54 protein-coding genes, 1 tRNA gene and 3 pseudogenes are annotated in these 51,366 nt (G+C 61.5%); 36 read left to right on the top strand and 22 right to left on the bottom strand.

Annotation, left to right across the window (positions count from 1 at the left end; all coding sequences use genetic code 11):
- The 4 genes from ABLE86_RS21755 to ABLE86_RS21770 form a co-directional block, all read left to right on the top strand.
- On the top strand, positions 1 to 124 hold a 124-nt coding region (locus tag ABLE86_RS21755), incomplete at its 5' end, for a formate--tetrahydrofolate ligase (RefSeq protein WP_348780993.1).
- A gap of 313 nt (positions 125 to 437) precedes the next feature.
- On the top strand, positions 438 to 2,084 hold the full coding sequence (locus tag ABLE86_RS21760) for an SH3 domain-containing protein (RefSeq protein ID WP_348781090.1): 1,647 nt from the start codon (positions 438 to 440) through the stop codon (positions 2,082 to 2,084).
- Positions 2,085 to 2,322: 238 nt separating this feature from the next.
- Positions 2,323 to 4,512 carry an anthranilate synthase gene (locus tag ABLE86_RS21765; protein WP_348781091.1) on the top strand — a complete coding sequence of 730 codons (2,190 nt, stop codon included), beginning with the start codon at positions 2,323 to 2,325 and terminating at the stop codon, positions 4,510 to 4,512.
- A gap of 123 nt (positions 4,513 to 4,635) precedes the next feature.
- Positions 4,636 to 5,544 (top strand): cation diffusion facilitator family transporter, encoded by a 909-nt coding sequence (locus tag ABLE86_RS21770; protein WP_348781092.1) that lies wholly within the window; start codon positions 4,636 to 4,638, stop codon positions 5,542 to 5,544.
- A gap of 18 nt (positions 5,545 to 5,562) precedes the next feature.
- Here the strand turns inward: ABLE86_RS21770 and ABLE86_RS21775 are convergent, their stop codons facing one another.
- The gene (locus tag ABLE86_RS21775) at positions 5,563 to 6,138 is read right to left on the bottom strand and encodes a hypothetical protein (RefSeq protein WP_348781093.1); all 576 of its coding nucleotides are present in this window, start codon (positions 6,136 to 6,138) and stop codon (positions 5,563 to 5,565) included.
- Between the two features lie 249 nt (positions 6,139 to 6,387).
- On the opposite strand from ABLE86_RS21775, the pseudogene ABLE86_RS21780 reads away from it, so the two are divergent.
- Positions 6,388 to 7,438, top strand: a pseudogene (locus ABLE86_RS21780) (AbrB family transcriptional regulator).
- Positions 7,439 to 7,448: 10 nt separating this feature from the next.
- On the opposite strand, the gene ABLE86_RS21785 reads toward ABLE86_RS21780, so the two are convergent.
- Positions 7,449 to 8,108: an isoprenylcysteine carboxylmethyltransferase family protein gene (locus tag ABLE86_RS21785; protein WP_348781094.1), complete on the bottom strand. Its 660-nt coding sequence runs from the start codon at positions 8,106 to 8,108 to the stop codon at positions 7,449 to 7,451.
- 805 nt (positions 8,109 to 8,913) lie between these two features.
- On the opposite strand from ABLE86_RS21785, the gene leuA reads away from it, so the two are divergent.
- The 4 genes from leuA (at position 8,914) to ABLE86_RS21805 (ending at position 14,040) form a co-directional block, all read left to right on the top strand.
- Positions 8,914 to 10,623, top strand: coding sequence for a 2-isopropylmalate synthase (leuA, locus tag ABLE86_RS21790; protein WP_348781095.1), 1,710 nt, complete (start codon positions 8,914 to 8,916; stop codon positions 10,621 to 10,623).
- Positions 10,624 to 10,766: 143 nt separating this feature from the next.
- Positions 10,767 to 12,515 (top strand): hypothetical protein, encoded by a 1,749-nt coding sequence (locus ABLE86_RS21795; protein ID WP_348781096.1) that lies wholly within the window; start codon positions 10,767 to 10,769, stop codon positions 12,513 to 12,515.
- Positions 12,516 to 12,531: 16 nt separating this feature from the next.
- Complete coding sequence (locus ABLE86_RS21800) at positions 12,532 to 13,320, top strand: alpha/beta fold hydrolase (RefSeq protein WP_348781097.1); 789 nt, start codon at positions 12,532 to 12,534, stop codon at positions 13,318 to 13,320.
- A gap of 111 nt (positions 13,321 to 13,431) precedes the next feature.
- Entirely contained in the window at positions 13,432 to 14,040 is a 609-nt protein-coding gene (locus ABLE86_RS21805; protein ID WP_348781098.1) for a hypothetical protein, read from the top strand.
- Here ABLE86_RS21805 and ABLE86_RS21810 read toward each other — a convergent pair whose 3' ends face one another.
- The gene (locus ABLE86_RS21810) at positions 14,041 to 14,973 is read right to left on the bottom strand and encodes a metallophosphoesterase (RefSeq protein WP_348781099.1); all 933 of its coding nucleotides are present in this window, start codon (positions 14,971 to 14,973) and stop codon (positions 14,041 to 14,043) included.
- Between the two features lie 53 nt (positions 14,974 to 15,026).
- Between ABLE86_RS21810 and ABLE86_RS21815 the strand changes: the two genes are divergently transcribed.
- Positions 15,027 to 15,527, top strand: coding sequence for an NUDIX domain-containing protein (locus ABLE86_RS21815; protein ID WP_348781100.1), 501 nt, complete (start codon positions 15,027 to 15,029; stop codon positions 15,525 to 15,527).
- Here ABLE86_RS21815 and ABLE86_RS21820 read toward each other — a convergent pair whose 3' ends face one another.
- Positions 15,528 to 16,517, bottom strand: a complete 990-nt coding sequence (locus tag ABLE86_RS21820) for a glutathione S-transferase family protein (RefSeq protein WP_348781101.1) — start codon at positions 16,515 to 16,517, stop codon at positions 15,528 to 15,530.
- A 270-nt stretch (positions 16,518 to 16,787) separates the two neighbouring features.
- Between ABLE86_RS21820 and ABLE86_RS21825 the strand changes: the two genes are divergently transcribed.
- The 6 genes from ABLE86_RS21825 to ABLE86_RS21850 all read left to right on the top strand — a co-directional run bounded on the left by ABLE86_RS21825 (position 16,788) and on the right by ABLE86_RS21850 (position 21,494).
- Entirely contained in the window at positions 16,788 to 17,309 is a 522-nt protein-coding gene (locus tag ABLE86_RS21825; protein WP_348781137.1) for an N-acetyltransferase, read from the top strand.
- A 62-nt stretch (positions 17,310 to 17,371) separates the two neighbouring features.
- Complete coding sequence (locus ABLE86_RS21830; RefSeq protein ID WP_348781102.1) at positions 17,372 to 18,133, top strand: 3-hydroxyacyl-CoA dehydrogenase; 762 nt, start codon at positions 17,372 to 17,374, stop codon at positions 18,131 to 18,133.
- A gap of 35 nt (positions 18,134 to 18,168) precedes the next feature.
- Positions 18,169 to 19,317, top strand: a complete 1,149-nt coding sequence (locus ABLE86_RS21835) for a CaiB/BaiF CoA-transferase family protein (RefSeq protein WP_348781103.1) — start codon at positions 18,169 to 18,171, stop codon at positions 19,315 to 19,317.
- Between the two features lie 16 nt (positions 19,318 to 19,333).
- On the top strand, positions 19,334 to 20,131 hold the full coding sequence (locus ABLE86_RS21840; protein WP_348781138.1) for a HugZ family protein: 798 nt from the start codon (positions 19,334 to 19,336) through the stop codon (positions 20,129 to 20,131).
- 128 nt (positions 20,132 to 20,259) lie between these two features.
- Positions 20,260 to 20,628 carry a metalloregulator ArsR/SmtB family transcription factor gene (locus tag ABLE86_RS21845; RefSeq protein ID WP_348781104.1) on the top strand — a complete coding sequence of 123 codons (369 nt, stop codon included), beginning with the start codon at positions 20,260 to 20,262 and terminating at the stop codon, positions 20,626 to 20,628.
- 56 nt (positions 20,629 to 20,684) lie between these two features.
- Positions 20,685 to 21,494, top strand: coding sequence for an RNA methyltransferase (locus ABLE86_RS21850; RefSeq protein ID WP_348781105.1), 810 nt, complete (start codon positions 20,685 to 20,687; stop codon positions 21,492 to 21,494).
- Here ABLE86_RS21850 and ABLE86_RS21855 read toward each other — a convergent pair.
- Together ABLE86_RS21855 and ABLE86_RS21860 are read right to left on the bottom strand one after the other, a co-directional pair.
- Positions 21,483 to 22,577: a hypothetical protein gene (locus ABLE86_RS21855; RefSeq protein WP_348781106.1), complete on the bottom strand. Its 1,095-nt coding sequence runs from the start codon at positions 22,575 to 22,577 to the stop codon at positions 21,483 to 21,485. The genes ABLE86_RS21850 and ABLE86_RS21855 overlap by 12 nt on opposite strands.
- A gap of 112 nt (positions 22,578 to 22,689) precedes the next feature.
- On the bottom strand, positions 22,690 to 23,226 hold the full coding sequence (locus ABLE86_RS21860; protein WP_348781139.1) for an EipA family protein: 537 nt from the start codon (positions 23,224 to 23,226) through the stop codon (positions 22,690 to 22,692).
- 365 nt (positions 23,227 to 23,591) lie between these two features.
- Between ABLE86_RS21860 and ABLE86_RS21865 the strand changes: the two genes are divergently transcribed.
- Both ABLE86_RS21865 and ABLE86_RS21870 read left to right on the top strand, forming a co-directional pair.
- Positions 23,592 to 24,221, top strand: coding sequence for a histidine phosphotransferase family protein (locus ABLE86_RS21865; RefSeq protein WP_348781107.1), 630 nt, complete (start codon positions 23,592 to 23,594; stop codon positions 24,219 to 24,221).
- Positions 24,222 to 24,414: 193 nt separating this feature from the next.
- Entirely contained in the window at positions 24,415 to 24,780 is a 366-nt protein-coding gene (locus ABLE86_RS21870) for a response regulator (protein ID WP_348781140.1), read from the top strand.
- 97 nt (positions 24,781 to 24,877) lie between these two features.
- Here ABLE86_RS21870 and ctrA read toward each other — a convergent pair whose 3' ends face one another.
- The gene (gene ctrA, locus ABLE86_RS21875) at positions 24,878 to 25,573 is read right to left on the bottom strand and encodes a cell cycle two-component system response regulator CtrA (RefSeq protein ID WP_348781108.1); all 696 of its coding nucleotides are present in this window, start codon (positions 25,571 to 25,573) and stop codon (positions 24,878 to 24,880) included.
- A 440-nt stretch (positions 25,574 to 26,013) separates the two neighbouring features.
- On the opposite strand from ctrA, the gene ABLE86_RS21880 reads away from it, so the two are divergent.
- Positions 26,014 to 26,391, top strand: coding sequence for a flagellar export protein FliJ (locus tag ABLE86_RS21880; RefSeq protein ID WP_348781109.1), 378 nt, complete (start codon positions 26,014 to 26,016; stop codon positions 26,389 to 26,391).
- Positions 26,392 to 26,789: 398 nt separating this feature from the next.
- Here the strand turns inward: ABLE86_RS21880 and ABLE86_RS21885 are convergent, their stop codons facing one another.
- Complete coding sequence (locus ABLE86_RS21885) at positions 26,790 to 27,065, bottom strand: DUF1153 domain-containing protein (RefSeq protein ID WP_128628601.1); 276 nt, start codon at positions 27,063 to 27,065, stop codon at positions 26,790 to 26,792.
- A gap of 263 nt (positions 27,066 to 27,328) precedes the next feature.
- On the opposite strand from ABLE86_RS21885, the gene mnmA reads away from it, so the two are divergent.
- Positions 27,329 to 28,513 (top strand): tRNA 2-thiouridine(34) synthase MnmA, encoded by a 1,185-nt coding sequence (mnmA, locus tag ABLE86_RS21890; protein ID WP_348781110.1) that lies wholly within the window; start codon positions 27,329 to 27,331, stop codon positions 28,511 to 28,513.
- Between the two features lie 107 nt (positions 28,514 to 28,620).
- Here mnmA and ABLE86_RS21895 read toward each other — a convergent pair whose 3' ends face one another.
- Positions 28,621 to 29,574 carry a Gfo/Idh/MocA family oxidoreductase gene (locus tag ABLE86_RS21895; protein ID WP_348781111.1) on the bottom strand — a complete coding sequence of 318 codons (954 nt, stop codon included), beginning with the start codon at positions 29,572 to 29,574 and terminating at the stop codon, positions 28,621 to 28,623.
- Positions 29,575 to 29,813: 239 nt separating this feature from the next.
- On the opposite strand from ABLE86_RS21895, the gene ABLE86_RS21900 reads away from it, so the two are divergent.
- The 3 genes from ABLE86_RS21900 to ABLE86_RS21910 all read left to right on the top strand — a co-directional run bounded on the left by ABLE86_RS21900 (position 29,814) and on the right by ABLE86_RS21910 (position 31,487).
- Positions 29,814 to 29,890, top strand: a tRNA-Met gene (locus tag ABLE86_RS21900).
- A 244-nt stretch (positions 29,891 to 30,134) separates the two neighbouring features.
- Entirely contained in the window at positions 30,135 to 30,410 is a 276-nt protein-coding gene (locus ABLE86_RS21905) for a hypothetical protein (RefSeq protein WP_348781112.1), read from the top strand.
- A 504-nt stretch (positions 30,411 to 30,914) separates the two neighbouring features.
- Positions 30,915 to 31,487, top strand: a complete 573-nt coding sequence (locus ABLE86_RS21910; protein ID WP_348781113.1) for a hypothetical protein — start codon at positions 30,915 to 30,917, stop codon at positions 31,485 to 31,487.
- Between the two features lie 29 nt (positions 31,488 to 31,516).
- On the opposite strand, the gene ABLE86_RS21915 is transcribed toward ABLE86_RS21910, so the two are convergent.
- On the bottom strand, positions 31,517 to 31,669 hold the full coding sequence (locus ABLE86_RS21915; protein WP_348781114.1) for a hypothetical protein: 153 nt from the start codon (positions 31,667 to 31,669) through the stop codon (positions 31,517 to 31,519).
- A gap of 587 nt (positions 31,670 to 32,256) precedes the next feature.
- Here ABLE86_RS21915 and ABLE86_RS21920 point away from each other — a divergent pair.
- From ABLE86_RS21920 to ABLE86_RS21930, 3 genes are all read left to right on the top strand, one after another.
- Complete coding sequence (locus tag ABLE86_RS21920; RefSeq protein WP_348781115.1) at positions 32,257 to 32,454, top strand: hypothetical protein; 198 nt, start codon at positions 32,257 to 32,259, stop codon at positions 32,452 to 32,454.
- A 101-nt stretch (positions 32,455 to 32,555) separates the two neighbouring features.
- A complete protein-coding gene (locus ABLE86_RS21925; RefSeq protein ID WP_348781116.1) occupies positions 32,556 to 34,121 on the top strand; it encodes an HWE histidine kinase domain-containing protein in 1,566 nt (521 codons plus the stop codon).
- Between the two features lie 1,283 nt (positions 34,122 to 35,404).
- Positions 35,405 to 36,067 carry a hypothetical protein gene (locus ABLE86_RS21930; RefSeq protein ID WP_348781141.1) on the top strand — a complete coding sequence of 221 codons (663 nt, stop codon included), beginning with the start codon at positions 35,405 to 35,407 and terminating at the stop codon, positions 36,065 to 36,067.
- Between the two features lie 13 nt (positions 36,068 to 36,080).
- On the opposite strand, the pseudogene ABLE86_RS21935 reads toward ABLE86_RS21930, so the two are convergent.
- A pseudogene (locus ABLE86_RS21935) lies at positions 36,081 to 36,220 on the bottom strand (diaminopropionate ammonia-lyase); the annotation flags it as partial.
- A 221-nt stretch (positions 36,221 to 36,441) separates the two neighbouring features.
- On the opposite strand from ABLE86_RS21935, the gene ABLE86_RS21940 reads away from it, so the two are divergent.
- Entirely contained in the window at positions 36,442 to 36,864 is a 423-nt protein-coding gene (locus tag ABLE86_RS21940; protein WP_348781117.1) for a VOC family protein, read from the top strand.
- Between the two features lie 180 nt (positions 36,865 to 37,044).
- Here the strand turns inward: ABLE86_RS21940 and ABLE86_RS21945 are convergent, their stop codons facing one another.
- Positions 37,045 to 37,626: a peroxidase-related enzyme gene (locus ABLE86_RS21945; protein ID WP_348781118.1), complete on the bottom strand. Its 582-nt coding sequence runs from the start codon at positions 37,624 to 37,626 to the stop codon at positions 37,045 to 37,047.
- A 304-nt stretch (positions 37,627 to 37,930) separates the two neighbouring features.
- Here ABLE86_RS21945 and ABLE86_RS21950 point away from each other — a divergent pair, with 304 nt between their 5' ends.
- From ABLE86_RS21950 to ABLE86_RS21965, 4 genes are all read left to right on the top strand, one after another.
- Positions 37,931 to 39,028 (top strand): PAS domain S-box protein, encoded by a 1,098-nt coding sequence (locus ABLE86_RS21950; RefSeq protein WP_348781119.1) that lies wholly within the window; start codon positions 37,931 to 37,933, stop codon positions 39,026 to 39,028.
- 526 nt (positions 39,029 to 39,554) lie between these two features.
- The gene (locus ABLE86_RS21955; protein ID WP_348781120.1) at positions 39,555 to 40,262 is read left to right on the top strand and encodes a Crp/Fnr family transcriptional regulator; all 708 of its coding nucleotides are present in this window, start codon (positions 39,555 to 39,557) and stop codon (positions 40,260 to 40,262) included.
- A gap of 634 nt (positions 40,263 to 40,896) precedes the next feature.
- Positions 40,897 to 41,205 carry a hypothetical protein gene (locus ABLE86_RS21960; protein ID WP_348781121.1) on the top strand — a complete coding sequence of 103 codons (309 nt, stop codon included), beginning with the start codon at positions 40,897 to 40,899 and terminating at the stop codon, positions 41,203 to 41,205.
- Positions 41,206 to 41,253: 48 nt separating this feature from the next.
- Positions 41,254 to 41,559: a hypothetical protein gene (locus ABLE86_RS21965; protein WP_348781122.1), complete on the top strand. Its 306-nt coding sequence runs from the start codon at positions 41,254 to 41,256 to the stop codon at positions 41,557 to 41,559.
- Positions 41,560 to 42,087: 528 nt separating this feature from the next.
- Here the strand turns inward: ABLE86_RS21965 and ABLE86_RS21970 are convergent.
- Entirely contained in the window at positions 42,088 to 42,381 is a 294-nt protein-coding gene (locus ABLE86_RS21970; RefSeq protein WP_348781123.1) for a hypothetical protein, read from the bottom strand.
- Positions 42,382 to 42,901: 520 nt separating this feature from the next.
- Between ABLE86_RS21970 and ABLE86_RS21975 the strand changes: the two genes are divergently transcribed.
- Complete coding sequence (locus tag ABLE86_RS21975; RefSeq protein WP_348781124.1) at positions 42,902 to 43,159, top strand: hypothetical protein; 258 nt, start codon at positions 42,902 to 42,904, stop codon at positions 43,157 to 43,159.
- A gap of 855 nt (positions 43,160 to 44,014) precedes the next feature.
- On the opposite strand, the gene ABLE86_RS21980 is transcribed toward ABLE86_RS21975, so the two are convergent.
- On the bottom strand, positions 44,015 to 44,314 hold the full coding sequence (locus ABLE86_RS21980) for a DapH/DapD/GlmU-related protein (RefSeq protein ID WP_348781125.1): 300 nt from the start codon (positions 44,312 to 44,314) through the stop codon (positions 44,015 to 44,017).
- Positions 44,311 to 44,691 carry a maltose acetyltransferase domain-containing protein gene (locus ABLE86_RS21985; protein ID WP_348781126.1) on the bottom strand — a complete coding sequence of 127 codons (381 nt, stop codon included), beginning with the start codon at positions 44,689 to 44,691 and terminating at the stop codon, positions 44,311 to 44,313. The genes ABLE86_RS21980 and ABLE86_RS21985 overlap by 4 nt, the downstream gene beginning before the upstream one ends.
- Before the next feature lie 188 nt (positions 44,692 to 44,879).
- Here ABLE86_RS21985 and ABLE86_RS21990 point away from each other — a divergent pair, with 188 nt between their 5' ends.
- On the top strand, positions 44,880 to 45,497 hold the full coding sequence (locus ABLE86_RS21990; protein ID WP_348781127.1) for a recombinase family protein: 618 nt from the start codon (positions 44,880 to 44,882) through the stop codon (positions 45,495 to 45,497).
- Here the strand turns inward: ABLE86_RS21990 and ABLE86_RS21995 are convergent.
- The gene (locus ABLE86_RS21995; RefSeq protein ID WP_348781128.1) at positions 45,479 to 45,835 is read right to left on the bottom strand and encodes a hypothetical protein; all 357 of its coding nucleotides are present in this window, start codon (positions 45,833 to 45,835) and stop codon (positions 45,479 to 45,481) included. The two genes, ABLE86_RS21990 and ABLE86_RS21995, sit on opposite strands and share 19 nt — an antisense overlap.
- 644 nt (positions 45,836 to 46,479) lie before the next feature.
- Between ABLE86_RS21995 and ABLE86_RS22000 the strand changes: the two genes are divergently transcribed.
- Positions 46,480 to 46,692, top strand: coding sequence for a hypothetical protein (locus ABLE86_RS22000; RefSeq protein ID WP_348781129.1), 213 nt, complete (start codon positions 46,480 to 46,482; stop codon positions 46,690 to 46,692).
- On the opposite strand, the gene ABLE86_RS22005 is transcribed toward ABLE86_RS22000, so the two are convergent.
- On the bottom strand, positions 46,665 to 46,817 hold the full coding sequence (locus ABLE86_RS22005) for a hypothetical protein (protein WP_348781130.1): 153 nt from the start codon (positions 46,815 to 46,817) through the stop codon (positions 46,665 to 46,667). The genes ABLE86_RS22000 and ABLE86_RS22005 overlap by 28 nt on opposite strands.
- Here ABLE86_RS22005 and ABLE86_RS22010 point away from each other — a divergent pair.
- A complete protein-coding gene (locus ABLE86_RS22010) occupies positions 46,806 to 47,150 on the top strand; it encodes a hypothetical protein (RefSeq protein WP_348781131.1) in 345 nt (114 codons plus the stop codon). The genes ABLE86_RS22005 and ABLE86_RS22010 overlap by 12 nt on opposite strands.
- The gene (locus ABLE86_RS22015; protein WP_348781132.1) at positions 47,150 to 47,434 is read left to right on the top strand and encodes a hypothetical protein; all 285 of its coding nucleotides are present in this window, start codon (positions 47,150 to 47,152) and stop codon (positions 47,432 to 47,434) included. The genes ABLE86_RS22010 and ABLE86_RS22015 overlap by 1 nt, the downstream gene beginning before the upstream one ends.
- 53 nt (positions 47,435 to 47,487) lie before the next feature.
- On the opposite strand, the gene ABLE86_RS22020 is transcribed toward ABLE86_RS22015, so the two are convergent.
- The 5 genes and pseudogenes from ABLE86_RS22020 to ABLE86_RS22040 form a co-directional block, all read right to left on the bottom strand.
- Entirely contained in the window at positions 47,488 to 48,261 is a 774-nt protein-coding gene (locus ABLE86_RS22020; protein ID WP_348781133.1) for a hypothetical protein, read from the bottom strand.
- A gap of 2 nt (positions 48,262 to 48,263) precedes the next feature.
- Positions 48,264 to 48,932: a hypothetical protein gene (locus ABLE86_RS22025; protein WP_348781134.1), complete on the bottom strand. Its 669-nt coding sequence runs from the start codon at positions 48,930 to 48,932 to the stop codon at positions 48,264 to 48,266.
- A gap of 112 nt (positions 48,933 to 49,044) precedes the next feature.
- On the bottom strand, positions 49,045 to 49,536 hold the full coding sequence (locus ABLE86_RS22030; RefSeq protein ID WP_348781135.1) for a hypothetical protein: 492 nt from the start codon (positions 49,534 to 49,536) through the stop codon (positions 49,045 to 49,047).
- A 10-nt stretch (positions 49,537 to 49,546) separates the two neighbouring features.
- Positions 49,547 to 51,007, bottom strand: coding sequence for a restriction endonuclease subunit S (locus ABLE86_RS22035; RefSeq protein ID WP_348781136.1), 1,461 nt, complete (start codon positions 51,005 to 51,007; stop codon positions 49,547 to 49,549).
- Positions 51,004 to 51,243: pseudogene (locus ABLE86_RS22040) on the bottom strand (SAM-dependent methyltransferase); the annotation flags it as partial. The gene ABLE86_RS22035 and the pseudogene ABLE86_RS22040, both read right to left, overlap by 4 nt.
- Positions 51,244 to 51,366 lie beyond the last annotated feature (123 nt).

Below are 51,366 nucleotides of genomic sequence, written 5' to 3' on the forward strand. Positions count from 1 at the left end.
GGCGGGCGCCGGCTTCGTCGTCGTCATCTGCGGCGAGATCATGACCATGCCAGGCCTGCCCAAAGTGCCGTCGTCGGAAAGGATCTTCCTCAACGAGCACGGCCAGATCGAGGGCCTGTTCTAAGCCCAAAAACCGGCCGGCGGTCAGCGCCGGCCATCTTCCAAGGACGACGCCGCGCGGGCCACCCGCGCGGCGTTTCTGTTTGACCGGGGCGCCCAGACGACGCCAAAAACCGCGCAAAAGCAGCGGAATGCCTGCGAATTGCCGGATGCCGGGCCAAGTAACGCCATATTTACCAATAAATGTGCTGCCGCTTGGGTACGGGGGACTTACCGGATCATCCAACGCGCATTCACCGCTCGCCGGCAGGGATTCTGGCGAGGACGGACCGCGTGTGCGTTCGATCTTCCGGGCAGATCATGCGTGGAGTAAGTCCTTGAAAGTTTTCAAACTCGCAGATGCCCCCCTTGACGTGGACCCGCTCGAATACGAGCTGCTGCGCAGCGTCACGAACCCGGTCGGCCAGGCGGCCGCCGGTGCGGCGAGCACCGAGCCCCTTTCCGCGGCGGCTTCCCGGCCGCTTCCTTCGCCAGCCAACCAGAGCACGCCGCCCGCTGCACCGCAGCCAGCGCCTCGCCCGGCCGGACCTCTGGCAAGCGCCGTGCCGCCGAGCCAGCCTCTTGCGGCTCCGTCGCGGGCTCCGCTAGCGAGCGAGCCGGCGCCGGCCACGGCGACTTTCCAGCCGATCCTGCGTCCGGCGGCCCCGGCCCCCGCTGCCCGCCCGCTTGGCCAGCCCCAGCCGGCTTCGCGTGCGCCCCTTTCGAAACAGGCGGCGCCCGCTGCCACGCCGCATCAGCCGACCCTGCGTCCGGCAGCATCTGCAGGCGCTGCCCGGCCGGTCGGCCAGCCCCTGCCCCACACGCGCACGCCGCTTGCAAACCCTGCGGCCCCGGCAGCTTCGCAGCCGGCCTTGCGCCCGGCCGCGCCCTCCGGCGCGCAGGCTTCAGCGGCGCTGCGCCCGGTAGCCGCTTCGCAAAGCGCCGGAGCTGTCGATCAGCCCACGGCAACCGAGCGTGCAACCGCGCCATCCGCGGCGCCGCCTGCGGCCAACCCGGCCGCTGCCGCGCAGACGCCCCCGGTCGAGGGCAGCGCATCGCTTCTCCGCTATGACTGGGATGCCCCCATCGAGATTTCGGAAAGGACAGTGCCGGTTCCTCCGAGCTTCCTCGACAGGACCACGCAGGCCTACCGACAGGTCGCTGAAAAGGCGGCCTGGCTGCAGGCCATGCCGCCGCGCCGCCTGGCGCTCGGCATTGCCGGCATCGCCTTGCTGGCCGGCATCGGCGCCGGCATGACCCTGCTTTCCGATCCGCAGGGCAATGATGCGGTGCAGGTCGCCGCAGCGCAGGCTCCTGCGGCGGAAACGACTGCTGAAACGGAGCCGACGCCGGACGCCGCTTCCGAAGACCTGGCATCCGCCCCGACCGCCGCGCCCGCGCCCGAGGCGACCGCACCGGCCCCGGTCGCTGAAGCCGCTCCAGCTGCTCCCTCGAGCGCCAGCGCCGCGCTGGTCCAGCCGCAGGCATCGGCCCCGCAGCAGGTTTCGCCCGCCGCAACGCCGGAACTGAACGACGACCGTTGGGGCCCGGCCACCGCCGGATCTTCTTTCGAAGAGCCGGTCGATACGGCAGCGTCCGACAGCGGCATGGACGAGTCGCGCAGGGCCGATGCCGCGCCGTCCGACAACGGCACCACCGGCAGCATAGTGCCGGTCGACCCCGCCCCCGCGAAACCCGCGCCGAGCAAGTCGCGTGCCGCCAGGCCGGCTAAAGCCAAGCCCGCCGCCGCCGCGCCCGAGCCCGCTGCTCCGGTGCAGACGGCGTCCTCGGGCATAACGCCCGGCAATGCCCAGGTCACCACGGCCGTCAAGATGCGCGCCGGCCCGGACAACGACGCAGACGTGGTGAAGGTGGTCCCGACCAACGGCTCCGTCGACGTCATCAGCTGCAAGGTCTGGTGCAAGGTCTCCTTTGACGGCCAGGAAGGCTATATCTTCAAGCGCTTCATCAAGCAGGACGGCTAGCCTTCTCCAAGGGGGATCGCCAGCGCGACGGAATCCCCCTTGCCGGCTCCTTCGTTCGCCGCTATGTAAAAAGCCATGATGACGATTTCGCACAAGACGCTCTGGTGGTGGGCCTGCTGACAGCGGCCTCGAGCGCGCGTGCGCGTTGAAAACTTGGTGGCCGCAGGAGTAATCCGGGCGGCCATTTTGTTTTTTTGGGCTTTCCGGATCCCTGCCGAAAAATGGGAAGGAAACGGAAATGTCGATCGAAACCCTTGAAGACGGTTCGGAAAGTTACAGAACGGCGGGCGGCGTGGTCGTCACCCGGCAGCGCCATGACGCAGTCTATGGCGATGCGATAGACGCCTATGTCGATGGGCTGAACACGCGCCGCGGCGCGGTCTTTTCCTCCAACTACGAATATCCGGGCCGCTACACCCGCTGGGACACGGCCATCATCGACCCGCCGCTGGCCATCAGCGCGCGGGGCCGTGCCATGCGCATCGAGGCGCTGAACGCACGCGGCGAGGCGCTGCTGACGGTGATCGCCCCGGCGGTGAAGGCCCTCTCGGAGGTCAAGATCACCGGCGAGACCAAGCGGCTGCTGACGCTCGACGTGGCCAAGCCCGGCCGGGTCTTCACCGAGGAAGAGCGCAGCAGAGCCCCTTCCGTCTTCACCGTGCTGCGCGCCATCACCGCGCTGTTCCGCAGCGAGCACGACAGCAATCTCGGCCTCTACGGCGCCTTCGGCTACGACCTCGCCTTCCAGTTCGACCCGGTCGAGCACACGCTGAAGCGCGCCGAAAGCCAGCGCGACCTGGTGCTCTACCTGCCCGACGAGATTCTGGTGGTCGACCACCATGCCGCCAAGGCCTGGCACGACCGCTACGACTTTGCCGGCGAAGGCTTCTCCACCGAGGGCCTGCCGCGCTACGGCGACATCGAGCCGTTCCGCCCGTCCGACCGCATTCCGCCGCGTGGCGATCATGAGCCGGGCGAATATGCGAAGATCGTCGAGAAGGCCAAGGAAAGCTTCCAGCGCGGCGACCTGTTCGAGGTCGTGCCCGGCCAGATGTTCTACGAGCGCTGCGAAACGGCGCCGTCGGAGATCTCCCGCCGGCTGAAGAAGATAAACCCCTCGCCCTATTCCTTCTTCATCAATCTGGGCGAAGGCGAATATCTGGTCGGCGCCTCGCCCGAGATGTTCGTGCGGGTCACCGGCCGGCGCGTCGAGACCTGCCCGATCTCCGGCACCATCAAGCGCGGCGACGACGCCATTGCCGATGCCGAGCAGATCATCAAGCTGCTCAATTCAAAGAAGGACGAGTCCGAGCTTACCATGTGCTCCGACGTCGACCGCAACGACAAGAGCCGCGTCTGCGAGCCGGGCTCGGTGCGCGTCATCGGCCGGCGCCAGATCGAGATGTATTCGCGCCTCATCCACACCGTCGACCACATTGAGGGCCGCCTGCGCGAGGGCATGGACGCCTTCGACGCCTTCCTCTCCCACGCCTGGGCCGTCACCGTCACCGGCGCGCCGAAACTGTGGGCCATGCGCTTCATCGAAAAGCACGAGAAGAGCCCGCGCGCCTGGTATGGCGGGGCCATCGGCATGGTGCATTTCAACGGCGACCTCAACACCGGCTTGACGCTGCGCACCATCCGCATAAAGGACGGGATCGCCGAGGTGCGGGCCGGTGCTACACTGCTGTTCGATTCCGTGCCGGAGGAAGAAGAAGCCGAAACCGAACTGAAGGCATCCGCCATGCTCTCCGCCATCCGCGACGCCAAGGCCGGCAACATTGCCGCCACCGAACGCCAGTCCGCCCGCGTCGGTGACGGGGTGAAGATCCTGCTCGTCGATCACGAGGACTCGTTCGTGCACACGCTGGCCAACTATTTCCGCCAGACCGGCGCGGATGTCTCGACCGTGCGCGCGCCGGTGCCCGACGAGCTTTTCGACACGCTTCAGCCCGATCTCGTGGTGCTGTCGCCCGGACCCGGCCTGCCGAAGGATTTCGACACCGCGGCCACCATCAAGAAGGCGCGCGCGCGCGACCTGCCGATCTTCGGCGTGTGCCTGGGCCTGCAGGCACTGGCCGAAGCCTATGGCGGCGAGCTGCGCCAGCTGCATGTGCCCATGCACGGCAAGCCCTCGCGCATCCGTGTCTCGCAGCCCGGCATCATCTTCTCCGGCCTGCCGCAGGAGGTCACCGTCGGCCGCTACCACTCGATCTTCGCCGACCCGGCCCGTCTGCCTGAGGATTTCGTCGTCACCGCCGAGACGGATGACGGCGTCATCATGGCGTTCGAGCACAAGAAGGAACCCGTTGCCGCGGTGCAGTTCCACCCCGAATCGATTATGTCCCTCGGCCAGAACGCCGGCATGCGCATGATCGAGAACGTGGTCGCCCACATGCCGCGCAAGGCCAGGGAAGAGGCGGCGTAGGCCGGATTCGACCCGACACCGCATTTGACATAATGAGGCATGGTTCCCATGGCATGGACATGGAAACCATGCCTCGGTTTTTTTGATGCCCACGCGGCGACCGCCACGGCTAAAGTGAAAAGCATGACGTCCAAGGAAAAGATCCAGCGCCTGGCCCTTTGGTCCATCTTCATCGCCTTCGGCGTGATGGGGCTGAAATATCTGGCCTACCACCTGACCGGCTCGGTGGCGCTTTATTCGGACGCGCTGGAATCCGTGGTCAACGTCATCGCCGCGGCGGCCGCCTTCTGGGCCATCCGCGTCAGCCACAAGCCGGCCGACCAGGACCATCCCTACGGCCACCACAAGGCGGAATATTTCTCCGCCGTGCTCGAAGGCGTGCTGATCGTGCTGGCGGCCCTGCTCATCCTGCGCGAGGTCTGGTTCACCTTGCAGGAGCCGCGCCCGCTGGAGCAGCCCTGGCTCGGCCTCGCCGTCAATGGCGCGGCTGCGGCCATCAATGCCGGCTGGGCCATGCTGCTCATCCGCACCGGCCGGCGCCACCGCTCGCCCGCACTGCTGGCCGACGGCCAGCACATCATGACCGACGTGGTCACCTCCGTCGGCGTCATCATCGGCCTTGTCGGCGCCGTCTTCACCGGCTGGACCATCCTCGACCCCGCGCTTGCCGTCATCGTGGCGCTCAACATCCTGTGGCAGGGCTGGCACGTGATCCGCTCATCGCTGCAGGGCCTGATGGACGTGGCGGTCGACCACGAGGAGACGCTGCGCATCCGCGACATCATCTCGGCCAATTCCAAGGGCGCCATCGAGGTGCACGACCTCAAGTCACGCATAGCCGGCCGCGCCGTCTTCATCGAATTCCACCTGGTGGTCGACGCCGGGATGAGCGTGGGCGACAGCCACGTCATCTGCGACCGTATCGAGGAAGCGCTGAAGGCGGAAATCCCCTCGGTGCGCGTCACCATCCATGTCGAGCCCGACGACGAGGCCAAGCTGCCCAAGGGCACCACGGCGGTGCCCTTCGCCTGACCGGGAGGTCGGCTTGCCCTATTGGCCGCAGGCCGAAAGCGGCATGGGCTTCAGCTGGAACAGTTCGTCGCCCGTCTCATGAATGCCCAGCCTGGAACACAGCTCCAGGCTGGGCAGGCCGTCGCTGGGATTGGCCAGCACGATCGTGTCGCCGTCGCCTTTGCGCAGAACGACCTCCTTCGTCAGCATGTCGCAGGCCGCATTTGCCGACGCGCCGGAGATGCAGCGCCACTGTTCGCCTTCCGCCGAGCATGTGTATTCCGACTGGACCTCGTCGCTCTCTCTTGTCTTCGCCGCAATCGCGATGTTGGCGCCGTCCGGCCAGTTCTTCGGCTTGCCCGCTTCGGCATAGGCTGCGATCTCGGCCGGCCCGCGCGAGACGCGCACCGAGACGGTCTGCTGGTCGGGATGCTGTTCGAGATGGGCCGCATCGAAATCGACGCCGTAGCAGAAGGGCTGGCTCGGCGGGAATTGCTTGCCCAGGGGTTTGCCAGTGGCGGCGGGTGGGGCGGCGGGCGGCTTCTCCTGCGACAGCGCCATGACGGCGAAGGCCGGCACGAGGCAGATGGCAAGACGAAGAAGGCTCGACGGCATCGGCACACCTCGTCAATGGCGCTAACCCCTCGCGGTTCATGCGGGAAAATAGTGCGCTGCGCACAATTTGCACCGCCTTTGCCCCGTTATGAGAATGATCAAGAGCACTGCGTTCGCCCGCGGGAGGGAATCGCGTAAAGAATAGCGGGCGCTTCCCTCCAGGCAGAGGCGTCCGCCAGGGCGGCATCCGGCCGGCGAGAATGTGGAGCATCCATGGAGTTACCCGCGCAAAGCACCGCCCCGGAACCCATGGCCCGCCTTGCGCCCGGCCTGCAGTGGGGCGTCATCCTTCTGCTTTCGCTCGTTTTCGCCGGCCTGCTCGAGCTTGCCAACCTTCCCGCCGCGGTGCTGATCGGGCCGATGCTTGCGGCCGTCGTCGCCGGCACCAACGGCGCGACCGTGCGCCTTGCGCGCCCGATCTTCTCTTCCGCGCAGGCCGTCATCGGCTGCCTCGTAGCAGCCTCCATCGAGTTCGAGATCTTCGTCTCCTTCCTGCACGACTGGCCGCTTTTCGCAGGCGCGGTTTTCGCCACGCTGGTGGCGTCCAGCTTCCTCGGCTGGCTGATCAGCCATTGGCGCATCCTGCCGGGCACCACGGCCGTCTGGGGCACCGCGCCGGGCGCCTCCACCGCCATGGTGCTGATGGCCGGCGCCTTCGGGGCAGACGCCCGCCTCGTTGCCTTCATGCAATATATGCGCGTCATCTTCGTCTCGGTCACCGCCGCCTTGATCGCGCGGTTGTGGGTCGACACCTCAGGCGTAGAACTGCCACCGACGCCGTGGTTCCCGCCCATCGACTGGCAGCCCTTCCTGTCCACCATCGCCATTGCCGTCGTCGGCGGCTTGGCCGGGCGCTGGCTGCGCCTGCCCTCGCCCTTCTTCCTCGGCAGCATGATTTTGGGCGTCGCGCTGCATCTCGGCGGCTTGGTCACCTTCCAGCTGCCGGAATGGTTGCTCGCCATCAGCTACGCGGCCATCGGCTGGACCATCGGGCTCAACTTTACCCGCAGCATCCTCATCCACGCCACGCGCGCCCTGCCGCAGGTCATCCTGTCGATACTGGCGCTGATGGCCTTCTGCGGCGGGCTGGCCTGGATGCTCAGCCATTATCTCGGTGTCGACCCGCTCACCGCCTACCTGGCCACCAGCCCCGGCGGCATGGACTCGGTGGCCATCATCGCCGCCGCTTCCGAAAATGTGAACCTCTCCTTCGTCATGGCGCTGCAGACGGCGCGCTTCCTGTTCGTGCTGATCTTCGGCCCCTCGGTCGCGGCTGGTGGCACGGCTGGTGAAGGAGTGAGCCGGCAGCCTCAATAAATCCCCGGCACCAGCCGCCAGGTGCGGCCGAAATAGGCGTCGTACTCTTCCCCGAACTGGCTGCGCAGCATCGCCTCCTCGGCGCGGATGCGCACGACCAGCGGCGGCAGCAGCAGCGCCGTCAGCAGCACGCCGAGGCCGGATCGGAACGCCAGCGCCCATCCCAGCGCCGTGATCAGCATGCCGAGATAGCTGGGGTTGCGGATGATCCGATATATGCCGGTCGTCACCAGCGTGTGCCCCGGCTGGATGGCCACCAGCCCGCTGAACCTGCGCCCCAGCACGAAGACCGGCCATATCCGCAGCGCGCCACCGAGGGCGAACAGCACCACCCCGATCCAACGCAGCGCCTGGCCGTCGAAAGTCCAGAAGTCGATCCGGTCGGTGTAGGCGGGCAGGTAGCCGGCGGCTACGCCAAGAAGCCCGAAGGCGATCAGAACCCAGCGGTTTGCGCGATCCTCGCGCTCGCCGGGACTCAGGTTTCCCTGGGTGAAAAGCGCAACCACAGCCATCGCCAGCAGCATCACGGCCAGCGCCACCAGCGCGGGATTTCCGAAGAATGCGGCAAAGCCGCCCTTGCCGAAGATCGCCAGCCCAAGATAGGCCAGCGTGCCGCCTATGCTGAACAGGGCCATCCAGGGCGTCACCTTCATCGCCACCCTATCTCCTCACGGCCAGCATAGCCCCGAACCGGGTTTCGTCCAAACGCACGCTTTCAGGTGGATGAAGTCCGGCCCGGTCCGGCCGTAACCGGTTGAAATCGTTCTTCCCGACCAAATAGTTTTGGCCCGTTTATCCCCAACCCTACCGTTTGGCTCATAATCCTCCGCATCGGCCTCACGGGAACAGGGTCATGAACCGGATGCACGTGGAGGCAGGCGATGTCCGGGCTGGTGACGCTACGGTGGCGTCACTGGGTGACGAGCCCCCAAGCCCGGGCCTCGGCGGCGGCTGGCCACGCGAATGTGGAGGCGACTGAGCGGGGGCAAGAGCATCGAACGAGTGGTCGAAGGACCGCAAGATTTACCTAGATGAGCGTGTCCGACGACCGCCCGTCTTCCCACTCTCCCCTCATCCTGAGCTTGTCGAAGGGTGAGCTTGTCGAAGGATCACAATGGCCAGACGGTAAAAACCGGGCGTGGCGATGATGAAGCGCGCCGGCGCCCTCCCCCTTGCTTCCGTCGCGCGGCTCCTATATGAAACCCGGCATGACCTCGCGTCCGAACAAGCCCGTCTCCCGTCCGACCGCCTTCGCGGCCGAGACCGCGCGCGCGCTTTCGGCAACGCTGCTTCTCCTCGGCCTTATCGGCGATCGCCGGGCTCGTTGAAGGAGCGTCCGGCGGTCGAAATTGCCGCCAGGCATACGCTCCTTTGCTCTTCACAACAGAACCGAATTTCTGGTTTAAGACCGCTTGAACGATGCGTGCGCGCATGGCGGCCAAGAGAACGAGACCGAAGATGACCAAGCCCACCCCAGTATCCGCCGCTCCGAAACGGGCCGGCATGCCGTTTGCCGCCATGAAGTACGAGCCCTACCCCAAGGTCGACCTGCCGGATCGTACCTGGCCGTCGAAGACCATCGACAAGGCGCCGATCTGGTGCTCGGTCGACCTGCGCGACGGCAACCAGTCGCTGATCGACCCCATGGGCCACGACCGCAAGGTGCGCATGTTCCGCCTGCTGGTCGACATGGGCTTCAAGGAGATCGAGATCGGCTTCCCCTCGGCCTCGCAGACCGACTTCGACTTCGCCCGCTGGTGCGTCGAGGAAGGCGAGGTGCCGCAGGACGTCTCGCTCCAGGTGCTGGTGCAGTGCCGGCCTGAACTGATCACCCGCACCTTCGAGGCGCTGGAGGGCGCGTACCGGCCGATCGTCCACTTCTACAATTCCACCAGCGAACTGCAGCGCCGCGTCGTCTTCGGCAAGGATGTCGCCGGCATCAAGCAGATCGCCACCGACGCGGCCAAGATGATCACCGACATGGCCGCCAAGGCCGGCGGCGGCTACCGCTTCCAGTATTCGCCCGAGAGCTTCACCGGCACCGAGCTGGAAGTGGCGCTGGAAATCTGCAACGCGGTCACCGAGATCGTGAAGCCTACGCCCGACAACAAGCTGATCCTCAACCTGCCCTCGACCGTCGAGATGGGTACTCCCAACACCTATGCCGACCGCATCGAGTGGATGATCCGCCACCTCGACAACCGCGAGAACCTGATCATCTCGCTGCATCCGCACAACGACCGCGGCACCGGCGTGGCCGCCACCGAGCTGGCGCTGATGGCAGGTGCCGACCGCGTTGAAGGCACGCTGTTCGGCAATGGCGAGCGCACCGGCAATGTCGACGTCGTCAACCTGGCGCTGAACATGTTCACGCAGGGCGTCGACCCCGAGCTCGACTGCACCGACATCAACCGGATGAAGGACGTCTACGAATATTCCAACCAGCTCAGGATTCCGGAGCGCCACCCCTATGTCGGCGAACTGGTCTACACCGCCTTCTCCGGCTCGCACCAGGACGCGATCAACAAGGGCATGAAGGCGATCAAGACCTCCAACAAGCCGCTGTGGGAGGTGCCCTACCTGCCGATCGACCCGCAGGACGTTGGCCGCACCTACGAGGCGATCATCCGCATCAACTCGCAGTCGGGCAAGGGCGGCATCGCCTATGTGCTGCAGGCCGACTACGGGCTCAACCTGCCGCGCAACCTGCAGATCGAGTTCAGCCAGGACATCCAGGCAATCACCGATTCGGAAGGCAGGGAAGTCTCGCCCAAGCGCATCTATGAGCGCTTCATCGAGCGATACGTGGAGCAGCCCGGCGCGCGGCTGAAATTCGTCGATCACCACACCTACCCGGACACGGAAAACAAGGGTCAGCGCGTGGTCGAGGCGACCATTGTCGACAGCGGCAACGAGATCAAGATAACCGGCCACGGCAACGGCCCCGTCGACGGCTTCGTCGACGCGCTGTCGCGCCACATCGGCGTGCCTCTCTCGGTGCTCGACTATTCCGAACATTCGATCCAGCGTGGCTCCAACGCTTCGGCCGTCTGCTACATGGAAATGGAGCATCCGGGCGGGCGCGCCTTCGGCGTGGGCATCAACACCAACATCGTCGCCGCATCGCTCGAGGCGGTGGTTTCGGCCGCCAACTGCATCGTCGGCTGACGCCACCGGTGTTAACCAAATCGAGACTCAGCCCGTGGATTTAGGGCTGAGTTGCTTGACGAAGCCACATTAGCTTCTTGTCGCGGGCGGTGGCCGCGCTATCATCGGGCCTTCATGAGCGCCGCTCTCGAAAGGTCCGATGGTTGCTACAAATCAAGCCTGCCGCCCCCGCAGTGCTCGATGCGCTGGACAAGATACTAGCCAGCGAAACGTTTAGCCGTTCCGAGCGCGCACGCAAATTGCTGCGCTACCTTGTCGAACAGGAGCAGGCGGGCGAGGCCGACCGGCTCAAGGGCTTCACTATTGCCGTAGACGTGTTCGGACGCGATGCCGATTTCGATTCCTCGGCCGACGCGGTGGTGCGCGTGCAGGCCAGAAGGCTGCGCGACCTTCTGAAGCAATATTCCGAGACGGAAGGCGCCGACGATCCGCTGCGGGTCGTCATTCCGCGCGGCAGCTACGTTCCCGTTTACGGAGTGGCGGGCAAGACGGAAGAAGCCATACCTATCGCCTCGCGGGTCGAGGCCGCCGCTTCGCCTCCGCTTGCCGCCAGAGCCACCATGCCGCTCCACGCCCCTTCGGCGTCGGAAGCCCGCGTGATGCGGCATCTGCGGCTCTTCTGGGCTGCCATGGTCGTCATCATCGCCATGCTCGGTTTTGTCACCTTCCGCCTCCTCACGGCAGACGCCGCGGGTGACGCCGCACTGGCGACGGACACGGGGATGACTACGACCGGAGACGTTGCCGCCGCAGTGTCCTCACCAGTGGCCCTGCCGACGGTTCATGTCATCAGCACGGCGAACGACGAGGCCGTCGCCCGCGTTGCGGCCTTGTTGCGGGGTGGGCTCGCCGGCTTCGACACGATAGACATGATTGCCCGCGACCCGGATGCGGAGGACGGCACGCCCATAAGCCCGCTCCAATTCGTCTTTGAGGTCACGCCAGGCTCGGTCACTGGCAGCGTGACCATAGACCTGAAGAACAGCGCCAGCGCCAAGCTTCTGGTGTCGCAGACGCTGGCCCCGGCTGATCTTAATACAGTCCCGTTGGACGACCGCCTCGCCGATCTGCTGAGCGCGACCATTCCGGTGTCGGGCGCGCTCTATGGCTTCATCGAGCAGAACCGCCTTGCTTCCGGACTGGTGGAATGCCTCCTTCTCAACGATCGCTATTACCTGGACCAGATGCCGCAGAAACACGAAGCCGCTTACCGCTGCTTCAGCGACCTTGCCGAAAGCGGCATCAAGTCGCCGTTGATCTATGCGGAACTGGCATCGCTGCTTCAGAAGGCGATATCGGAACGCTACGATTTTCCGGCCGACCGCTCGCCCGAAAAGGCGATGACGCTTGCATACCGAGGCGTTCTTACCGGCCCCACCAGCCCCTACGCGCATCGGTCCTACGGATATGTGAACTCCAGTGCCGGAAACACCGCCGAAGCCATCCGCTTCATGCGCAAGGCCTACGAACTCAACACCTACGATCTGAGCATGGCCGCGGCCTATGGCTATGCGCTCATATTTTCCGGTGACTACAAAACCGGCGTGCCGATCATGAGGCGTGCGGTCGAGGCATCGAGCGCCCACCCGAACTGGTGGGACTACGGGCTGTTCATCGCCGAATTCATGATCGGCAATGATGACAGGGCATCAACTGCCACGGATGCGCTGGTATCGACGAAGAAGGCGCACTACCTGGCCGCGCGGTTGATAGCCGCCACAAGTGCCGGCAATGCGGAGCTGGCCAAGAGCCTCGCCGACGAAATCGTCACCGATTTCCCCGACTTCGCCGCCAATCCGCGTCTGGCCTTCGAAAAGGCAAACTACCCGGCTGATCTCGTCGAAAAGCTCGCGACCACCATTCGCGCCAGCGGCCTCGCCAATCCGAGCTGAGGCCAGGGGAACTTCAATGCAACCTGCTTCGACAAGCTCCGTCCCGCCGCCCTCGCTTATTGCGGAAGAATATGGCGCAGGGCAGAACGTCATTGTCCTGCTTCACGGCTTCGGCGCTTTCCACGACGTCTGGCGCCTCGTTGCCGTCGCTCTCGCCCAAGAAGAAAGGCACGTCATCGCCTACGACCTTCCCGGCCACGGTCGCTCTCTCGACTGGCCTGATGCCGGGCCGGCCAAGACGACTGCGAAGGCAGTTCTGGCCGACCTCGACGCGCGGGAAATCGAACGAGCCCATTTCGTCGGCCATTCCATGGGCGGCGCAGTCGCGGCTCTGGCAGCACTTGCCCAGCCCGAACGCGTGGCATCGCTGACCCTGCTGGCGCCCGGCGGTTTCGGCGAGCAGATAAGCAGCGCCTTGCTGCACCGCTATGCGGCCGCGACCACGCAAGCCGAGCTCGCCGAATGCCTGGCGGCGATGTCAGCGCCAGGCGCCACGCCGCAAACGGAAAACCTCAGCGCCTTTGCCGAGATGCGTGCGGTACCCGGGCAGAAGGAGAAACTTGCCGAAATCGCTTCAATTATCGCACGGGATGACAGGCAGGGCATCATTCCGCGCGAAAGGCTGGCGAGCCTGCCCATGTCGGTCGCGGTGATCTGGGGCACGGAGGATCCCGTGCTGCCCTTCGCGCAGACCGCCGACCTGCCGCCCGTCTTCCAGCTCCACCCCGCGCGCGGCGCCGGCCACATGCTGGTGGAAGAACGCCCCGAACTGGTCGTGGATATCATTGGCCGAATGTCGCGCTAGACAGGACATTCCGTCTCTCCCGGCAGCAAGCAAGGAAGATGCAGCACCTGATGCATTGGCCCCGCGGCTATGGTAAAAAATTTCCTAACCCGTCTTTTGGAGTGACTTCCCATGGCCGATGCAGGGGAAAACATTACGCCGATCGACCCCCAGCGGCGGCTTGCCGACGCAATTCGTGACGTCAAGAATGCAGCCGCAGACCGCGAAGACGTGGTTGTGGAACTGCGCGAGGCCAGCCGCATGCGGCTGGAACTGCTGGCGCAGGAACTGGCGCCGGTATTCGCCGAAGTGCCCACCGATATCGACATGTTCGACTTTGCCGTTTCCGCGGGCCTGCAGCCGCGCCTCTGGATCGACGCCGTCAGCCATGTCGGCCTCGGTCGCGACCGCCGCACCTACCGCTTCCTGAAGGATACCCGCATCGGCCGTGTCGTGCTGGCCGAGTCGACCGACATGAAGCCCGTTGCAGAGCAGGTAACCCGCTACATTGCCGAGCGCATCGTCGAACGCCAGCGCCAGATGGATGGCGGGATAAGCCACAGCTACGCAGGCACGAAGGCCGTTCCGGAGGCCGCAGCGGCTCTTCAGGCCCCGCGCGCCAGTGGCTGGCAGAACGTCTTCGCCGCTTTCGGTCTGTTCGCCGCCGGCGCGGTGGTGGGCTTCGCTTTTACCATGGCATGGCTGCGCGTCGGGCTCTCGGCACTCATGTCAGGCTTCTGACTACCGCGCCGCCTGCGATGCCCTGACGGAGTGCAGGGTCAGGTCGAGCGACATCAGTTGTGCCGGCGGCGTGGCCGGTCCGGTCAGGCCATGGCGGCTCAGGTGAAGCTCCCACGCCCCCGGTTCGCCCCCGATATCGAACAGATTGTATTGCGCCGCAGGATTGCGGCCGCCTACGCCCTGACCGGCCGCCGCAACTCCGACCACCGGCACCGGCTTTTCGGCGGTGCCGATCCAGAAAAGCGAAGGCAAGTGCGAGTGGCCGTGCACGATGAGTTCCGCGCCGTGCCGATTGATGACCTGCTGGAAACGCGCAATGCCGAACAGCCGCTTGTGCTGCGCCACTGCGCTGCGCACGGGCGGGTGATGGATCATGACGACGCGAAACAGCCCCTGCCCGGCCGCCGCGTCGAGAAGCCCGCCCAGTCGATGCGCCTGGCCCTCGCGGAAGAAGCCGTTGGCCATGAAGGGCGCTGTCGCCCGCGCAGTGGAAACGCCAATAAGCGCGACCGGGCCGCGCACCCGCATGTAAGGGAAGGCATGTCGGCCCACCGGCGCCGTCTGTCGGTCGCCCCTCATCCACGGCGCCCAGGAATGGCAGATCTTGTCGAAGGCGCCCGGCACATAGGCGTCATGGTTGCCCGGCACGACCGATACGTCGCGGGGGCTGCCGAGCGTTTCCAGCCACAGGCGTGCCAACTCGATTTCGCCGTTAAGCGCCAGGTTCACCAGGTCGCCCGTCACCGCAATGTGATCCGGCTGTGCCGCCTTCAGGTCGGTGACGATGGTGTCGAGAATGCCGTCGTGAAGAAGATGCCTGCGATTTCGTTGCCAGTTGACGTAACCTGTGACGCGCTTGGAAGCGAGTTCACGATAGGTTACAGCGGGCAGAGGCCCCATATGGACGTCGGAAATATGCGCAAGCCTGAACATGGATTCCTTTTAGGCCACACGATCACCGCTTTCTACCCGCCGGTTGCAGCTTGATGTCTGGCGACGAGAGCAATGGCCGCCTCCAGCAGAGAGGTTGGACGCAGTTGCGCTCGCGCCTGTTCCACCTCTATTTCGTGTTGCGCCGCCCAATGACACTCGGCGTTCGCGGCTTAGTTTACGACAAGCCGCGGGACGCCGTATTTCTTATTCGGCACACCTATGTGCCCGGCTGGCAGCTTCCCGGCGGCGGCGTGGAAACCGGCGAGACGATGCTTGAAGCGCTGGAGCGCGAGGTCTGGGAGGAAGGCAATATCGCCTTCACCGCACCGCCATTGCTCAAGTCGGTGCATCTCAACAGCCACGCCAGCCGACGCGATCACGTCGCCCTGTACCTGATCGAAGCCTTCAGCCAGGAAACCCCGAAGCTGCCGGACCACGAGATCGCGGAAGCGGGCTTCTTCCCGCTTGCCAGCCTGCCCCAGGCAACGACGCCGGGAACGCTGAGGCGCATCGCCGAGGTGTTCGACGGCGTGGCGCCATCGCCCTACTGGTGATCAGGCCGCCTTGCGGAAGCGGTCGCGGTCATGCGCGGCAAGCAGGTCGATCTCGGGCCCGACCGGGATGATCCGCGTCGGATTGATGGTGACGTGGCTGCCGTAATAGTGCGCCTTGATGTGCAGGAAGTTGACCGTGCCTGCAACGCCCGGCACCTGGTAGAGATCGCGCAGGTAGTTCGACAGGTCCGGATAATCCGCGATGCGCCGCTGGTTGCATTTGAAATGCCCGACATAGACCGGGTCGAAGCGCACCAGCGTGGTGAACAGCCGCCAGTCGGCTTCGGTCAGCCGGTCGCCGACAAGATAGCGCTGCCGTGAAAGCCGCTGCTCCATTTCGTCAAGCGCGCCGAAAAGCTCTCCGAACGCCTCCTCATAGGCCGCCTGCGTGGTGGCAAAGCCCGCGCGGTAGACGCCGTTGTTGATCGCCGGATAGACAATCTCGTTGACGGCGTCGATCTCCTCGCGCAACGCTTCGGGATAGAAGTCGAGCGAGGCATCACCCCATTCGTTGAATGCCGCGTTGAGCATGCGGATGATCTCGGACGACTCATTGGAAACGATCGTCTGCTGCTGCTTGTCCCACAGCACAGGCACCGTCACCCGACCGGAATAGTGCGGATCGGCTTTGGTGTAGATCTGGTGCAGATAGTCGAGGCCGTAGAGCGTGTCGCCCGTGGCGCCGTCCTCGGCAAGGAACGTCCAGCCGTTCTCGCCCATGAAATGGTGCACGACCGACACGGAGATGATGTTCTCCAGCTTTTTCAGCACCCGGAAAATGAGGGTGCGATGCGCCCAGGGGCAGGCCAGCGAGACATAGAGGTGGTAACGGCCCGGCTCGGCCTTGAAGCTGCGCGTCTTGCCGGGCGCCGGCCGCCCGTCAGGGCTGACCCAGTCGCGCCACTGCGACTGGGAGCGGACGAACCGACCGCCCGATTCCTTGGTGTCGTACCAGCGGTCCACCCATTTTCCGTCTACCAGCAATCCCATGTCATGCTCCTTCGCTTCTCGATCCTATTTAGTGACGAAAGCGCCGGCGCGGAAAGCCCGGGCGCGGAAACACTTCGTCAATGCGGTGCGCACGCGTGAATGTCGGATGGACGCGGGACAGATTTGATGCTAGCGGACGTTCCGATGGCAAACGTCTTTGCACATATCCGGTTCGACCGACGACGAATCAGCGCCCGCGCTTAACCAGCGCGGACAGCGAGCGCCGCTGCGCGCGGCGATTAGTCTTCCCTCGACCGGACTGCAATGACGATGACTCTTGCCGTGACCTATATGCCGGAACTGCCGGCGCACGATCCTGAAATCGATGCCATCAACGAGGAGGCCTTCGGGCCCGGCCGCTTCACGCGTGCCGCCTACAAGATCCGTGAAGGCGGCCCGCACGACCGCCAGCTTTCCTTCGTGGCACTGCATGACGGCATCGTGATTGCCTCGGTGCGAATGACCTGGATTGCGGCTGGCAAGGGCCGCGCGCTGCTGCTGGGGCCGCTTGCAGTCAGGCCGTCGTTCAAGAATATCGGCATCGGGCGCAGGCTGGTGGCCATGGCGCTGGAGGCGGCAGAACAGGCGGGCGCACCTTCGGTGGTTCTCGTCGGCGACGAGCCCTATTATGGCCCGCTCGGCTTCAAGAAAATCCCATATGGCCAGGTCGCCATGCCGCGGCCGGTCGACCCCAATCGGCTGCTCGCAGTCGAGATTCGGCCAGGTGCCGTGGCCTTGCTTGCAGGCGATGTCTGCCATGCCGACTTGGTCGACGGGGTAAGCCAGCACTAGCCCTGTTGCGCGGCCGCGCAGGGCTCCGTAGCATGGGGCAGATAACCGGAGAGGTGCTCCCCATGAACCCCAAGGACCAGATTGCAATCGTAACCGGTGGCGGCTCGGGGCTGGGCGAGGCTACCGCGCGGACACTTGCGGCTCATGGCGTCAAGGTCGGCGTTCTGGACATCGGCATCGACCGTGCACACAAGGTGGCAGCCGATATCGGTGGCGTAGCCGTCAAGTGCGACGTGGCCAGCGCCGAAGATGCAGAAAAGGCCATAGCCGAAGTGACCGAGAAACTCGGCACGCCGCGCATACTGGTCAATTGCGCCGGCATAGCGGTCGGCATGAAGACCGTCGGCAAGGATGGGCCGCACCCGCTCGACGTCTACCGCACGGTGATCGAGGTCAACCTCATCGGAACCTTCAACATGATCCGCCTGGCGGCCGACCGCATGGCCAAGCTCGACCCGCTCGAAGGCGGCGAGCGCGGCGTGATCGTCAACACTGCATCGGTGGCCGCGTTCGACGGACAGATCGGCCAGGCCGCCTATTCGGCATCGAAGGGCGGCGTGGTGAGCATGACGCTGCCGGTCGCGCGCGACCTTGCCCGCTCCGGCATCCGCGTCGTGACCATCGCGCCGGGCATCTTCAAGACGCCGATGATGGCGGGCATGCCGCAGGAAGTGCAGGATTCGCTGGGCGCGGCCGTGCCCTTCCCGCCCCGCCTCGGCGAACCGTCGGAATATGCCGCGCTCGCGCTCCACATCGTCGAAAACCAGATGCTGAACGGCGAGACGATCCGGCTCGACGGCGCGATCCGCATGCCGCCGAGATAGACTGCGAAAATGAATTCCGCGCAGGCGATTGCGACATGAAGGGACCGCTTGCCGGCTTGACGGTGGTGGAACTGGCCGGGCTCGGCCCCGTTCCGCTGGCCGGGCTGATGCTGGCGGAAATGGGAGCGCGCGTTGTCCGTATCGAGCGTCCGGCCAATGATCGCGCCTTCCTTCGCCTGCCGCCACAATACGACCTCGACCGCCACGGCCGTGAGATCCTCACGGTCGACCTCAAGCGCTCGGAAGGGGCCGAACTCGTGCTGCGGTTGGTGGAGCGCGCCGACGTGCTGATCGAGGGCTTTCGGCCTGGCGTCATGGAACGGCTCGGCCTCGGACCGGAAATTGCCTGCGCGCGCAACCCGGGGCTGATCTACGGCCGTCTGACCGGCTTCGGCCAGACCGGCCCGCTGGCCTCTCGCGCCGGCCACGACCTTACCTATCTCGCCTATTCCGGCGCACTCCATGCGATCGGCCACAAGGGCGGCAGGCCGGTGCCGCCGCTCAACCTCGTGGGAGACTACGGCGGCGGCACGATGATGCTGATCGCGGGCCTGCTGGCGGCCTTGTTCGAGCGCTCCCGCTCCGGCAAGGGCCAGGTCATCGATGCGTCAATGATCGAAGGCGCCTCCATGCTTGCCGCCCCCTATTTCGGCTTCATGGCCGCGGGCATTTGGAACGAGCGGCGCGGCGACAACCTTCTCGATTCCGGCACGCCCTTCTACGACACCTACGAGACCGCCGACGGACGCCACATCGCCGTGGCCTGCCTGGAGCCGCATTTCTTCGCCGAATTCGCGCGCCTGCTGCCGCTCGATGCCCGTTTCGTGACGGCGCAGTATGACAGAAACGCCTGGGAAGAAATGCGCGCTGCGATTGCCGAACAGGTGGCACGCAAGAGCCGCGACGAATGGTCGGCGGTCTTCGAGGGAACCGAAGCCTGCGTGGCGCCGGTGCTTTCGTTCAGCGAGGCGGCACGCCACCCGCACAACCGCGCCCGCCAGAGCCATATCGAAGCCGGCGGCTTCGTTCGCCCCGCGCCTGCGCCGCGCTTTTCGCGTACCGCTGCAGAACCTGCGGGCGCACCGGCCGGCGCCGCCTGCGATGCCGCCTCAATCCTTGACCGCTTCGGTTTTTCAGAAGCGGAGGCGGAGGGACTTGCCAAGGACGGCATTGTCGGCAAATAAGTCGACAGTGCTTGTCATGATTTGCGAGGGTTTTGCCGTGGCTGGTGGGGAGAAGAAAAAGGACGGCGTACTCGAGACCACGCAGGAGGCGATCACGCTCGGCAAGACGCTGCTGCGCACCGCCCGCCACGGCGCCGTTGCGGTGCTGGAGCCGAATACCGGCGCGCCGCTGGCAAGCCGGGTCGGCGTTGCCAACGACATTGACGGAACGCCGCTGATCCTCATCTCCATGCTCGCCGCCCACACGCCGGCCTTGCTGGCAGATCCGCGCTGTTCGCTGCTGCTCGGCGAAGCCGGCAAGGGAGATCCGCTGGCCCATCCGCGCATCTCGCTGGCTTGCCGGGCCGTGAAGCTGGAGCGCGGCACGCCCGAGCATGAACGGGCGCAGCGCCGCTACCTGAACCGCAATCCGAAGGCACAGCTTTATGTCGGCCTCGGCGATTTTTCCTTCTTCCGGCTCGACGTGCAGGGCGCAAGCCTGAATGGCGGCTTCGGCCGCGCCTACAATCTCACCCGCGCCGACCTGATGACCGAAAGTCCCGCTCTGGAAGCGCTGGCCGAGAGCGAACAGGGCGCGCTGGACCACATGAATGCCGACCATCGCGATGCCATCGACGTTTATGCCCGCCATTTTGCCGGCGCCAGCGGCGACGGCTGGACGCTGACCGGCCTTGATCCGGAAGGAATGGACATCGCCTCCGGCGACACGATCAAGCGCATATTTTTCCCGCACAAGTTGACGGATGCCGGCGAATTGAGAAAGATGCTGGTCGACATGGCCAAGGCTGGGAGAAGTGCAGGCACGCCAAGCTAATTTGTCGTTCGGAATGCTGTCGCGAGCACGCCGAGCGAGACGCACGCCGCCAGACGCCGGCTAATAGAAGACAATCGACGTTATCTGCCCCCGTAACGTCCACCACCGAGAATTTGCGGGGGGCACTAATGCTAACAAAACCTGTTATCGAACACGCTGGCGCGGCAGCGACACTTCTTTCTCTTCTGGGGAACAAGAAGCGTCTCATCATCGTCAGCCACCTGCTGAGCCGGGGTGAGATGTCTGTGGGGGCGATAGCCGACCATGTGGGGCTGAGCCAATCGGCATTGTCGCAGCATCTGGCCAAGCTGCGCGGTGCCGATCTGGTGGAAACCCGCCGCGACAAGCAGACGATCTATTATTCCTGCAACTCGGACGCCGTGCGCCGCCTGCTGAGCACGCTCGACGCCATTTTCAATGAGGCAGATGGGCAGATGCCGGCGGCCCCGATCATCCTGGAAGAGAGCCGGCTGCGTGAGGGCGACCTGAAGACTTGACCAGTCTCCGGCCAGGTCGTTTAACGGCCGTCTCCCGATCAGCGGCCGAGGCGGCAATGCAGCTTATACGAATCGACGACCCGGCGGACCCGCGTGTCGCCGCCTATATGAACATACGCGAGCGCGACCTTGCCGGCCGGCAGGGGCTGTTCGTAGCCGAAGGCAAGGTCGTGCTGAACGTGCTGTTTTCCGCGCAGCGCTTCGAGGCCGAATCGGTGCTGCTGCTGGAAAACCGGCTCGCCGGCATGGGGGACACGTTGCGGCTGGCTCCGCCGGACCTGCCCGTCTACGTGGCGTCGGGCGAAGTACTCGACCGCATCGCGGGCTTCCACATGCACCGCGGCGTCCTGGCGATTGGGCGCAAGAGAGCGCATGAGCCGATTGAATCCGTGCTGGATGCCCTGCCCCGCCAGGCTCTGGTCGTGGTGCTTGTGGGCATTTCCAATCACGACAACATGGGCGCGATCTTCCGCAACGCCGCTGCCTTTGGGGCAGACGCCGTTCTTTTGGACGATACGTGCTGCGACCCGCTCTATCGAAAGGCGATCCGGGTTTCAGTGGGCGCCGCGCTGAAAGTACCATTCGCGGTGGCGGCAACCCCAAACGAACTCATCGAAGCTCTGGCGAACAGAGGTTTCCAGCAGGTCGCACTGTCGCCGCGCGGCAAGGTCGAGTGCCGCGACATGAAAAGGCCGCCGCGGCTGGCAGTCTATTTCGGCACCGAGGGCGACGGCCTGCCGGAGCAGATTCTGGGACGGCTGCGGACGGTGCGGATTGCCATGGCGCCCGGGTTTGACAGCCTGAACGTCGCCGCCGCTTCAGCGATCACGCTGCATCACTTTGCCCAGCCGGCATCAACCGGCTGATGCCGCCTTGCGCAATGCCTTTACCCGATCTGCCAGGCTGATCGGCCTGTCGGGGCCATCGAACTCGACGGCCGGATTATCGAGCGCCTTGACGATCGGCGAGTCCGGGCCGTCCAGCATGGCCGTCAGGCTGACCATTTCTGCGGCCAGTTCGTTCATCTGCTCTCGGAGCCGTGCGCTGTCGCCGTCCCCCGCGACCGTGGCCGGGGATGCGGTGGCAGTATCCTTGGAAGCCTTGAGGCGCTTGTTCTCGCGCGCCAGCGCGGTCAGCCGCTCCTCCAGCCGATCCCGATCGGCCGAAAGCTTGGCGACCGCCTGGTCGACGTCGCCATCCAGCACAGGCGCCTTTGAATGGGCGGCTGCCTTGCGCTTTTCCTCGCTGCTGGCGAGCTTGGACGTCAAACGCTCGATCTTCTTTTCCATGTCGTTGGCCCGCTTCCTTTCGGCTTTCGCCTCCTCGCGCGCGGTTCTGGCGTCCAGCGCCATCGCCTGGGCGCGCGCCTCGGCCTCCTTGCGCTGAGCCTTGAGCTGCAGCACCGTTTCGGCGAGTTTCTCGTTTTCACTTTCGCGCGCCACGAGCTCGATCTGGCGCGTGCTGGAGGCGAAACTGGCCTCGTCATACATCGCGCCAAGCTTCTCCACCTCAGCGGCATTCATCGCCTGCGCGCTTTCGGCTTCCGCCAGCCTGGCCGTCAGGTGGCGGATTTCCTCGTTCCGGGCCGCAAGGTCGGCGCGGAGGGCTTCGGTCTGCGCCTCCAGGGTCGCGATTGCCTGGCTCTTCTGGTCACCCGCGGCGGTGAGCGCCTTGATCTCCTCGAGCCCGCGGCCGATGTCGACCATCTGCGTGGCGGTGCGGTCGCGCAGCGAGGACACCGTCATCTCAAGCCGGCGGACCGCCATGGCCGCTTCGGCGCGAACATGATCCTTGTCGGCCTGGATCTCGGCGGGTGTCAGCGGCATGGTGGCTTCGATGCGCTTGCGCGTCAGCCTGGCCGCGCGCCGCAGGGCCGCAGGCGCAAACAGCGCCACGACGAAGCCGGCGCAGAGGAAGCCGAGAACAAAGAACAGGACCGACTGGATCACGCTACATTATCCGTTGCGGGCGAGCACGCCTCCACACCCTCAATTTCTCTGCCACAAGCGTGCCCCGCGAGCAACGTTTGCCGCAGAAGTCAGCGAGATCCGTAGGCCGCCCCTAGAACGGATTCCAGGTCGGCTCCGAGGTGAGCTTCAGATAGCCGAGATTGACGCCAAGGCGAGCGCCGACGCCCGTGCGGACCGGAACCAGCAGAATGTTGTTGTTCTTCAGCACATTGAAGCCGAAGCCGGCCACGATATAAGCAGCGCCGGAAACGCCGCCGAAGCGCCCGTACAAGCTGGAAATATCATCCAGATTGTATACGAGAATCATCGTGCGCGACCCTTGCCCGCCGAAATCCCAGCCGAGGGAAGGCCCTTGCCAGAACACTTTGTGGTCGCCGGCATTCTTCGTGTAGAGCGTCCCCTCGCCATAGGTCAGCCCGCCGATCAACGCGCCGGAGCCTTCCTCGCCCAGGATGTAGCCGTTGGGCAGGCCATAGGAGGCGAATATCTTCTCGACGGCAGATGCCAGGCCGCCGGAGGTCGCGCCGAAGAAGCGATGCCCGGAATCTACAATCTCCTGGGCCGAATATTCTTGCGCGCGCGCCGCCGATGGCGAAAAGGCCAGGAGGCTCAACACCGCAAGAACCATTGCGATCGAACGATACAGGACCCGGTCGTAACTTGTGAAAAGCATGCTTTCAATTCTCCGTCCGCGAGCACTCTCGCTGACGCCTCTGCCGTGCGGCTCTTTGGCGGCCGCTTCCGCATTCGATTATCCGCAAATTATGCCCCAAACGTTTTCCAACCATTAAGCTTGGCCAGAAGAAGGCAGATCGAAGGCAGGTACGGCACAAAGAAGCCTTTTCCACCGGAAGCCTGGCCTACGCAGGCGCTGATGACAGGAACTCCCTCCCTGCCGTCCCAGACTGTATTATCGGCGTTCAAAATGATTCGTCTGAGGCGGCGCGGCAGCCCAGCCGGCGCCGGCAATATTTTTTCGAGGGGATTCCTACCATGGCCGACACCTTTGCCCTGTCCGCGCCCGACCTTGCCGCGCTCCTGTGCAGCCGGGTGTGCCACGACATCATTTCGCCGGTCGGCGCCATCAACAACGGTTTGGAACTTCTCGATGAAGGCGGCGCCGACGAGGATGCGATGAGCCTCATCCGCACCAGCGCGCGCAACGCCTCGGCCCGGCTGCAGTTCGCCCGCATCGCCTTCGGCGCAGCCGGTTCGGCCGGCATGATGATCGACACGGGCGACGCTGAAACGGTTGCCACCGCTTTCCTGAAGAACGAAAAGCCCGAGCTCACTTGGACGGGACGCCGCGCGCTGCTGCCCAAGAACAAGGTAAAGCTGCTGCTCAACATGGTCCTGGTGGCGAACGCCGCCATCCCGCGCGGCGGAAAGATCGACGTGACGCTCGACGACGTCGAGACGGAGCCGAAGTTCTCGATCAAGGCCAGCGGCCCGATGCTGCGCGTGCCGCCGAAATTCCTCGAACTGCATTCCGGCAGGACCCCGGAGGAGCCGATCGACGCCCACGCCATCCAGCCTTACTACACCCTGCTTCTGTCTCGCGAGGCCGGCATGACCATATCGATCCACGCAACGTCGGAAGAGATCGTCTTTGCGGCCGCCTGAGCCGGAAAACAGCACCACGCGTCAACTAACTGGAATGCCTCCGCAGTGCGGGGGCATTTTGCATCTGGGGGTGGGCCCGCGCTGGTGCTTTACCCAAACTTTACCCAACCAATTGTCCGCTTTTTTACCCTCTCCGCCCTAAGGTGCCGTCACATTGCAAGGCATTCGGCTGCTGGGAGCTTCGGAAATGGAATTGAAGCGCTGTCTGTTCGTTGACGATTCAAACGTCGTGCGCAAGGTCGCCAGGCGAATCCTGAGCGGTTCCGACATGCTGGTGATGGAGGCCTCCACCGGCTCCGAGGCAATCGACGCCTGCGCCACCGAGATGCCCGACATCATCGTTATCGACGGAGCCCTGCCCGACATGCCCACCGACATGGTGATTCGCCGCATCCGCGCCCTTGAAACGCCGGTGAGGCCCCGAATAGCCGTCTGCCTCGTCGAACTCGACATCAGCGCCATCATGCGTGCCAAGCGCGCCGGCGCGGACGACTACCTGCTCAAGCCGTTCGATCGCTCGCAACTGCTGGCGCGGTTCCGCAACCTCGAAGCCGCCTGAACGCGCAAGTTCCCTGCGGATCTGGCGCCCTGCCCTGAAATGCAGAGACCCGGCAGAGCCGGGTCCAGCAAGGCAACATTGCGAAAAGAGGATGCGATCAGGCGCTTTCGCGAATTTCCTCGGGCTCGCGCAGCACATAGCCGCGGCCCCAGACGGTCTCGATATAGTTCTGGCCACCGGAAGCGGTGTCGAGCTTCTTGCGCAGCTTGCAGATGAAGACGTCGATGATCTTCAGCTCGGGCTCGTCCATGCCGCCATAGAGATGGTTGAGGAACATCTCCTTCGTCAGCGTCGTGCCCTTGCGCAGCGAAAGCAGCTCGAGCATCTGGTATTCCTTGCCGGTCAGATGCACGCGCTGGCCAGCCACCTCGACGGTCTTGGCGTCGAGATTGACGACGAGGTCGCCAGTGGTGATCACCGACTGCGCATGCCCCTTCGAGCGACGCACGATGGCGTGAATGCGCGCGACCAGTTCGTCCTTGTGGAACGGCTTGGTCATGTAGTCGTCGGCGCCGAAGCCGAGGCCGCGTACCTTGTCCTCGATGCCGGCCATGCCGGACAGGATGAGGATCGGCGTCTTGACCTTCGAGAGCCGCAGCGTGCGCAGCACCTCGTAACCCGACATGTCCGGCAGGTTCAGGTCCAGAAGAATAATATCGTAGTCATAGAGTTTGCCGAGATCGACGCCCTCTTCGCCGAGATCCGTCGTGTAGACGTTGAAGCTCTCGGACTTCAGCATCAGTTCGATGCTCTGTGCGGTCGCACTATCGTCTTCAATCAGCAGAACACGCATTTCAATCCCCTTTTCTGCCGCCGAACCGCTTCGCCAGCTTTCGGCGCCGCGGCAGTGATTGCCTGGATCACAGGCTGTCATCGAATGGTTAACAAAACCTAATTTTTCGTTTCATGCAATATCGGTTTTTTAACCCTCGTCTACACCCCATTGAATCTAAACATGAATCGCGAGGCCAATTCCTAAAGCGTCACATTAACAAATGACAATAAGCGCCGCTGTGGATTCCGCTTCCGATCATTAGCTTTCGCGACTGGATTTTTACCGCCCCTTAAGCCCTGCCCCGTATGATTAACAACGCCCGTAAACGAATGGTTACCGACGCGGAGAATCTTAGGACTTTGTTTCCTATCGTGTCGCCACACCAGAGCCTTCACCGATGGTCGGGCCTGAGAGAAGCGGTTTGATTGGGATGTGCGCGTGTGCGGGAGTATCGAATAATGAAGTCACGTGAAAACCTCGTTAGGCTGAAGCAGTTTCAGGTGAGCGAGAAACGCCGCCAACTCATGCAGCTCGACATGATGATCGCGGAATTCGACCGAATGGCCACCGAGCTCGAGCTTCAGATCGAAGCCGAGGAAAAGAAGGCCGGCATCACCGACATCAACCATTTCGCCTATCCGACCTTCGCCAAGGCGGCGCGCCTGCGCCGCGACAATCTCAAGAACTCTAAGTCCGATCTGATGCAGCAGAGGGCCGCTGCCGAATCATTACTCGACGAAGCTGAAGCGGAGCTTTCCAAGGCCGAGTTGCTGGAATCTCGCGACGGCAAGACGCGGGACGTCGCGGCGACTGGCCGCAGCGCCATGATCGGCTGACTGCCAGTCAGCCGCGCCCGCAAACGGCCGACCGGCCCCTGTGTTCCGGGAAATATCTGACTGCCACCGCGTCCGGCGCCAAAGTTCGGGAGCGGACGAGAAACCGCAGGGTTTAAGCCCCTGGTTGCCAGCGCAATCGCGCTCAGGCGCAGTTCGAACTTGGCCTCAGTGCCCACAAGCGGCACACCCAGATTTTTAAGAATCTACACCGGCCAAACTGATCGTGGCATCAGCAACACGTCAGCCGTCTCGCGCGTGGAGCGGGAGCGCCGTCAACCAGCGGTCGAGTCATCGCCGCGTCGCCACATGAAACGGCCGGACCCGAGGGCCCGGCCGGATAGGTCTTCGCAATGAGAGCCGCCGAAAGGCTCAAACCTTCGACGGCGCCTCTGTGCAACTCAGTGGCGATATTGCTGAATGCGAGTGGTGCGCAATCCGGCAAGGCCATATTCATCGATGGAAGCCTGCCACGAGAGAAACTCTTCCGTGGTGAGCTTGTAGCGCTGACACGCCTCATCGAGGCTGAGAAGCCCTCCCCTCACGGCTGCCACCACCTCGGCCTTGCGCCGAATGACCCAACGCCGGGTGTTCGACGGTGGAAGATCAGCAACCGTAAGCGGGCTGCCATCCGGCCCAATAACATATTTGACGCGCGGTCTAACCAGATCGGTCATAGTACTCTCTACAAAACTCAAAGACCCAATCGGAACCACCTTATCGCCCTAGCTTTAAAAATTGCCTAAATCCGGAGCCGGCCTTGTGTATTGTTCGTAAACCATTTGTTAGCCATAAAACTTGCTCACCGGCAGGGCGCCGGCCGCCGCCCCTCGGCCGCAACGTTCCAAGCCGGGACGCCAAAGGTGGCGCTTGCGCCTTGCTTGACCTATATTCCGGTCGTTGGCATGAACCCCGCAAAAGCTGAAACGGACTTCTTTCGATGAACAGCCTGGACCTGCCCGGACGGCCTGAAGACACCCGCGTCGTGGTTGCGATGTCGGGCGGCGTCGATTCCTCCGTCGTCGCCGGCATCCTCAAGCGCGAGGGCTATGACGTGGTGGGCGTGACGCTGCAGCTCTACGACCACGGCGCGGCCACGCACCGCATCGGCTCGTGCTGCGCCGGCCAGGACATCGATGATGCACGCCGGGTTTCCGAGACCTTGGGCATTCCTCACTATGTGCTCAACTACGAAGAGCGCTTTCGCAAGGCCGTCATCGATCCCTTCGCGGAGAGCTACGTTTCGGGTGAAACGCCGATTCCCTGCGTCTCCTGCAACCAGACCGTGAAGTTCGCCGACCTGCTGGAAACCGCGCGCGAGCTTGGCGCCGATGCCTTGGCGACAGGCCATTACATTCGCTCCCGACCCAATGGCGCCCATCGTGCGCTCTATCGGCCGGTGGATGCCGACCGCGACCAGAGCTATTTCCTGTTTGCCACCACGCAGGAGCAGATCGACTACCTGCGCTTTCCGCTTGGCGGCATGTCCAAGCCGGAAGTGCGCGCCATCGCGGAACAACTCGGCCTGTCGGTCGCCAACAAGCACGACAGCCAGGACATATGCTTCGTGCCGCAGGGCAAATATTCCGACATCATCGCAAAGCTGAAGCCGGCAGCCGCCACGCCGGGAGAGATCGTCCACATCGACGGCCGTGTGCTGGGCAAGCACGAGGGCATATTGCGCTATACGATCGGCCAGCGGCGCGGAATCGGCATCGCATCGGGCGAACCGCTCTATGTCGTTCACCTCGACGCAGACAGGGCCCGCGTGATCGTGGGTCCGCGCGAGGCGCTTGAGACGCACAAGATCTATCTGCGCAACATCAACTGGCTCGGCGACACGCCGCTGAACGAAATCGCGCCGGAAGGCGTGGAGCTTTTCGCCAAGGTGCGCTCCAGCCGGCCGCCTCGCCCCGCCCTGCTGCACAACCGCGACGGTGTCACCTGGGTCGAGCTTGGCGATGGCGAGTCCGGCGTGGCTCCCGGGCAGGCCTGCGTCCTTTATGAAGACGACGGCAACGATGCGCGTGTGCTGGGCGGCGGTTTCATCGAACGGTCGGAGCGCGGCGCCGAAGCCGAGGCGATGCTTTCGAAGCTGGCTTCGACGCCGGTGGCGGCGGAATAGCCGTTAAAGCAGGGCGCGGGGTTTCCACCGGCGGTCGGCCGCACCGCAGATTGCAATAGGCTTCAAGTTGGCTTGAACGGTGGCCGGGTTATCCGGCCGCCTTCGCATCAGCCGTGCGTGACGGAACCTGCCGTAAGAATCCGCAGGACTGTTATGGCCTCCTCGCCGCCAGTCAGCGGCGGCTGACGCGTCTGAATGCACGACAGGAAATGTTCCAGTTCGCGCGTGAGGGGCATGCCTTCCTCGACATCGATATAGGTGGGCTCGTTGGCAGTGAAGGCCCACTGGCCGCTATCCTGCCACACCGCGTGGCGATAGACCGCGAGCTTTCGTTCCCAGGGCTCGACATCGTCGAAAACCGCCATTGCCCGAGTGCCGACCACCGTCAGGCGGCGCTCGCGATAGGGATTGAGGCGCGAAGCGAACAAATGGCTGCGCAAACCATTGGGGAAGCGCATGTGCAGATGAGCAAAATCGCTGAGATGGTCGAGCAGGGCTGCGCCCTCGCCGCGAATTTCCACGGGCTCAGCGCCGGTGATCGCCAAGATCATCGAAAGGTCATGCGGCGCCAGGTCCCACAGCGCGTCGTTCTCGGTGTGGAATTTTCCAAGCCCGAGCCGGTGCGAATGAATGTAGCGCACCTCTCCGAGCTCGCCCTGGTCTATCAGCGCCTTCAGCTTCTCGAAGGCCGGATGGAAGCGCAGGACATGACCCACCATGAAAATGCGCCCATGCGCGCGGGCTGCCGCGACCGCGCGCTCGGCATCCGCCACGGTGAGCGCGATCGGCTTCTCCACCAGAACGTCCTTGCCGTTCTCGACCGCCTTGATCGCGGCTTCGGCGTGGAACTGCGGCGGCAACGCCATGACAATGGCATCGACGTCAGGTCGCGAAAACAAGGCGCCCGGGTCGATGGCGAGGCAATCCTGCTCGCTGGCAAAACCCTCGGCGCGCGCACGGTTGGCGTCCGAAACCGCGTGGAGGGCGCCCAAAGCCTTTAGGGTACGGATGTGGTTGGAGCCCCAATATCCGCACCCCAGAACTGCAATTCGCGGTTTCATCGATTTTTTGAACTCAAAGAACAAGTGGGGGGAGACATAACGGCGCGCCGTTTCGAACTCAACCCCCGGGCTCTCCATCGATTCCGCCAAGCGGTGCCGCCGCATGGAAAAATCGTCAACAGACCCCGAACTAAGCTGCTTGACAGGGTGGGCAGCACCACCTTATATCCGCCCAGCCTTAGCAAAGCGCTTCGAAACGCCCAGCCTGTTGCGGCGGATTTCAAGCATTCTGCTGCGGGGGCGGAGTAGCTCAGTTGGTTAGAGCAGAGGAATCATAATCCTTGTGTCGGCGGTTCAAATCCGTCCTCCGCTACCATCAATCCCCCCGACAGACCTGATGCAGTGGCATGGACAGCCGGGGGTGTGGCGTTGAATGCCATCCAAGGACTGCGAATCTCGACGGTCGGCTCCTTGCGCCATCCATCCGCTTTGTGCACCACCACACTGTCCAGAAAGAACCGGAACGCTTCTGACAGAGCGTCGTCACCCTCCATGTCGCCGCGCTCCATCATTGCGCGCAACTCTGTTGCGCAGATCAAGACCTTCTTTAAGGCGGCAGGGTGAATGTCGATCACGTTATCCGGCTGCTCGTTGCCGAGGTCGGCCAGTTTGTTCTCGATCTCCGTCTTCTTTGCATGTGCCGATTTAACACGCTCATCGAGCACCGACTCAACGCCGATGCCGCGCATGAGCAGGTCAGTGAGCTTCTCGACCTCATGGTTCAATTCACCCAACCGCCGCTCCAGTTTCGACCGCTCGCTGATTTGGCCGCCCAACTCCTTTCGGGCCTCGGCCCGCGCATTCTTCAGAAGCACATTGATGTCCTCGGGCGATGAAAAGAGCCCAATGACCCTGTCGATTACCTTGCGCTCAACAACTTCGACGTAGGCCGTGACCGGGTCGGCACAGCTACCGCTTTCATGGTGTCGCGAGCATTGGATGCGCATCTTTCCAGTCTTGTCGCGCCCCTTTACGGACATGCCGCCACCGCAGCATCCGCACCGCAGCAGGCCAGAAAGAAGCCGTTTGGCCTTCCGCTGTTTAGGAGGAGGCACATTGGCAAACTCTTCCTTCAGCCGCTGGACCGCGTAGAACGTCTCGGCATCCACAATTTGATAGTCAGGCTCTTCGCGGGTGACATGCTCACTCTTGTCCCGTGGCCGGATGACGCGCTTCTCAGCCTCGCCAACTACCTTCCGCAACTGATTCTTGTTCCAGGTCGGGCGGCCCACGTAGAGTGTATTGTTGAGGATGCCCGTCCCCCGCGATTTCATCCCGTTGATGGTGGAGGCATTCCAGTGGCCTCCACGAGGGGCTAGAATGCCGTCCTTGTTCAGACCTTGTGCAATCTGCCGAGCCGTATTGCCTGCGAGACGCTCTGCAAAGATGCGGCGAATGACTTCCGCCTCGACCTCGTTGACAAGAAGGCGGCCCTTATCGGACAGCTTGTCTGTGATCTCATGCTTCAAATGATAGCCGTACGGACGCCCTCCCATGTGCAGTCCGTCGCGCTCAAACTTCGGCTTCATGCCCCGATGGACTTTGCGGCCTGTCTCCTCGCGTTGCTCCTGGGCCATAACGGCATGGATGCCAGCCGTCATCTTCGTAAGCCTGCCACCGTTGTTCACAGCCCAAATCTCGAACCCGTGGAACTCGGCTTCATCCATGAGGGCCGTCATATCTGCGGCGCGACGGCTGATGCGATCCGTATGCTCAGCCAGCAGAATGTCGATCTCTTTATTCAGGAGCGCCTGAATGGCTGCTTGGGCTCCCTTACGGCCCTTGAATGCACTCCCAGAAATGGCATCATCGCGGAACTCCTTCACGACTGTCCAATCGGGTTGGCCCGCCGCATATTTGCGGCAGTACTCAATCTGATCGTCGTTGGACCGCTCATCCGACCCGTCGTGTGAAAACCGCCCGTAAATTCCTACGTGCTTCATTATTCACCTTCCCGAGTTTGCTGCTTTTCGCGCTCTTCACGCACGATACGGGAAGCGAGAGCTTCCAAGAAACGCTGCCAACCGGCAAGCGCTTCCGGAAACATTTGGTTCTGGTTCTCCTGGCTGAAATTGCCAGAACATGTTGTCGTCATTGAAAATGCTCAGAGGTTCACCGCCTGATGGGCGGGACCGGGGATGGCTACCCGGTCTCTGAGACTCGACGGAGAGACGGCTCCAAAGAATTGGGTTCATTTGTTGGCGGCAATCAATCGCGCGACGGCGGATCGGGAACTCAATGCCGACGGCGCGGGCGTCCTGGAATTTCTTCATAATAATAGCCTCGAAAATGGATGGCCCACACTTGGCGAAAATTGCCTGGGCTGCGATCCGTGTATCGTTCTCGGCTTGGTTGCTGCAATATAGAAATGACAGTTGCAGGCAAATCCACGAACTTCGGCCTATCCGCTCGCTGTGAACACGGTCGTTTTCGTCAACGAAAAATATCAGCAGCGTTAAGCCGAAGAACTTCAGAGCAGTATCATTTTGATGCGGATTGTGAGTTCAACAGCGAATAGCCCAGTGATCATCACACGACGAACTTCACCTGAGCCGTCCCGCACGAAGTTCCAGACGTTGGGCCGGGTATATTGCCGCGCCCATGCTCGTCAGATTATATCGCTCGCAGCCCAGGCATTTTGCGCCACCAACGGGCGAGTATTTTTTAGGAAGAGAGATTGCTTTGACGGACGAAATTTCGAGCCCGGTCCTAACGGCTGTGCGCAAGGACGACAAAGTCCTGCACTTCAAGATTGTGACGCTCTACGATCCCGAGATCGTGTCTGCTTTGCGGAAAATTCCCAATACCAAGTGGCACGCCGATCTGCGCGGATGGATTGTGCCTGCCGCCCACCTTCTGGTCACGAATCGCCGCCTGTGATCGACGAAAGTGCAATCCCGCTTGTCGCAGCGAGGCATTGGGAGCTACCTTATAAGCGGTCTTACGATGCCTGGGATACGTAATCCTTAGGATGGCGGATCATGCTCAGTGCCGGTGAAGTCGGCGCTAAAGCGACGAGTCTATTCACCTCGAACCGAGCTTGGGTTGCTTACCTGATGTTCGGGGGTGCCTATGCGGCACTCTTCGCCTTTGGCGCTTACACGGCGGACAACAGCGTGTTGGCGCTGGCGTGGCCCGCCAATGCATTCATGCTCGGCATGTTGATACGCTTTCCTCTGTTGGCGCGTCCTCCGGGCTGGATGGCCTGTCTCGTCGGGATCGGGATCGTCGCCGCGACACTCGGCTACGGCTTGACCGGGGCCGCGAGGCTGGCCGCGTACAATTTCGGTATCGTTGGCATCGGCTATATTCCGCTTTCCCGTTTCAGTCGGGCCGAGCAGCGCCTGGAGCGCCCGATGTCGGTTCTTTGCGTTCTCGCCGCCGTGATCCCCGCGTCGCTTTATGCCGGAATCGCGGGTGCGGTCCTGACCGGCTTTTTCGACAGCGCGGAAGGCGTGGACCCTTTCCGCTACTGGTTCTCGGTCGAGTTATTGAACCAGCTTGCCATATTGCCGATGATCCTGAGCTTCCCGGAAGAACGCCATTGGCCGCGACAACCGCCGCTCGCTCTACGTGATCATGCCCCAATCATCGTGCTGATGCTTTCAGGCATCGTGGGATTGATGTTCGGCGGCATGGCAGCCCTCGCATTCCCGGTTCCGGCCCTCCTTTTGTGCGCGATTTCGTATCGCGTTTTCGTAACAGCGGTGCTGACCTTTGCATTCTGCGTCTACACGATAGCTGCGATGGTGTTTGGCTACGTTGAGGTATCGAATTTCAGCCACTCGCAGGTGCTATCAATCGCAATCGGACGCGCACTGATCACTTTGGGGCCGCTCATCATCTCCACGACCACGGCAATCAGAAACGAGGTCGTTGAACAGATCAAGCACCTCGCCGCCGAGCGCGAGATCGTGTCCAATGAACTTGAACACCGGATCAAGAACCTTTTTGCTCTGGTCAACGGATTGGTCAGCCTGTGCGTTCGGGAAGACCCCGACCTGCGACCGCTAGCGGACAAGCTGAGAAATCGGCTCGTCGCGTTGCATCTTGCCCATGGCCTCATTCGGACAGGGAATGCGCCCTCGGACGCCGCCGATAGGCCAGCCTCGCTACAGGAGTTGATCGGCGTTCTGCTTAGCCCCTATGAGGATGACGCGAACAAACGATGCCTCATTGATGGTGACGATGCCCTCATCGAACCCGGCATCGTTAGCTCCCTGGCGCTGGTGTTCCATGAGTTGGCAACAAACTCGGCCAAGTACGGTGCCTTGAGTGATCACGAGGGCGTCCTGGAAGTCCATATCAGCCACAGGAATGACCAACTTTACATCAACTGGATGGAGAAGGCGGCAGGGCTGACTGGACAGGATGACGCCAGCCATGACGGTTTTGGCACCAAACTGCTCGACCTCACGATCAAATCGCAGTTGCGTGGCAGCTACACGCGCACCTGGACGGAAGGTCGCATGGCTGTCGCGATCATTCTGCCCTGGCAAATTCCCTCGCAGCCCAAAAGTGCCGCTAGCCTCGACCAGCGGATGTAAAGGGGGGTTGGCGTCTGCAAAGCAAAGACAGTTGACCGGGTACAACCGTGGCCTCTGTGCACATTGCACCTGCGGGAAGCATTCGAGTTTCAAGGGGCGGCCACGTCCTCCCCTGCGCTGAACATCAGGATGCCCAGACCAGCGGACGAAGTTCTTAAGATGAGGCTTGCGGCTACCAAAATATTGCACGCGGCTCCGTCGCCGTGAGATAAATAGCAGTATAAGCCCTTATCGGGCACATATACCCTCAGGCGGTTTATCGGGGTCAACGCCGCCCCAACACAGTGATACCGGGAATCAAGGCGTGGCGGATGAATCTGCCAGCCGCAGACCGGCGCGATGAGGCTGAGGGGCCGCCGAGTCGGACATCCCGCCCCAGATGGTAGGGAGTAACGGCTGCTCGACGGAGGCTTCGCTCCGTGAAAAGGCATTGAAAAAGATGGCGCGCGGTTTGACAACTCGCCGACGCGCCAGTGCACGCACGATCCTTCCATCGTCGATGCGTACGCGCTTCCGTTCCGTATGGAACGGATCACCGTTGGACCCTTAAGATCAACCGGATGCACAAGACCCGGAGACGTGAAAAAGGCCGAAGAGGCACACGTCCGGACAATCCTCAAGCATCACCAGTAGGTGTGGTTGGGTCGAAGTGGGGCTGCAAATAGCAGGTAAATGGCAACCGCCTGCGCCGGACAACACCGGCTACGTGGCTTATGGAAAAATTGGAAACCTCAGGGACTGAGAACCTCTAAAATCACTTCCTCCTGTCCTGCTCCGTTTTCGGAGCAGGACGGGGGGAAATAGAAGTGTGTCCTTGGGACTGATACGGAAGAATTAGCTGAAATCAATGTGGCAGCGGGCTCTCGATTGGGTTCCCTGCGTGATTCAATTGCTTGTTGGCATCAATTTTCAAGAAATCGCTAATGGCTGGAGTTACGAGCGAGCTTGGGAGCGAGTACTCCAGGCAGAAGCGATAGGGTCGCGAAGCGATCCCTGTCCCGTGTAGCGGTTCGAATGAAGTCACTCGGAATATCTCCTTGCCGGGCTCTGCAATCGCTCTTTAATGCGGCACTTTTTCCGCGCGGACTGCGGCGTGTGTGTTGTGATCTGGGTTTGATCTCAACTCGTGCAATTATCCTTATCCGCCCTCATTATTGAGCTTCCACGCCCTCTGCACCCACCACGCTTGTCCTAGTAAAAGTGCGTCTGCCGATCACTCCCACTGAACACTTGACGCGACCGCGCCTACCGGAGCTTTAATTGTCTGGGTGGGGAACAATTACATGATGAACCGATTGCCGATCTCCGAAGAGACCTGGAGACAACTCGTTGCATGCAATCAGCAAGCCGCCGAGGAAGGTTGGGCATCACCCGGAGTGTTTGCTACCGGCATAGGGCCTGAATACGATCCCGGAAGCAAACTGGCGTTGCTTTACGTCGGCAAGAGCGCAGGTCCATTGGGTACGCTGGTTGGTTCAGGCAGAGATCAGATTGCCAGCGGGATGGCTTCCACCAAGTGGATGATCGAAAAAAGAAACAAGTCAGCCTTCTGGCAAATGGTCGATCTTATTGACCCGTCGCGCCGTCGCATCGCTTGGACAAACGTCTGCAAGATGGACGAGGTGGGCGGCCAGAGGCCACCCCCGGCGCATCGATGGCAGGGCATATCAGAACCGCACCAGAGGGCATTGACGGAGGAAATTAAATACCTGTCCCCTCGCGTCATGCTCTTCGCTACCTCAGGGTATTGCGGCGATACGATTTCTGACGTGCTAGAGGAACTCGGTTACAGGAGCCAGCCGCTGAATTTTCGAGATGGCTACACTCGACTGAGCGCCACCTCCGACGGGGCATTCGCCATTGAAACACGTCATCCTCAGGGCTGGGCAAACCTGGAACGAAACCGTGTAGTCGAATTGGCAAGTAAGCTCCTACATCAATCCTGATCAAGGTCCCGTGGCCCGCCAAACTGGCAGCGCCGCTCTCACCCACCACAATGGGTCCTCGCCGATTGGCCGTGCGAGGCAGTTCATCGCCACCATTGCGTCCGCCTCTGCGACCGTCATGAAGGCGTCGGCAACTCGCGAGAGCACCCGCCACACCCAAGCACCCCGCATTACCGACGCCACATCCAACTAAGACACTACCGCTGTCCTTGCCTCGCTCGCGGAAATCTGGAATGTGTAAAAGCGTCTGAAACAGGTTAGGTCGGTGCGGTTGGCCCGGCCCCCGCGATGAGCGGGTCCTTCCGTCGCGTCTGCGGCGGCCCAAGACCTTGAACGCCTGCGCAATGATGCGGGGCGAACCAGAGGGCTTGGATATGCAGCAACAGATTTCCGTCGTCACGCTCGGTACCACCGATCTTACCCGCTCCCGCAAATTTTATGTTGAGGGATTTGGCTGGAAACCGGTGTTCGAGAACCCCGAGATCATCTTCTACCAGATGAATGGGTTCGTGCTCGGCACCTTCCTGAAGCGAGCGCTTGAACAGGACATGGGCCGAATAGGGCTTGTCGTCCCCGGAGCTTTCTCGCTGGCTCACAATGTTCCCACCCAGGAGGACGTTCCCACCGCAATGCGGCGGCTGGTCCTGGCGGGCGGAAGCGTGATCAGGGAAGCGGACGCTCCGCCCCATGGTGGTTTTCGTGGCTATGTCAGCGACCCGGATGACCACGCTTGGGAGATCGCCTGGAACCCGGCATGGACCATCGACGAGCGCGGTATGGTGACGTTCGGACTCTGATTGGCAATCCTGCTTCCACATATTGGCCGGGGACTGGAAGGTCCCCGTTCTCTTTGATCCGGTCTTTGTGGATCGCCCTGATGAGGACAATCATACATCGCCCATCCAACCCAGCTTCAAATAAAGTTCGTACACGGGATGGATGCAGGCGATGAGCAGCCTGCGCTCGCTGCGCCGTCTTCAACGGCGGCCAAGCAAATAGAACTCGTCGTTGGGGCGCAGGCTGGTGAAGTTCGCCAGACGGTTCGACATGCCGAAGAAAGCAGCGATGGCCGCTATGTCCCAAATCTCGTCATCGCTGAAGCCATGCTCACGTAGGGCCGCACTGTCGGCCTCGTCCACCGCCCAAGCCTCCTGCGACACCTTCATCGCAAAGTCGAGCATCGCTCGTTGTCGCGGCGTGATGTCCGCCTTGCGGTAATTGCCCGCGACCTGATCGGCAATCAGCGGGTCTTTGGCTCGGATGCGCAGGATCGCGCCGTGTGCAATGATGCAGTACTGGCACTGGTTTGCCGACGAGGTTGCGACCACAATCATCTCGCGCTCGGCCTTGCTGAGCCCGCCCTCTTTGTCCATCAGCGCATCGTGGTACGCCATAAAAGCGCGGAACTCGTCTGGCCGGTAGGCGAGCATGAGGAAGACGTTGGGAATGAAACCAGACTTTTCCTGCACTTTGAGGATGCGCGCACGGATGTCCTCCGGCAGCGACTCAAGTGCGGGAACGGGATAGCGGCTGATCGGGGTCTTGGTCGATTGGGCCATGTGGCGCAACTCCGGTTGAACCTGGGCGAGTGTTGGCGACATGGGCGACCGGCGTCAACGCTTTGCTCGCCTCGATGCTGGTTTGAGAGAACCGCGAGGAGACAGCAACCATCTGCGCTTATCAACCGACGGTTCGACAAGCCCGCTTAAGATGTGAAAGAAAGCGACAGTCCTGCCTGTCGATTCTTTTCACAATGCATTTTGGTTCCTTACGCGCGCCGGTCCTTCGGTTTGGGGAGGGCATGAAAGACGGTTTAACAATTTAGGCGTGCCGCGAATGGCCGTTTGGGATATCCTGTTTTGATTGACCTTGTTACTTTTCGGCTCCAGAGGTTGTGCGGTGGACAAGGGTGCCAAGCGGCTCGCGACGGATGCAGAGACATCCGACCTAGCCCGCGATACGCAACTCCTTGCCGCCATTGTTGAAAGTTCTCAGGACGGCATCCTGACCCAGAACCTCGACGGGACCATCACAAGCTGGAACAGCGGCGCTCAGCGGCTCTTCGGCTATCGCCCCGAGGAAGTCATCGGCAAGACCGTGATCATGCTTATGCCTGAAATGCTGCACGGCGACGAGATCGACATACAGGAGCGTATCCGGCGCGGTGAGCGCATTGATCCCTATGAGACGGTGCGCCTGCGCAAGGATGGCACCGCGATGCATGTTTCGTTGACTATCTCACCCCTGAAAAACATCAATGGCGAGATAACGGGTGCCTCAAGGGTTGCCAGGGACATCACGGAGCGCAAGCAAGCCGAGGACCAGCGGCGGCTGCTCCTGCAAGAAATGCAGCATCGCATCAAGAATGTCTTTGCACTTGCAAGCAGCTTGATCGCCCTGTCGGCCCCTCGCGCCAAGACGCCTGCACAGTTGTGCACCATGGCCCGTGAGCGGCTCGAAGCTCTCGCGCGCGCTCAAGCACTCACAGTCCCAGACGTGGACGACGCCTCCGGCAGCGTCCGTCAGCACACGACGCTGCATGAGTTGATCCGCACCATCCTGTCGCCTTGCTTGGATTCCGCCAACGATGAACGGCTTCGCATTACCGGCAGCGACTTCACTCTTTCCTCGCAAGCTGTGACGCCTCTCGCCTTGGTGCTGATTGAGTTGATGACAAACGCGACCAAGCATGGTGCGCTTCGGGAGCGCTCGGGCAGCATAGCGTTTGACTGCGCCGAAAGGCACGGCCAGATCGTCCTGGTCTGGACAGAGCGCGGGGGTGGCCCCGTCGAAGGACCTCCCGAGCGTGAAGGCTTCGGCACCCGCCTCAGCCAGATCGCCGTGGAAAAGCAACTCGGCGGCAGCATAAAGCGCGAGTGGAGAGCGCAGGGCTTGAAGGCGACCCTGAAACTTGACCCAACTTATCTGACACCCACTGACGCTTGCGAAAGCAGCCATTGAGGCACAGGCGCATCTCGTGAGCTTGGCCGAAGCGCCTCGCGTTATCTCCGAGACTTCGGAAGCCCTCTCGGGAGCGGCTGAGGCGGCTCCGTCCCCGGTCTAGGAGATCATCTGCCCAAATTGGGCATGAGGTGTGGGCGAAAAAAGAACCCCGCCGAAGCGGGGCTAAAGACGGCAAATGGCCCTTGTTCACAGAGCCGCCCCGTCATGCTCCTATGGGGCCATAGTAGCGCGGCAAACTTGCCAGAATGCTTTGAGAAGACAAGGCGCAGAAGCGGCTGAGCATGGTTCGTACAAAATCAAACATTCCCAGGGACGGGCATGCTCACCGGCTGGCGTCATCTTGCACGGGCATGTATCTTTTTCTCGACCCAGTTCTGGTAGAGCGTCAACTTCACAATCCCAGGAGCAAACCAGAAATCTAATTGTAGAATGAGAAATTTTCTGAATACATTAACTGGGCGGATTAATTATTTAGACCGTAAGGCATTGGCAGGCAATGTATTGTAATGCATGGATGGCGTCCATGTATAAGACGGCTTATAAAAATACCATCCTGCGCAAGATGAATCCAGATGATCTTCGTTTACTTGAAGATAAAATGGATCGTTTAAGGCTTCCTGCTCGGATGGACCTTGAGCATCGCGGTCAACCCATAGAATTCGTCTATTTCCTTGAATCGGGCATCGCGACAATCGTCGCCAGAATGCCGCGAGGGCGCGATGTCGAGGTGGGCCTGATCGGGTTCGAAGGCATGACCGGAACCGCTGCGGTGCTGGGGGATGGCTGCGCCGCGCATGAATGTTTTATGCAGATGGCTGGCGAGGGCATCCGGGTGCCAGTGGCCGCCCTGACCTCAGCGGCGGAACGGAGCGACCAACTGCGTAGCCTCCTGCTTCGCTATATTCAGAGCCTCTACGTTCAAGCCACCTACTGCGCGTTATCGAACGTCCGCTCAAGGTTCGAGGAGCGCTTGGCGCGACTATTGCTCAGGTGCCACGACAGGGTCATTGGCGACGTGCTCCCACTCACGCATGATGTTCTGGCGGTCATGCTCGGGGTGCGCCGTCCCGGAGTGACGCTCGGGCTTCACGTCCTTGAGGGAGAGGGTCTGATCCGCGCCAGCCGTGGCGAAATCACCATCCGCAACCGCCATGGCCTGATCAAACGAACCAACGGCAGTTACGGCGTTCCGGTCGCCGAATACAAGCGACTGATCGGGACAGGGAAGTGACGGCTCGGGAAAACAGCGTTCTATATCGAACCAACGGAGCCCCGAATATCGACAGAGACAAAGTCCCTCGCCACATTCGCCTTGTCGCTCTCGACCCCTCTCGACGAAAATGAGGTCAGTATGGCGTTTCACAGTTCCATTTCTGAGCGTTCGACGCATGAACTGGTCGAAGCCTACGTCCTGTCCCGAAGCAAGGCCAGATTTCTCTCCACACACTTGGCAATCCGCGCCATCCGCACACTGTCACCCGCCTGCGCAGTCTCTGACCGGGAGTTGGAGGACATGATCGAGGCCGCCGCCATAGCGCATGGCGTCGCCATCTCGTTTCTCCGTCAGGGCCGAGAGGGCAACTGTTGACTTGCCATCCCGAGCGTAATCTTCACGGCAGAAGCAGGTGCCCCGGCTGTCGGCCCTCCAAGAGGTGAGGACTTGTGCCAATCCGGTCCGCGCCGGTCCGCTGCAAGCTTGACATCGTAACACCGCCGACCGCCGAAATGGCCCGCACTGCCTCGGTACAGACTCATACATTCGGTAGACGCGGCAGGTTCATCAACCCATACTCAAAATCTCGACAGTCGAAGTAAGCGCTGTCGATGTCTGGGGGAAATCAGCCACAAGTCAGGAAGAGTTGCGTATGTGTTCCGACAGTCACCAGCAGTATCTCACATCCAGTGATATGGCGATGCTCGAACGTGTTCTAGCGCATCCCGAACTTCTCAAGCCGACAGATGGCCCCGCGCTACAGGATGGTGCAGCCAAGTATTTGATCCGCAAGTATCAAGAGGGATTGACCGACGAGGGCGAGTTGACCCTTGCGCTTGATCGATATGTGCGGGTTTGGCGGGCATGGTGGTCAAGGCCGCAGCATAGCGCCAAAATCTTGCCCTTCTTGGCCGCCGCCAAGGCTGGCCCTACGCATGTGATGCCAGACTTCCCCTCCTGAAACCCTCGAACCCGTTGTCCATGGCAGTATCTCCTTGAAGGAGGGATCATGCCCATAGCCATCACTGCCGACCTGCTTCATGCGGCAGATCAGATCGAGCAATTGACCAGTCTTGAGCGGTCCATTCTGCTTCGCCGCGCCGCCGCGCTCATCCATGGCTACTACATCCGTCTCGGGTCTATCGAGGCGCTGGCCGGTCCGTGTGGCATCACCTTCGACCTCAGCGCCATGGCTAGCGGAATCGACCTGTTTGGCGGCACGGCTATATCTGAGATGATGCGCGAGGCGGTCGTGGTGATCGGAATGTTGCAAGAGCAGGACGACGTGTTCTCTGCTCCCGTCGGACAGGGCTAGACCCAAGGGATTTACCGCTGGCGTCAACCAGCGGAAGGCAGCGCCGCGTTCAGAAAAAGGCGTGGCCTGAGTTCGAAAAAAGTTCGCCCGACGAACACGGGCGGTGCTGCATCGGGCGACGACGTGAAACGTCTGGTGGCTTTATGGGTCGTCAAGCTTGTCCGAAGCTGGCATGACCACCCTTGTTTTGCGGCGGTGCGTCGCTTTCCAGGCAGCCTACACAAACATAGACCATCGGTCCCACCAGGACCTTCACCGTCGCTGGGTTCTGGCAACGGGCACAGCGGCTTGGCCGCGCAACAACAAGGGGAGTCTCAAAGAACACGCAGGAAGAAGCGGCGATCCACGCGGCGCATGGTTCTAAGTGGCGGACAAAAAAGACCCTGCCGAAGCAGGGCCACATGTTTTGGAGGTATAATGATCCGCGATGCGCGTATAGCATCATCAAAAGTTTGCCACATGGGAGCCGAAAAACAAGAAGTTTCTCACCCCCCCCTCTCCAAAAGTGTTAACTTGGCCGCCGTGTTGTTAGCGTCTTGCTCGCAGCACTTCACTCCGTAGCTTTCTGATGACCGCGACGGCCTGGAGCATCGCCTCGTAGACCGCCTTCGGACCGAACAGTTCGATGTTGTAGGCCATCTGGCATAGGTCGAAGACCAGATCACCGGACCCGAGATCGTCCGTAAGCGGAAAATTCAACTCGGCGCGGTAATCGCGGATGATCTCGGCGGCGGCCACCAGCAATCTTCGGCGTTCGACGCAACTCACGTTATCAAGCATGTTCGCCGCGCGGAGCAGATAGGGAACGATGTCGGGGGCCATGGCACCTTCTACATCTGGGCGCGGCCTCGGTCGCAGGGTTGTAGTGAACCATAGGAATCTATGCGGAGGCGGACCGTAGACAACCGTCTTGCCCCTCTCAGTAATGAACATCGATGCGGAACTTGGCCGCAGCAGCAGACGATTCAACAAAGGCCCCGCCGTAGCGGGGCGAAGAATGGAGGTTTTGGGGAGATGCCGGGTAACGAGGAGGCCCAGCGCAACAGCCAAACCGCCGAGCCTCACATCGTCTCTGGTCAGCTTTGGAATTGTGCCCGACCCGCGCCAGAGATCAACGGTTATTCACCTTTCTCCTACAAAAGTAGTAGCCTATGGAGCCCCTCGGCGACCGCCGCTGTTCGGCATCATGTCTGAGCGGTCCTCTTCCGCGCCGGTCGGCGCGTCGGCCAGTAGGTGCCGGAAGTAGCCCTTTGACGGCGCGCGCCCAATTACTGGTTGGTACCATCGGCGTGAAAATCGGCGTTATAATTGTGGTGGCGCTGGTGAGCGCGGAGCCGACATCATGTCCGGGCATCACGACAACGATTACTATATAAATTTCGTATTGATGCTGTGCGCAATGCTGCTGCTAATCATGCTCGGCGTCATCTGGATTTACCAAGATTACGAAGGTTTGCAGATGGAAAAGGAGGCGCTAGCCATGTGTGGCAAGTATGGCGGCGACAAGATAGTGCACGACACCGAGAAGGGCGACCGGTGCGTTGACAGCCACACTGGCAAGCAAATCCATCGACTGCCCGTGACCAGCGCCCGAAGATGAGATCGACGAGAGATTGAATTGTACGCCAATGCCCCTGAGGCAAAGCCGGGACATACTCATAAGGGACCGCCTCTGACTAGGTAGCCCGCCGTCTCGGGGGGCGGCGGGCTTCGGGCAGGCGCTCTGCTGGAGGGACAGAGCGCATCAATCAACGAGAGCAGGTCACAGAGGTTCCATCCTACTCTTTAAGCTTCCTACGCTGACGCTCCGTCCGAATGCGTAAGGGCGCTGGTCCGTTGGGCCTCCTTCCGCCTGGACAATAACCCTCTCGATGCAGACCGATGGTCAGCGAGACGATCTGGTCCGGAGTGAAACCGAGCACACCAAGCGACCTGATTCTAGCCAGTGCCTCATTGAGCGCGGCTGGCTCAACGATGTGCAGAACTTCGGCAACCTGCTGTAGCATCTCCAGCAGGTCTGAATCATTGTAGCGGCGCATTGGGATGCAAACCTATCTACGACACGCTGGCAGCTTATGTGGATGCCTCGTGATACAAAACGCCCGCCTGCCGAGGTACAGCAGGCGGGTCGGCCCATGTCAGGAGAACGTTGGCCCAGAAAGCCTTCTCGCCACCAGGGCAATATGGTGCGCACTAGCCAAGCGCCCAGTCCCGCCCCGCAAAAAAATGTGTCGCGAATTGCAAGTCCTCGACTGGGCTCTTTCGTAAGAGGCTAGTCGATATCTTCGACCGCCTCGGTCTCTGCGGCCTCGTAAAGTTCCTTCCCTGGCGCTCAGGCGAACTCAGTTCGCCGACCAAAGCGCCACGGAAACGCAGATCGCGGTAGTTGTCTCGGCGGGCCACGTACGTTTGCAACGCTTGTCGCGGGCGAAGTCAAAGTTCAACTCGGCTGTGCCTACCCGAACTTGAGCTTGTCGGCATCGGTGATCGGGCGAACCACTCTGCCGGGATTTCCGGCGAACAGGACCATTCGAGGAACATTTTTTGTCACAACGCAGCCTGCGCCAATAACGCAGCCCTCGCCGAGCGTGACCCCAGGCAGGAGCGACACCCCTCCGCCGAGCCACACATTGTCGTGGATCGTGATGGGCAGGGCATATTCGAGGCCCTGATTGCGGCGCGCGACATCCATCGGGTGGCCTGCGGTGTAGATGCCGACATTCGGAGCGATAAAGACGTTGGTACCGATGGTCACCTTCGCGCCGTCAAGGATGACGAGATTGACGTTGGCGTAGAGTTCTCGCCGATCTCGATGTTGAAGCCATAGTCGCAATGAAATGGCGCTTCGATAAGGAAGTTCTCGCCTGTCTTGCTGAGCAGCGACTTTAGCAGGTCTTTTCTTTTCTCCGCCTGCCGAGGATGGGTGTGATTGAAATCGAACAAGACAGCCTTGGCATGATCCCTGAAGCGGATGAGTTCCTCATCATAGTTCGCATCGTAGAGCAGACCTGCTGCGGCCTTCTGCATCTCGTTCATTGCCTTGCCCTTTCCGGTCAGGATCAACTCTCGACCCGTGCGCTTGCCAACATCCAGCAAACGCTGCGCGTCTTGGAAGCAAGTTGAAGCCTTCACCCCGCACGGGGTTCCAGTACCACGACACAAGTTTCGGCATCAGCCGTCCTATTTGGGTGAACCCACGCAATAATAAATTGCGAGACATTTTTCCGTGCCTAATGATGTCTCATATGGGTTTCCTTGACATTTTCGAGACACTCCCGTAGTTGTCTCTAAGACCCATACGAGACAGAGCGGCGGTGAAAATGGCTGTAATCGGCTACGCGAGAGTGAGTTCGGACGATCAAAGCCTTGATGTGCAACTTGCGAAGCTGGCCAAAGCAGGGGCCGAGCGGATTTTCGCCGAGAAGAAAAGCGGAACGACTCTGGACGGTCGCTCGGAGTTCCAGGCGCTCATGAAGTTCGTGCGCGATGGGGACGAAGTGATCTGCACCCGTATTGACCGTTGCGCTCGCTCGATGGCCGACTTTCAGCAAATACTCACCGAGTGGAAAGCAAAGGGCGTAAGGTTCCGAGCGATTGATCAAGCCGGGGTGGTTCTCGATGGCAGCCCAACGTCGGACCTTTTCATGAACCTCCTTATGGCATTTTCTGAATTTGAAACCCGGCTGCGACGTGAGCGTCAGCTTGACGGGATCGCGGCAAAGAAGGCGGCTGACAAGGCAAAACCGAAGCACGAGCGAACCTACCAAGGACGGCCCGCAACAATCGACGCATCAGAAGTCCGCCGCTTGCGAGCCGTGGAAGGGCTGGGTGCAACGGAGATCGCGAAGCGGCTTAGCATCGGTCGCGCGAGCGTTTATCGCCTCCTGCAAGGAGCCCAATCCATATCCGGCGATGCCCATTACAATGGCACCGATTGAATCCAATCGCTGACTGCAATGCGGGCGGCGTCTTCGTCTGCGATCAAGTCGGCGTCATCGACCCAGTAAGCCTCGATCACCGTGTGTGTTGCTACCGGTTCCATCAGCCGACCGTCTCGCCACACTGCGCGAGCGCTAACGGACCAACCCTCTTCGGGATGTTCAATGACGATGTGCCAGCACGTGGCATCGGCGGGAACGCCGTACCTGCTCCAGGTCCGACGGCTCGTGATGCAGGCACCTTCGACGGTGCAGATTTGGTTGCCCTCGGGCGATAAATATCGGCGTATGATGCGCTGCACGGCGAGGTTATTCGCCATTTCTATAATCGTATCCATGACTGGTCTCCTTCGAAAAGCATGCAACGGTTGCATTCCTCCGCCGGTATTTAGCTAAGGTGACCGATATGCTGGGGGTGAGCCTACTGAACTCGTACAGCGCCCTGCGCGACCTGGGGCTTGTGCGCTCGAAACGTGATTACTGCCGCCGACTACTCGGGCGGGGTCCGTCGTATCTAAAAGATTACGCCCGCGATGGGCGCGCTATGGCGCGGGTTTCGCCAAAGACAGTTGCGGTTTTGCGAGCGCGCCTGTGCGCCATCGCGGGGCGGCTTCCGACGGTGATCGCCGCAGAGGTCATGGAGGTAGTCCAAGGGATCGACCGGGCCTGTCAGGTGGCCGATATCATTCGGCGCGGACGGTAATAGGTGAACGTCAGGATGCAAGCCGGTCAGCGTTTAGGGGATCGGGGCGTCGATCTCAGGGCCATGCTCTGGGGTCGGGGAACACGCCACCTTGGCAGTCGGTTCCGGGATGCGGACTTAAAACTCGGTTAAATCCCTCCACCAAGCGCTGGCTTGCCGTTACCGAAGCTGACAGTAATTAAGGAAATGCTGTCGGAGAAAGGGTTCCAACTTTCATCGTGCGCATCATGCCGACGGCGCGACAGTAGCAGACGCCCCAATTAGCCGAGGGGGAGGACTATGCATAAGTTTACCGTAGTTATTACAGCCGAAGTCGAGGCCGATACCGTCGAGGAAGCCGCCTTGCTTATGTATCAGGGGATATCCAAGTGGCCGCCTCTTCAGTATTCGGTCACCGATGAGTCGAAGAGTACAACTGTTCTTGTGCTGGATCGAAAAACGGCGGATGAGTTTGCCAGCGTTGATCACACCGCAGACCCCGGCAATTGGTAGGGCATGGCAAAATCGACAGCCGCACCGCTGCGGTCCATCAGGTCACTCGGCGTCTGGTTTTGGATGATCAGGATCAGGCTATCTTCGATGGCAAAAATCGAGGGGGCCGATTGATGCGCCTGCACTACGTCCTCCTCCGCGCTCCTCCTTCGGAGATCATTGTTAGCCCATTCCGCTGGGTCGCCGGTACCTATTGGGACTGGGACTTGATCGGTTTCGATCTCGGGCCAATCGGGGCAGAATGCTCCTTGGGCAGTGATCGGCTCGAACGGTTTTGCCGGTCCTGGCGTATCTTCCGGATAGTCTTCCGCCCGCTGAAGCTCGACATCCGCCTGGAGGTGGACAGCAACTGTTGGCTTATCGGATATGACATGGCCGCGCCCTGGGATCATGGGCTGTACCTGGGGCCGATCAATTTGCAAGTCGAGTACAACGTGAGATATGCGGAGGATTACTGATGGCCGACGACAACCTTCGTGCCACTGTGCGCCTCCCTCTGGGCCGTCAGGGCACGATCATCAAAGTTCACAAGCCTCAGGACGACGGCATGCCACCTGCTTACGATGTGGAAGCCGACGACGGCGAGATCACCACGATGGTCGAGATCGCCGAGGGCGAACTGATCCCGCAAGAAGATTTCGACTGTCTTATTGCCGTGGTGCGCGGCATTAGGGACGGCACCATCAAGACCACCACTTGGACCGCTGACCAATACTGTAAGTGGCTCTCCGGAGAACGGTGAGGAGGTCGATCTGTCGAGCAAAATATTGATGATGCCCAGTCGCCCGAGCCATTTCATTCGGCGTTTTCGTGCACCCAGGTGACCCGCCCTGCTCCGGCAGAAAACTTCTCGTCCAGGTGCTTAAGCGCCTTGGCGCGAGCTTCACAAGAGGTCTTGGCCTCGACCACAAGCATCCCTATCCCGCCCTTCGCGGTCCCGGTAGTATAATAGGTGAGAGACCACTCCTTCGCGGGGGCATTGTCCTCCAGGAGGTCGTCCACGTCATCCCACGCGGCCAGAGCGTTGTCGATGGACTCGTTCGCGAGCACAGGCAGATTGCGGCGATCCATGTGGCACAGGACGGCGGGTACATTCTGTCCCCACGGGTCGCGGAACGATTTGTCCTCCATCCGCATTAACCGACCGCCATACTTGGTGCTGTTCAGGTGTTTGAACGCCAGATCATAGAGGCGGCGCAAGTCGGGTTTCTCAGCATAGTACCGGATGGGATTGCCCTTGGCAGCTTTCTGGTCGAGCAGATGAACGGCAGTTGCGATGATGCGCGATAGGCCGGTTTTCTTCAGCACGCCGAGCGTGCCAACCTCGTAATCCCGCGTCCCGTTGTTGAAGTGGACCTCCCAGCACTGTTTGTACTTGAAGAGCACAAACTCCAACTCTTGTCCGTCGATTTCCGCGTCATACAGGAATATCGCAGACACATTTGGGACCTTTACTTTGAACTCCTCGCTCTTTTCGTGATTGTACGTCAGGGTGAGCGGGTTCTCGAACACCTCGTTCAGTGTGATGTTCAGCCCCTCGACCAAATTGGTCGCGTCACGCATGTTCATAGCTATTGATCCCCCAGAGGCTTCTTCGAAATAAAATAGCGGAGGTCCTTGAACTCTTCTCCTTCGCCCCATGCAGCAGCCTGTTTGAGCCATTCCCCCTTCGGGAACAGTTCGAGTTTGTCCTCTCGGGCCAGACCGACGGTCATTCCGTTGTCCTCTGCCTCAGCCATGCGGTCGATCCAGAACCGCTGACCTGCTGGGGTGACGGAGGGGGCGCTGACGACCGCGTCGAAGCCGTCGAGGAGCATATGGACGATGCCGGAAGTTCCTCCGATCAGGCCAGGGGCAGCGCGACGCCAAACGGCAACTTGTGTTGCGGCGATCCCTAGCTGATCAAGCTCCGCGATCTCGCACCGGAGATGATATGTCAGAGCAGCTTCCGACTTCTTATAGATGAATATCTCAATGAGGGCGGCTTGCGTGCTGATGCCAAGCACGACGCGATCATCCGCATGGAGCACCTTGTGCGAACCTGCTAGGAGACGCTGCGCCTGCTGTCGGTTATGGTCGCGATCACTCAAGCCGAAATCGTCCGCCGTGTGTGAGACGGGCATAACGAACGGTTTCAAAACCGTCTCCCTACCTCCTTGAGCAAGCACCTGACGGTGGTCAGGAGAAAAATTGTTCGCGCGCTCCAATTCAATACCTGCTCCATGATGATGGACTGACATCACAGAGCAAACCACACAATCCAAATTTGAGAAGGAAATTCTGCCTACTATCGGCTACACACCTTTGCGCCGCGCGGGGTGCGGCATCAGCCGAGAGCCGATGGAGCCGCGCTCATTCAGGTTCGACGTTCGTTGCCGCCCACGCAAATACACGTTCCTGCTGTTCGCCCAGGAACGCCTTCTCGTCGGCAATCACGTATTCCAGCGCACGTGCTGCTTCGACGAAACCACTGAGCGTCTGCGGCTCCATATCGCCGGTGGCGACGTTCTGCTGGTTGACAACGATGGCACTGAGCAGCGGCCATCCCCTCCCGTGAGCATAGTCAATCAGGTCGCCGAGATGACCGTTGACGGCGTATCGCACCTTCGACCATTCCGCGCCGCTCGCGTCGGCCAATTCCTTGTAGGACAGGAACCGTCGTTCGGCAGCAGCCTTGCGGATCAAGTCGAACGACTTCTGGAAATCGAGGCCGTGCCCCTTGCGCCGCGCCAGTTCATCCAAGGCATCGAGGTAATAGGGCGCGTTGAGCTTGCCGTTTTTGCGGTGATTGTCGATGACGTTCCGCAACTGTTGATCGCTGTGATCTCCGATTGGTTTCGCCATTGGCTTCTCCCTATGCTCCCGCCCTGGTCTTCCTTCCTCGCTTTGGCGTGGGTGCCGCGCCTCGCTCGGCCCTGATCCGTTCCAGCAACACGGAGGCGGGTTCGTCGGCGGGGTCTTGCGGCACTAATTCGCCCCGGAAGGCTTTGGCAAGCACAGTCTGATCGAGCCGGTCGATCAATCTGCGTGCGCTGGTTGCTTCGGAGGCGAGTCGGTCGATCCAAGCAAAGGCGGTGCGGATACGATGAGCCACCTCTTGCTGTTCGGCGGGAGGCATCACAGGAACCCCAAGCCGCCGCAGCTTCGTACCGTTGACGTTCGCCTGCCCGACTTGCTGGTTGACGACGGACGCAACCCATTCCCGCCCGACCGCGGAGTTGATGTAGGCACACAATAGACGGGGCATGAGGCCACACGCCCTGATGCGGATCAGGTAGGAGGCAAAGGACGCTTGGGCTGGCTCACCTTCATATACAGCCGATTTGCCAACCAACTCTGCACTGTTGGTTCGGTTGAACAAGATATCGCCGGAGTGCAACAGCAACTCCGGAAACTCATGGTGATCCCGAGGCAGATACTTCAGGGAAGTTAGCTCCAGTTCACCGCCCTGGAGGTTACCCATGCGCAAAACGGCAACGCCGTTGCCATCCTCGTTGGTTTTCGCCGAGGTACCATACTGGATCAGGCATGATAGCTGATCTACCGACGCCCACATCCAGCCTGTTGGCAGATCAATATTCGGTCGCCAGTCGATTTCATCTGCGGCACTGTATCGAGATCGAGTGGACAGCGTCACCCAGGCCGTTTTCCGTAGCTCTTCAAGGCTCTCACGTGACACCCGATCCGGCACATTGTGTGCTCGCCATTCCCGCGTCAAATCCCCTCGGAATGCCGCCGCGAGCACAGCCTGTTTGTACTTCTCGACGAGCCGGGGAATGTGGTCGAGGTGATCGCGGGCGCGTCTGGACTTGCTAGCAAGGCTGTCGATCTTCGCCACGATCCGCCGCTGCTCGGAGAGCGGAGCAACGGGCAGGCTGAGTTCTGAGAGGATCGTCGCGTTAGCACCTGGCTGTGCTGTCCCTTTCGATACGGTCTGTATTTGTGACCAGTAGTCGCTCGACTGCATGAATGCCCATGCATAACGAGGTTCAAACTGTCCACCCAATCGAACGCGGATGAGATAAGAGGCAAAAACAGCCTTTTCGGGAACGGTGTCGATCAAGTAACTCTTGCCTGTGGTCGCGCCAGTGCGGGCGATCACAATATCGCCAGCGCTCAAGAGCACCCGATCATCAGGCAAGTCAGTACAGCGTGGAACGTTATCCCAATTTACTGCTCCGTCTTGAATGTCCGTTATACGCAGCAGTTTCGGTAGAACTCCACTCATCGTGGACGCTGTTGTAAAGCCATAGGCAATGTCGTTTGCCACATCGCCCAGTCGGGCGACACTCCAACCACTCGGCATCCCAGTCATTCCGCAGCCTCCGCGAAGGCAGCGACTCCCTCAACGCTATCCGGCTCAATCTCTTCTGCCAGTGCTTCGATCTCCTCCAGCGCGGCCTTGAGGTGACCGATGATGGCGGCTGCGATGTCCTCTGGCTCGGTGAGTGCCTCCTCGGCTTCGGCCTCAGTGTCGCGCAGCCACGCGATGTCGAGATTGTCGTTGCGGGCGGCAATGGCCTCGCGGGTGAAATTGCGCCAGCGCCCATCTGTTGATTTCCGCCAGGAACTGACCCGGGATTTCCGCCGAGAATTGACCCGCCTTTCAGGTATGTTTCGGTTCGGTGGTGGTGGTCAAGGTCCTGCTTTTCCCCTTCGTGGTTTTGGTTTCAT

It is taken from the genome of Mesorhizobium sp. KR2-14, assembly GCF_040049255.1.
Classification (GTDB): Bacteria; Pseudomonadota; Alphaproteobacteria; order Rhizobiales; family Rhizobiaceae; genus Pseudaminobacter.

Coding starts and splice junctions, on each gene's coding strand:
- ABLE86_RS21765 (WP_348781091.1), top strand. CDS start 2,323: ATGTCGATCGAAACCCTTGAAGACGGTTCGGAAAGTTACAGAACGGCG.
- ABLE86_RS21770 (WP_348781092.1), top strand. CDS start 4,636: ATGACGTCCAAGGAAAAGATCCAGCGCCTGGCCCTTTGGTCCATCTTC.
- ABLE86_RS21775 (WP_348781093.1), bottom strand. CDS start 6,138: ATGCCGTCGAGCCTTCTTCGTCTTGCCATCTGCCTCGTGCCGGCCTTC.
- ABLE86_RS21785 (WP_348781094.1), bottom strand. CDS start 8,108: ATGAAGGTGACGCCCTGGATGGCCCTGTTCAGCATAGGCGGCACGCTG.
- leuA (WP_348781095.1), top strand. CDS start 8,914: ATGACCAAGCCCACCCCAGTATCCGCCGCTCCGAAACGGGCCGGCATG.
- ABLE86_RS21800 (WP_348781097.1), top strand. CDS start 12,532: ATGCAACCTGCTTCGACAAGCTCCGTCCCGCCGCCCTCGCTTATTGCG.
- ABLE86_RS21805 (WP_348781098.1), top strand. CDS start 13,432: ATGGCCGATGCAGGGGAAAACATTACGCCGATCGACCCCCAGCGGCGG.
- ABLE86_RS21810 (WP_348781099.1), bottom strand. CDS start 14,973: ATGTTCAGGCTTGCGCATATTTCCGACGTCCATATGGGGCCTCTGCCC.
- ABLE86_RS21815 (WP_348781100.1), top strand. CDS start 15,027: ATGTCTGGCGACGAGAGCAATGGCCGCCTCCAGCAGAGAGGTTGGACG.
- ABLE86_RS21820 (WP_348781101.1), bottom strand. CDS start 16,517: ATGGGATTGCTGGTAGACGGAAAATGGGTGGACCGCTGGTACGACACC.
- ABLE86_RS21825 (WP_348781137.1), top strand. CDS start 16,788: ATGACTCTTGCCGTGACCTATATGCCGGAACTGCCGGCGCACGATCCT.
- ABLE86_RS21830 (WP_348781102.1), top strand. CDS start 17,372: ATGAACCCCAAGGACCAGATTGCAATCGTAACCGGTGGCGGCTCGGGG.
- ABLE86_RS21835 (WP_348781103.1), top strand. CDS start 18,169: ATGAAGGGACCGCTTGCCGGCTTGACGGTGGTGGAACTGGCCGGGCTC.
- ABLE86_RS21840 (WP_348781138.1), top strand. CDS start 19,334: ATGATTTGCGAGGGTTTTGCCGTGGCTGGTGGGGAGAAGAAAAAGGAC.
- ABLE86_RS21845 (WP_348781104.1), top strand. CDS start 20,260: ATGCTAACAAAACCTGTTATCGAACACGCTGGCGCGGCAGCGACACTT.
- ABLE86_RS21850 (WP_348781105.1), top strand. CDS start 20,685: ATGCAGCTTATACGAATCGACGACCCGGCGGACCCGCGTGTCGCCGCC.
- ABLE86_RS21860 (WP_348781139.1), bottom strand. CDS start 23,226: ATGGTTCTTGCGGTGTTGAGCCTCCTGGCCTTTTCGCCATCGGCGGCG.
- ABLE86_RS21865 (WP_348781107.1), top strand. CDS start 23,592: ATGGCCGACACCTTTGCCCTGTCCGCGCCCGACCTTGCCGCGCTCCTG.
- ctrA (WP_348781108.1), bottom strand. CDS start 25,573: ATGCGTGTTCTGCTGATTGAAGACGATAGTGCGACCGCACAGAGCATC.
- ABLE86_RS21880 (WP_348781109.1), top strand. CDS start 26,014: ATGAAGTCACGTGAAAACCTCGTTAGGCTGAAGCAGTTTCAGGTGAGC.
- ABLE86_RS21885 (WP_128628601.1), bottom strand. CDS start 27,065: ATGACCGATCTGGTTAGACCGCGCGTCAAATATGTTATTGGGCCGGAT.
- mnmA (WP_348781110.1), top strand. CDS start 27,329: ATGAACAGCCTGGACCTGCCCGGACGGCCTGAAGACACCCGCGTCGTG.
- ABLE86_RS21895 (WP_348781111.1), bottom strand. CDS start 29,574: ATGAAACCGCGAATTGCAGTTCTGGGGTGCGGATATTGGGGCTCCAAC.
- ABLE86_RS21915 (WP_348781114.1), bottom strand. CDS start 31,669: ATGACGACAACATGTTCTGGCAATTTCAGCCAGGAGAACCAGAACCAA.
- ABLE86_RS21925 (WP_348781116.1), top strand. CDS start 32,556: ATGCTCAGTGCCGGTGAAGTCGGCGCTAAAGCGACGAGTCTATTCACC.
- ABLE86_RS21930 (WP_348781141.1), top strand. CDS start 35,405: ATGATGAACCGATTGCCGATCTCCGAAGAGACCTGGAGACAACTCGTT.
- ABLE86_RS21940 (WP_348781117.1), top strand. CDS start 36,442: ATGCAGCAACAGATTTCCGTCGTCACGCTCGGTACCACCGATCTTACC.
- ABLE86_RS21945 (WP_348781118.1), bottom strand. CDS start 37,626: ATGGCCCAATCGACCAAGACCCCGATCAGCCGCTATCCCGTTCCCGCA.
- ABLE86_RS21955 (WP_348781120.1), top strand. CDS start 39,555: ATGTATAAGACGGCTTATAAAAATACCATCCTGCGCAAGATGAATCCA.
- ABLE86_RS21960 (WP_348781121.1), top strand. CDS start 40,897: ATGTGTTCCGACAGTCACCAGCAGTATCTCACATCCAGTGATATGGCG.
- ABLE86_RS21965 (WP_348781122.1), top strand. CDS start 41,254: ATGCCCATAGCCATCACTGCCGACCTGCTTCATGCGGCAGATCAGATC.
- ABLE86_RS21970 (WP_348781123.1), bottom strand. CDS start 42,381: ATGGCCCCCGACATCGTTCCCTATCTGCTCCGCGCGGCGAACATGCTT.
- ABLE86_RS21975 (WP_348781124.1), top strand. CDS start 42,902: ATGTCCGGGCATCACGACAACGATTACTATATAAATTTCGTATTGATG.
- ABLE86_RS21990 (WP_348781127.1), top strand. CDS start 44,880: ATGGCTGTAATCGGCTACGCGAGAGTGAGTTCGGACGATCAAAGCCTT.
- ABLE86_RS21995 (WP_348781128.1), bottom strand. CDS start 45,835: ATGGATACGATTATAGAAATGGCGAATAACCTCGCCGTGCAGCGCATC.
- ABLE86_RS22000 (WP_348781129.1), top strand. CDS start 46,480: ATGCATAAGTTTACCGTAGTTATTACAGCCGAAGTCGAGGCCGATACC.
- ABLE86_RS22010 (WP_348781131.1), top strand. CDS start 46,806: ATGCGCCTGCACTACGTCCTCCTCCGCGCTCCTCCTTCGGAGATCATT.
- ABLE86_RS22015 (WP_348781132.1), top strand. CDS start 47,150: ATGGCCGACGACAACCTTCGTGCCACTGTGCGCCTCCCTCTGGGCCGT.
- ABLE86_RS22020 (WP_348781133.1), bottom strand. CDS start 48,261: ATGAACATGCGTGACGCGACCAATTTGGTCGAGGGGCTGAACATCACA.
- ABLE86_RS22025 (WP_348781134.1), bottom strand. CDS start 48,932: ATGTCAGTCCATCATCATGGAGCAGGTATTGAATTGGAGCGCGCGAAC.
- ABLE86_RS22030 (WP_348781135.1), bottom strand. CDS start 49,536: ATGGCGAAACCAATCGGAGATCACAGCGATCAACAGTTGCGGAACGTC.
- ABLE86_RS22035 (WP_348781136.1), bottom strand. CDS start 51,007: ATGACTGGGATGCCGAGTGGTTGGAGTGTCGCCCGACTGGGCGATGTG.